At 59.6% G+C, this 57671-nt stretch carries 24 protein-coding genes, 4 tRNA genes and 2 rRNA genes (2 of these 30 cut by a window edge); 27 read left to right on the top strand and 3 right to left on the bottom strand.

The features are described from left to right. The 9 genes from KI614_RS12165 to KI614_RS12125 all read left to right on the top strand — a co-directional run. Window positions 1–86 carry the final stretch of a tetratricopeptide repeat protein gene (locus tag KI614_RS12165; protein ID WP_226405985.1) on the top strand. It extends 1708 nt beyond the left edge of the window, so the window shows 86 of its 1794 coding nt (coding positions 1709–1794); the start codon falls outside the window, past its left edge; its stop codon occupies window positions 84–86. A 69-nt stretch (window positions 87–155) separates the two neighbouring features. After that, window positions 156–2756 carry a tetratricopeptide repeat protein gene (locus KI614_RS12160; protein ID WP_226405984.1) on the top strand — a complete coding sequence of 867 codons (2601 nt, stop codon included), beginning with the start codon at window positions 156–158 and terminating at the stop codon, window positions 2754–2756. Then, window positions 2753–3529, top strand: a complete 777-nt coding sequence (gene rfbF / locus KI614_RS12155) for a glucose-1-phosphate cytidylyltransferase (RefSeq protein WP_226405983.1) — start codon at window positions 2753–2755, stop codon at window positions 3527–3529. Before KI614_RS12160 ends, rfbF begins: the two co-directional genes overlap by 4 nt. Then, window positions 3522–4625 (top strand): CDP-glucose 4,6-dehydratase, encoded by a 1104-nt coding sequence (rfbG, locus tag KI614_RS12150; RefSeq protein WP_226405982.1) that lies wholly within the window; start codon window positions 3522–3524, stop codon window positions 4623–4625. The genes rfbF and rfbG overlap by 8 nt, the downstream gene beginning before the upstream one ends. Continuing rightward, window positions 4612–5142 carry a dTDP-4-dehydrorhamnose 3,5-epimerase gene (rfbC, locus tag KI614_RS12145; protein ID WP_226405981.1) on the top strand — a complete coding sequence of 177 codons (531 nt, stop codon included), beginning with the start codon at window positions 4612–4614 and terminating at the stop codon, window positions 5140–5142. The genes rfbG and rfbC overlap by 14 nt, the downstream gene beginning before the upstream one ends. Then, window positions 5139–5630 carry an acyltransferase gene (locus tag KI614_RS12140; RefSeq protein ID WP_226405980.1) on the top strand — a complete coding sequence of 164 codons (492 nt, stop codon included), beginning with the start codon at window positions 5139–5141 and terminating at the stop codon, window positions 5628–5630. Before rfbC ends, KI614_RS12140 begins: the two co-directional genes overlap by 4 nt. Further along, entirely contained in the window at window positions 5627–6448 is an 822-nt protein-coding gene (locus KI614_RS12135) for an NAD-dependent epimerase/dehydratase family protein (protein WP_226405979.1), read from the top strand. Before KI614_RS12140 ends, KI614_RS12135 begins: the two co-directional genes overlap by 4 nt. Beyond that, window positions 6445–7257 (top strand): TylF/MycF/NovP-related O-methyltransferase, encoded by an 813-nt coding sequence (locus KI614_RS12130; RefSeq protein ID WP_226405978.1) that lies wholly within the window; start codon window positions 6445–6447, stop codon window positions 7255–7257. Before KI614_RS12135 ends, KI614_RS12130 begins: the two co-directional genes overlap by 4 nt. A gap of 18 nt (window positions 7258–7275) precedes the next feature. After that, a complete protein-coding gene (locus KI614_RS12125; protein WP_226405977.1) occupies window positions 7276–8004 on the top strand; it encodes a cephalosporin hydroxylase family protein in 729 nt (242 codons plus the stop codon). On the opposite strand, the gene KI614_RS12120 is transcribed toward KI614_RS12125, so the two are convergent. After that, window positions 7987–9207 carry a glycosyltransferase family 2 protein gene (locus KI614_RS12120; protein ID WP_226405976.1) on the bottom strand — a complete coding sequence of 407 codons (1221 nt, stop codon included), beginning with the start codon at window positions 9205–9207 and terminating at the stop codon, window positions 7987–7989. The two genes, KI614_RS12125 and KI614_RS12120, sit on opposite strands and share 18 nt — an antisense overlap. 25 nt (window positions 9208–9232) lie before the next feature. Next, window positions 9233–11008: a sensor domain-containing diguanylate cyclase gene (locus tag KI614_RS12115; protein ID WP_226405975.1), complete on the bottom strand. Its 1776-nt coding sequence runs from the start codon at window positions 11006–11008 to the stop codon at window positions 9233–9235. Window positions 11009–11053: 45 nt separating this feature from the next. On the opposite strand from KI614_RS12115, the gene KI614_RS12110 reads away from it, so the two are divergent. Then, window positions 11054–11127, top strand: a tRNA-Thr gene (locus KI614_RS12110). A 310-nt stretch (window positions 11128–11437) separates the two neighbouring features. On the opposite strand, the gene KI614_RS12105 is transcribed toward KI614_RS12110, so the two are convergent. Then, window positions 11438–12241 carry an IclR family transcriptional regulator gene (locus KI614_RS12105; protein ID WP_226405974.1) on the bottom strand — a complete coding sequence of 268 codons (804 nt, stop codon included), beginning with the start codon at window positions 12239–12241 and terminating at the stop codon, window positions 11438–11440. A 101-nt stretch (window positions 12242–12342) separates the two neighbouring features. On the opposite strand from KI614_RS12105, the gene KI614_RS12100 reads away from it, so the two are divergent. The 17 genes from KI614_RS12100 to KI614_RS12020 form a co-directional block, all read left to right on the top strand. Then, the gene (locus KI614_RS12100) at window positions 12343–12960 is read left to right on the top strand and encodes a ParA family protein (protein WP_203467268.1); all 618 of its coding nucleotides are present in this window, start codon (window positions 12343–12345) and stop codon (window positions 12958–12960) included. A 161-nt stretch (window positions 12961–13121) separates the two neighbouring features. Then, window positions 13122–22208: a heme utilization protein gene (locus KI614_RS12095; protein ID WP_226405973.1), complete on the top strand. Its 9087-nt coding sequence runs from the start codon at window positions 13122–13124 to the stop codon at window positions 22206–22208. A 194-nt stretch (window positions 22209–22402) separates the two neighbouring features. Further along, entirely contained in the window at window positions 22403–29731 is a 7329-nt protein-coding gene (locus tag KI614_RS12090) for a beta strand repeat-containing protein (RefSeq protein ID WP_226405972.1), read from the top strand. Between the two features lie 160 nt (window positions 29732–29891). Next, on the top strand, window positions 29892–37709 hold the full coding sequence (locus KI614_RS12085) for a heme utilization protein (RefSeq protein ID WP_226405971.1): 7818 nt from the start codon (window positions 29892–29894) through the stop codon (window positions 37707–37709). Between the two features lie 179 nt (window positions 37710–37888). Continuing rightward, window positions 37889–38404 carry a class I SAM-dependent methyltransferase gene (locus KI614_RS12080; protein WP_226405970.1) on the top strand — a complete coding sequence of 172 codons (516 nt, stop codon included), beginning with the start codon at window positions 37889–37891 and terminating at the stop codon, window positions 38402–38404. Window positions 38405–38484: 80 nt separating this feature from the next. After that, window positions 38485–43482 carry a glycosyltransferase gene (locus tag KI614_RS12075; RefSeq protein ID WP_226405969.1) on the top strand — a complete coding sequence of 1666 codons (4998 nt, stop codon included), beginning with the start codon at window positions 38485–38487 and terminating at the stop codon, window positions 43480–43482. Then, window positions 43482–44423, top strand: coding sequence for a GDP-mannose 4,6-dehydratase (locus tag KI614_RS12070; protein ID WP_226405968.1), 942 nt, complete (start codon window positions 43482–43484; stop codon window positions 44421–44423). Before KI614_RS12075 ends, KI614_RS12070 begins: the two co-directional genes overlap by 1 nt. Before the next feature lie 83 nt (window positions 44424–44506). Next, the gene (locus KI614_RS12065) at window positions 44507–47773 is read left to right on the top strand and encodes an efflux transporter outer membrane subunit (RefSeq protein WP_226405967.1); all 3267 of its coding nucleotides are present in this window, start codon (window positions 44507–44509) and stop codon (window positions 47771–47773) included. After that, entirely contained in the window at window positions 47763–49907 is a 2145-nt protein-coding gene (locus KI614_RS12060; RefSeq protein ID WP_226405966.1) for a peptidase domain-containing ABC transporter, read from the top strand. The genes KI614_RS12065 and KI614_RS12060 overlap by 11 nt, the downstream gene beginning before the upstream one ends. Further along, entirely contained in the window at window positions 49904–51241 is a 1338-nt protein-coding gene (locus KI614_RS12055; protein ID WP_226405965.1) for an HlyD family type I secretion periplasmic adaptor subunit, read from the top strand. The genes KI614_RS12060 and KI614_RS12055 overlap by 4 nt, the downstream gene beginning before the upstream one ends. A 24-nt stretch (window positions 51242–51265) precedes the next feature. Next, window positions 51266–53755, top strand: a complete 2490-nt coding sequence (locus tag KI614_RS12050; RefSeq protein ID WP_226405964.1) for a tetratricopeptide repeat protein — start codon at window positions 51266–51268, stop codon at window positions 53753–53755. Window positions 53756–53822: 67 nt separating this feature from the next. Next, a tRNA-Met gene (locus KI614_RS12045) sits at window positions 53823–53898 on the top strand. Window positions 53899–54018: 120 nt separating this feature from the next. Beyond that, entirely contained in the window at window positions 54019–54897 is an 879-nt protein-coding gene (locus KI614_RS12040; protein WP_226405963.1) for a ParB/RepB/Spo0J family partition protein, read from the top strand. A 398-nt stretch (window positions 54898–55295) separates the two neighbouring features. After that, window positions 55296–56833, top strand: a 16S ribosomal RNA gene (locus tag KI614_RS12035). Window positions 56834–56893: 60 nt separating this feature from the next. Continuing rightward, window positions 56894–56970 (top strand) — tRNA-Ile (locus tag KI614_RS12030). A 12-nt stretch (window positions 56971–56982) separates the two neighbouring features. Further along, window positions 56983–57058: transfer RNA gene (locus tag KI614_RS12025), tRNA-Ala, on the top strand. 208 nt (window positions 57059–57266) lie between these two features. Next, window positions 57267–57671: ribosomal RNA gene (locus KI614_RS12020) — 23S ribosomal RNA — on the top strand; it runs 2476 nt beyond the window's last position. The 16S and 23S rRNA genes sit together here with 2 tRNA genes alongside, the layout of an rRNA operon.

Below are 57671 nucleotides of genomic sequence, written 5' to 3'. Positions count from 1 at the left end.
CCGCTCTTTTTTCGCGCAATTTCGAGGATGCAATGCGCGGCATGTGGCGTGAATGGTGTGCTCAACGCAAAGCCCCTGTTACCTGATGGCTGGAATGGTCTTTGCTAGCCAGAATCATCCTGAAATTCTACCTTGATTAGAACGGTCACCTATTTATGGTTAACGACGCAGAAGCCCTCATTGCCGAAGGATTGGAACATCACCGGGCGGGACGCCAAGATGCCGCTGAGCGCTGTTATCACGCCGCCATCGAAGCCAATCCCGCATGTGCCGACGCCTGGCATCTGCTGGCTCTGCTGGCCCGTGAAATTTCAATGCTCGATGTGGCGTTGGAACTGGTCGGTCAAGCCATTGAATTGGCCCCGGAAATTGCGCTGTTTCGGGTGACATTGGGCGATATTCTGCGTGACCTGAAGGATACGGAGGGCGCAGAGGGCGCTTACAAGGCCGCACTGGATGCCAAGCCGGATAGTTTCGAGGCGATGACCGGGCTTGGGCTGCTTTACCGCGCCCAGAATTTGCCGGGCGATGCGTTGCCCTATATGGTCGGTGCCTTGGCGCTTCGTCCCCAGTCACCCGAGGCGCTGAGCAACCTGGGGGTCGTGCTCGAGTTGCAAGGCCATCTGGATGGTGCGATCGAGTGTTACCGCAAGTCCCTGGCGCTGGCGCCCAGCAGTCTGACTTTCCTGACCAATCTGGGGTCGGCCCTGGTTTTGAGAGGCGATTTCGAAGAGGGGGCGGCATTCCTCAAGCAAGGGATTGCCCTGGCGCCTGAAGATATCGACATCCGCCTGAGTTTCTGCCGTCTGCTGCGCCGTCAGGAAAAATTCGATGAAGCGCTGGTGGTGCTTGATCAGGCGCTTGCCGATTTCTCGGCAACCAGCGATCTCCTGCTTGAACGCGGCTTGCTGTTGATCCGGATGGATCAGCTGAAAGACGCAGAAACGGCGCTGATCGAGTCGGGCAAGATTCACCCGCGCCCCGAAGTCAGTGTCGCGTTGGGCACCGTCGCCCAGTTGCAAGGTGACCCGGAACGGGCGATTCGCATGTGCCGCCAGGCGATCGGGATGAAGGACGACTATCTCCCGGCCTGGGGTTCGTTGGCCCGGACTTTCCTGCTGGTGCACAAGATGCAGGATGCCGAATCCTGTTTCCGGAAAGTGCTTGAACTGGATCCGGATGATGCGGTTGCCCACAAGTTGCTGGCGACGACCTTGAGCGGCCTGGGGCGTGCCGAGGCGGCGCTGGTCGAGTTTGAAAAAGCGAAAGCGCTGGACCCCGATATTTCCGGTCTGGGCTATGAGTACGGTTTGTGCCTGCACAAGGCCGGCCGGACGGAGGAGGGGAAAAAGGTGCTGCAGGCCATCCTCGACAACAATCCAGAGGAGGCCGATCTGGTCGGCGCGGCAACCAATATCGCGATGATCTACAAGGACATGGGCGATATGCCCAAAGGCCTTGAGTATCAGCATCAGGCGGTATCGATTGCCAAGTATCACAGCAACCTGATTTTTTCGATGATGTATGCCTCACACGTTGCCCCCGAGGAAATCATTACCGAGGCTCAGAAATTCGAGGCCATGCACTGCCAGGCGCTTATCCCGGTCGACGGGGTAAAACTGGCCAATTCGCCCGATCCGAAGCGAAAAATCCGGGTCGGTTTTGTCTCGGCCGATCTGCGCGATCATGCCGTTGCCTATTTTGTCGAACCGGTCTGGCAGGAACTCGATCGCGAGCGTTTCGAGATTTATGCCTACTACAGTCATTTCGCCACCGACCATGTCACCCGCCGCCTGAAACAACTGGTCACGCGCTGGCGCGGCGTCGGGGCAATGAGCGATGAAGCGCTTTGCCAGCAGATTCGTGACGATCAGGTCGATATCCTGGTCGACCTGAGTGGTCACACCGCGGGTAACCGCCTGCTTACCTTCGCCCGTCGCGCTGCGCCCGTGCAGTTCGGCTGGCTGGGACATCCGGCAACGACCGGCGTCAAGCAGATGGATTATCTGCTGACCAATGCCTACGCCGAGCCGGTCGGCATGACCGAGCATCTGAGCAGTGAGACGCTGTGGCGTCTGCCGGAAAGCTACTGCGTCTATCGTCCGGGCCAGAACAGTCCGGAAGTCGTCGAAGTGGCACCCTGTGTCGAACGGGGCTACATCACCTTCGGTTGCTTCAACAATCTGGCCAAGGTGACCGAGGATGTGATCCGGGTCTGGAGCAAGGTGCTGCTTGCCGTACCGGATTCCCGTTTGATGCTGGAATGGACCACTTTCAGCGATCCGGCCCTGTGCGACGAGTTCGCCAGCCGCTTCGCACGTTTCGGTGTGGGCCGCGAGCGCCTTGAACTGGTGCCGCGCCGCAAGGAAAACCAGTACAAGCTTTACAACCAGATCGACATCGCGCTTGATCCCTTCCCGTGCAACGGCGGTACGACCGGTTTCGACACCATCTGGATGGGCGTGCCTTATGTCACGCTGGCCGGGCATCACCTGATGTCGCGCATGGGCGTGATGATCCTGTCGAATGTCGGCCTGGACTCGCTGATTGCCGCGAACGAAGATGAATACGTCGGTCTGGCCGTCAAGCTGGCCGAGGATCGTGAGCGCCTGTTCGCCCTGCGCCAGGGCTTGCGCGACAAGATGCTGACTAGCCCGTTGATGGATGCACCGCGTTTCGCGCGCCACTTCGAAGCGGCGTTGAGCGGCATGTGGCAGCACTGGTGTGATCAGCAAAACGAGGTCAAGCAATCATGAAAGCAGTCATTCTTGCCGGCGGCCTGGGCACCCGGATTTCCGAAGAGTCCCACCTGCGCCCGAAACCGATGATCGAGATCGGCGGCAAGCCGATTCTCTGGCACATCATGAAAATGTACTCCAGCCACGGGATCAACGAGTTCATCATCTGCCTCGGCTATCGCGGCTATGTGATCAAGGAGTACTTCGCCAATTACTTCCTGCATTCGTCCGATGTCACTTTCGACATGCGTGGCAATCGCATGGAAGTGCACGAAGAACACGCCGAACCCTGGCGTGTCACGCTGGTCGATACCGGGCAGGAAACGATGACCGGCGGCCGTCTGCGCCGGGTGCGCAAATATCTCGATGACAGCGAAGATTTCTGCTTTACCTATGGTGACGGCGTTGCCACGGTCGACATCTCCAAAGCGATCGAATTCCACCGGGAACATGGCCGTCTGGCGACGGTGACGGCGGTTTTGCCGCCCGGTCGTTATGGTGCGCTCGAACTGACCGGCAACCGGGTCAGCGGCTTCCGCGAGAAGCCCCCGGGCGATGGCGGCTGGATCAATGGCGGTTTCTTCGTGCTGTCGCCCAAGGTGATTGATTACATCGACAACGACGCGATGCCCTGGGAGCAGGAGCCGATGAACCGCCTGGCCAGCGAAGGCCAGCTGGAGGCTTATTACCATTCCGGCTTCTGGCAGGCGATGGATACCTTGCGCGAAAAGAATCTGCTCGAAGAGCTCTGGGCCTCCGGCGAGGCGCCATGGAAAGTCTGGAATGCCTGAACTCTGGCGCGGTCCGACGGCTGACTTCTGGCGCGGCAAGCGTGTCCTGCTGACTGGGCATACCGGCTTCAAGGGCAGCTGGCTGGCCTTGTGGCTCTCCGATATGGGCGCCGAAGTGGCCGGTCTGGCACTGCCGCCTGATCACGCCGGGCAATTGTTCGCTGCGGCAGGAATTGCCGGGCGATTGCAGCATCACGTCGTCGATCTGCGCGATGCGGGTGGTGTCGAGCGGGTGATGGCCGATTTTCGGCCGGAAATCGTGCTCCATCTCGCAGCCCAGGCGCTGGTCCGCAAGAGCTACCGCGAGCCGGCCGAGACTTTCGCGGTCAACGTCACCGGAACAATGAATTTGCTCGAAGCCTGCCGCAAGGTCGATAGCGTCCGGGCGGTTGTCGTTGTGACGAGCGACAAGTGCTACCTGAACCGCGAATGGACCTGGGGCTATCGTGAGGACGAGGCGCTCGGTGGCGAGGATCCGTACAGCGCGAGCAAGGCGGCGACCGAACTGCTGGCCCATTGCTGGCGCAGTTCCTTCTTGCGCGGGCAGGGTGTGGCGCTGGCCACGGTACGGGCCGGCAATGTGATTGGTGGTGGCGACTGGTCCGAGGATCGGCTGGTGCCGGATGCGATGCGCGCCTTTGCGGCCGGTCAGCCGCTGACCTTGCGCAACCCGTCGGCAACGCGGCCGTGGCAGCATGTGCTGGAGCCGCTCTCCGGCTATCTTCGGGTGGCCGAAGGTTTGTTCGCCGGCGAGGCGATTGCCGAAGCGTGGAATTTCGGGCCGGATGAGTCCGGCGTGCGCAGTGTCGGTGAAGTGTCGGCCACGATGGCCGAGCTTTGGGGGCGGGCAGCCGAAGTTCGCCATCAGGTCGATCCGAATGCGCCGCACGAAGCCGGGCTGCTTAGTCTGACCTCTGCCAAGGCGCGTCAGCATCTCGGCTGGCGTCCGCAATGGAGCGTCGATCAGGCGCTGGCTTGCACGGTCGACTGGTACAAACAGGCCGAAAATGCGCCGGTTGCGGGAGTGCTTGAACTGACTTTGGGGCAGATCGCGGCGTACCGGAATTTGCTTGGGGGCGATTGTGGAGTTCATTGACACGCCGATTCCCGGCCTGCGTCTGGTCAGGCTGGCGCCGATCCGCGATGAGCGCGGTTACTTCTCGCGTATTTACTGTCAGGAAAAATTTGCCGCGGCAGGTTTTCCCGATCCCGTTTTACAGTCAAATCAGTCGTTGACCGTGGCAAAAGGAACGGTGCGCGGCATGCATTTCCAGCTTGCCCCGCATGCCGAAATCAAGTTCGTGCGCTGCGTCAGCGGCCGGATCTGGGATGTCGCGGTCGACATCCGTGAAGGCTCGAAAACCTGGGGCCAGTGGTTCGCCCAGGAACTGACGCCGGACAACTTCATGATGATGCTGATTCCCGAAGGTTTCGCCCACGGCTTCCAGGCGCTCGAAGACAATTCCTCGCTGCTTTACATGGTGTCCAAGCCGTATTGCGCAGCCGCCGAGCGCGGCCTGCGTTTCGACGATCCGGCACTCGCTATCGACTGGCCTTTGCCGCCGGTTGGCGTGTCGCCGCGCGACCTTGTTCATCCCTTGTTGAAACCATGATCCTGATTGCCCCCAGCGCCCGTGTTTCCAAATTGGCCGATATCGAAGATTCGGTACGTGGGACAAAAATCATCATCGGCGAAGAGGTGGTGATCGACGCCTTCGTCAAGATCAAGCCGGTCGGCGGGACCGGCGATGTCGAAATTGGGCGCGGCAGCTTCATCAATTCCGGCTGCGTCATCTATTCCGGCAACGGTGTGCGCATTGGTGAGGATTGCGCGATTGCGGCCAACTGTACTTTTGCTTCGACCAATCATGAATATGCCAGTCGCGATCTGACGATCAAGGCCCAGCGTTTCCGCCCGAGCAAGGGTGGCATCATTCTCGAAGACGATGTCTGGATCGGGGCCAATTGCGTGCTGCTCGATGGCGCCATCCTGCGCCGTGGTTGCGTCATTGGTGCCGGTTCAGTGGTGCGCGGCGACGTGCCGGCTTATTCGATCAACGTCGGCAATCCCTTGCGTTTGACCGGTTGGCGCGGCGAATGAAACCGGCCCTGAACACCGTCCTTGGCGCGACCGGTTTTGTCGGCTCCAGCCTGGTTGCCCATCTTGAGCGGCAGAATGAGCCGGTCTGGGCGCCGGTACGGGGCGATGAGGCGATTTTCGAGCAGCCGCTCGGGGATGTGTATTACTGCATTGGCATGACGTCGGATTTCCGCGAGCATCCTTTCGAGACAGTCGAGGCGCATGTCGGCTATCTCGCCCGCGTGCTGAGCAAGGCTCGCTTCGATCGGCTGATTTACCTGTCGAGCACCCGTGTTTACGGCGATTACGGCGGCACGGCCGAGGATGCTTCGATGATCATCCAGCCACGCCCGATGAGCGACCTCTACAACCTCTCCAAACTGCTCGGCGAGAGTCTGTGCTTCAACGCCCGGCGCCCCGGCGTCAAGGTGGTCCGGATGTCGAATGTGTATGGCCCGGACTTCAGTTCGCGCAACTTCTTTGCCAGCCTGATTCTCGAAGGGCTGGAGCGCGGGGCGATCGAACTGGGGACCGCCGCCGATTCGGGCAAGGACTACATCCACGTGGCCGATGTGGTGCCGATGCTGGTGGCGATGCTGCGTGATGGGCAACACGACCTGTACAACCTGGCGAGCGGCCGGAATGTGGCCAATGGTGCCTTGGTTGAAGCAATCGCCAGTGTTCTGAATGTGCCCTGGTCGGTGCGCCCGGGCGCACCGGTCTTTGATTTTCCGGCGATCGATGTGCGTCGCCTGCACGCTGAATTTTCTTTTAATCCGCGCTCGGCTCTGGATGATGTTCCCGAACTGTGCGCCCTTTATGCCGAGTCCCTGCAATGAGCGATCTGAAACTGGCGGAATACATCCTGCAACACGTCAGGAACGGTGGGCGGATCATCGAGGCGCTTAACCATATCGCGCCGGTAACGACCGGAGGCGAACGCTATGATACGGCGGTGGTCGGGCCGTTTGCCATGCCGTGGAAGCACGACAGCATGTTCAACATGATCTACGCCCAGGCCAATGCCATCGAGCGCGGCGCCTGGGGCGCCTACGGTGTTGAACCACGGGCCTACATCCTGCTGAAAATGGCTGAGCTGGCCTTGCAATGTCCGGCCGGAGATTTCGTCGAGTGCGGTGTTTTTCGTGGCGGCACGGCCTTCCTCGCCGCAGACGTGTTCGCCAAGGCTGGCGCACAGGGGCGGTTTCACTTGTTCGACACTTTTGCCGGCGTACCGGATGCCGATCTGACCAACGAGGAAAAAGCGGCGCGTATCGGTGGCAGTTTCGACGATGTGTCGGTCGATGAAACCCGTGCGAATCTCGAACGATTTGCCGACTTCGTCGAATTTCATCCCGGTTTCGTGCCCGACACCTTTGCCGATGCCAGCGTTGGCCAGGTGCGTTATGCCCACATCGATATCAACACCGGGCAGGCGACGCTGGCTTGTCTCGAATACCTGGTGCCGCGCCTGGTCGATGGTGCGGTGGTCGTGCTCGACGATTACGGCTGGCCGGCTTATGTCGACTGCAAGCTGGTGACCGACGAGTATTTTGCCGAACAGGGCTTGCCGGGCGTTATTCCACTGCATACCGGGCAAGCCATCTATATTCACCGCAGCAACGCCGAACGCTATCTGAATTTTTGATTGATCACGAGGAACGCCATGAACCCGATTGAACAGTTTGAGCAGGAAAAGAAGGAACGTATCGAGAGCTACACCCGCGACCCGGAGTTCAAGGGCTTGTCGCAGGCCTGGATCTCCCAGGCAATGCGCAAATACTGGGTGTACAACTTCACCTGGATGGGCCGTCCGATCATCCAGAATCCGGTCGACATGATTGCCTTGCAGGAAATCGTCTGGAACGTGAAGCCGGACCTGATCATCGAAACCGGCGTGGCGCACGGCGGTTCGGTGATTTACTCGGCTTCGTTGCTGGAACTGGTCGGCCATGGCGAAGTGATCGGTATCGATATCGACATTCGCGACCACAACCGTCCGTTGATCGAAAAGCACCAGATGGGCAAGCGCCTGAAACTGATCCAGGGCTCCAGCATTGATCCGGCGGTGGTGGCTCAGGTGCACGAGCTGGCCAAGGGCAAGCGCGTTCTGGTCTGCCTCGACTCGAATCACACGCACGAGCATGTGATGGCTGAACTGGCCGCTTATGGCCCGCTGGTTTCGCCGGGCAGCTACTGCATCGTGTTCGATACCATTGTTGAAGACATGCCGCCGGGCTCCTTCCCGAATCGTCCGTGGGAAGTGGGCGATAACCCGAAAACCGCGGTCATGGAATTCCTGGCAACGCATCCGGAGTTTGAAACCGACGCGCATTACGCCGACAAACTGATGACCTCGCTGGTCGGTTGCGGTTATCTACGGCGCAAGGACTGAGTTCGTTACTGCTACGGTCAACCCGAATTCGGCGGCTAAATCGGCGAGCGTCTGCGTTACGCCATAAAGCTCGCCGAGTTCGCGGCAGTACTGCTGAACGGTTGGTTTGCCGCCGCTCAGTTCGGCAATCAGCAAGGCGTAGCGCAAGCTGGTCGCATTTTCCGGGTTGAGCCTGATCGCCTGGTCGATCAGGCTTTTTGCCTGGATCATGTCGCCGACGCCCAGCTTCACACGACCCAGACCGAGCAAGGCGCCAACATGCATCGGTCCGGGAAGGCATGCTTGGCGGCACAAGGCCAGTGCCGCCGAAAAGTCATGTTCGGCGGCGGCCAGATGGCCAAGCGCCTCAAGGAACAGGCCGCGGGTTTCCAGATAGTCACGGCTCGGCGTGATCGGGTGCTGTGCCAGAAAACGTAGCGCCTCGTCGGGGGTTGAGAGATAGAGTGTTCGCGCCACGCGGGCCAGCAAGTCGCTGAACCAATGATTTCTGGTGAGCGCTTCGGGTGGCAATGTCTGGAGTTGTCTGTGCAGATGCCTGGCGGTTTGCTCGGCCAGTTGGGCGTCGGACCAGTAGTTGGCCAGTTCGAGCAATTTGAACCCGGAGTAAAGATCGCCAGGTTGGCGGGCGAGACAGTTTTCGAGAATGCGCCGGTCGCGCTCGCGTTTGTTTTTGCGCTGCATCAGCGAGGGGTGGTAGCCGATATGTTCAACCGGGCTGCCCAGGTGCCGAGTGCTCAGATTTCGCTCGGCCAGCATCGTCGCGACCGGGCCGGCGATACTTTCGTGAATGGCATGCTCGAAACGAATGTCTCCGTCGCGCCTGAACATGCGCAGCAGGCGCTGTTCCTCGACCTTGCCTTGCTCGCGAAGGTTCTGGATGAGTAGCGTGGCTGCTCCGGCTTGAGCGTCGTGCTCCAGCGCCCGGATTTCATCGATCAGTGCAGGAGCCGGGTATTCGTCGGCATCAAGGTAAATGATCCAATCGCCGGTCGCCAAGGCCAGACTGGCATTGCGCGCCGCCGAAAAATCGTCGATCCAGGGGAAATCGATGATTTTTGCACCGGCCTGTTGCAGGATTTCACGTGTTTCATCGCACGACCCGGTGTCGGCCACGCAGAGCTCGTCCCATAAACCGTCGGTGCCGGCGAGGAAGCGCGGAAGCTGCCTGGCTTCGTCGCGAACAATCATGCAGAGCGAGATCATGACCGGTGCCGGGGTATTGGCCGGTTTACACGCTGATGACCCGGTTCTTCCCGGATTTCTTGGCTTCGTACATTGCTTCGTCGGCTCGCTTGATAACGCTGGTCTGGTCGTCATCTGGCTTCATCTGGGTGACGCCGGCGCTGAAGGTGATCAGGACCTTTTCGTTGTCGTGCATGAAAAACTTGCGCGTCAGTTCGCGCTGCAGGCGTGCCAGTGCGTTGGCGGCATCATCCAGCGGTGTTTCCGGCAAGAGGATGATGAACTCCTCGCCGCCGTAGCGGGCAACGGTGTCTTGCGGGCGCAGGGTTTCGCGGCAGACTCGGGCCAGGTGCACCAGTGCCTCGTCACCCGCGCTGTGACCGAGGGAGTCGTTGAGCTTCTTGAAATTGTCGATATCGAGCAGGCCGACGCACAACAAGGTGTCATGGCGCGTTGCTCGGGCAACTTCCTTGTCGAACATTTCCTCCAGCCCGCGCCGGTTGAGTACCCCGGTCAACTGGTCGTAGCGAACCAAATTGCTGGTCGAGGCCAGTTCATTTTCCAGTTCCTTGATGCGCGCTTCCGATTCCTTGACCTTGGCCTGGGTCGACCGCAGCTCGTCGCGTGAATTGCGTGCAGTGCGCTGGATGACCTGGGTTTCGCGCATGACTTCGCCGAGCACGGTGCCCAGTTCGGAAATGTCCTTGGCCGAACTGATCCGTTCGGCACAGCCTTCGATCTTGTCGTGATAGTCGGAGGTCGCATCGGCAAAATCGGCCAGTTGGTCGACGAAACCGGCGAGCATTTTCTGCAGCGAGGATTTGGCTTCCTGCAGGCTGAATTTGAGCTGGCTTTGCTTGTAGATGACTTCTTTCAGGCGCCGCTCGGCATCGTCGAGCGTGCGCTGCGACAGGGGCTGGCCAATGATGTCGCGAACGACTTCGATTTGGCCGTGCAGCCAGTGGTCGTCAAGAACCAGTTCGGTGACGTTTTCGACGAGAAGGCGCAGCAGGCTGAGCAGGCTGCGCCGCAGTTCTGCCTGATCTTCGGCGAGCAATTCCAGCTTGAAGGCGAAGCGCTTGAGGCGGGTCAGGAATTCGCGCAGTTGCTCCGGCGTTGCGGCGCTGCGGATGTCGCCGGCCAGTATCTTGGCATCGCTGGAGAGCGGCGGCGACTCAAGAAGCTGGGTGGCAATTGCCGTTTCCAGTGTGAAGGCAAACAACTCCCGCAATTCAGGCAGCAAATCGTTGGCCTTGCCCGGTGAAAGAGCCGCCGCAGCAACAGGTGCTCCAGAGGGGGCAGCCAAGGCCGGCACATCGGCTTCCTCCCCTCGTTCATTCTCCTTGCCTTCGCCCCAGGACTTCATCAAGCCCTGCAGGCGATTGAACAGGGTTTCCGGATTGGCGCCGGCGCCGGCCAGCACATGTTCCAGTGCTTCACGCTTGCGGGCCGTGGTCAATCCGATGTGCTTGGCATCCCATTGACCGATCAGGTCGCCGATCAGCTGCGCCCAGGAAAGCTTCTGCATTTCAGTCAGGTTGGCGACGAAATCACCAAGACTGCTGCGGAAATCATCCCAGTTTTCTTTTTTGACGGCCTCATCCAGTTGCCGGGCCAGTCGCAGTTGATCCGGCGATGATTTTGGCAGTGCTGCTGCGAGCGTGCGTAACTGCTTTTCAGGAAAAGGCGCACCAACAGGTTTGGTGCCGCTGATTTCGTGATAAATCGTCAGGTAGTTGTCCGGCGTTGGCGGCGTACGGCGTGTCGCCAGCAAACGCAGTGTTTCTCGGGCGATTTCAAAGGGATTGGTCAGCGTAGACATGTCGAATCTTGTTTAACAGGCTATAATCCGGCCCCATTGCTTTGGGCCCCCGTAGCATGAAGGTCGTGCAGTTGATTTGTAATCATCAGGTAATGGTTCGATTCCGTTCGGGGGCACCAGTAAAATCAAACAGTTAGGCCATTCTTCGGAGTGGCCTTTTTGTTGTCGCAGGTTTTTCTGTGCTGCATGATGATAACCGGCGCGGCGAGCCTCGAAAATGCAATTTACACGAGCTTGCAATTGGGCGGCTTGGGGCGTTCTGGGCTGTCTGATTGTTGAGGAAGATATGATTCAGGGCATGGAAGATTGGACTGTGCAGCTTTCGGCGGTTATCTATCGCTGGGCGGGATACGTCTCGCTGAATCTGCTCGATGACCCCGCCCTGCTGGCTCTGGCTTTTTGCTGATATCGCAAGGTGCCTCGGCTGTCTTACTGTTTTTCCTGGCTCAAGAATCCGAGGCGCTGAGAGAGTCCCTGGCTTGCTTTCAGCATGGCGCTGGCAACCGGGCTGTCCCATTCGACATTGAATTCTCCAACCGGGCCGAGCGAGGTAATTGCCGCAACCATTTGGCCTGAGTGGTCATACACCGGGGCGCTGAAGCCATTGATCCCAGGGGTGAGGCTGCCGGTGGCGCGTGAAATACCTTTTTCGCGAATTTCGGTCAGGTTCTTTTCAAGTTGGCGGCGCAGCGTGGTGATTGCCACTTTGCTTGTTCCTGAGGCCTCATCGAGTTCCTTGTCGAGGAATTTCTTGAGGTAGGGGGAGCGATGGAAGGCGGCAAAAGCACGTCCGGTGGCCGAGTTGTAGAGCGGCAGCACCGTGCCGGCTCGCAGGGTGACGGTCACCGGCCCGCCGGCATCGGCGATGCGCACGATGGTTGCACCATGCGTGCCCCACACGGCAAGTGCGACAGTTTCCTGGACGGTTTCGCACAACTCTTCCAGGAACGGAACAGCGAGGCGTACCGGGTCCAGTCGTCCGAGGCCCGAGAGGCCCAGTTCCAGCGCGTAGGCACCCAGATCGTAACGTCCGCTGCCGCTGTCCTGTTCGACCAGTCCGATGCGCATGAAACTGACCATGTAGCGGTGGGCTTTGGCCGCAGGCATGCCGGCCCCTTTGGCGATGTCGCGCAACATCATCGGGCGATTGTTTGCCGCGATCACGTGCAGCAGGCGAAAACCAACCTCGATTGACTGAATTCCCTGCCGGTCGCTGGCGACTTTGGTGACCATGATTAAGCCTTGATCCTGAAAACCTCTATTCTATGCATGTAGGCCCGGCTTGCGGTGACGAATATAATATTGGGGAAAATAGAATAGTCCGGGAGGCTTCGATGCGAGCAGTGTTGGTGGCAAACCCCAAGGGGGGGGCAGGTAAAACGACGTTGGCGACAAATTTGTCGGGCGCGTTTGCCAACCAGAATAAAACGGTAACGCTGTGCGATCTGGATCGCCAGCAGTCGTCATTGCGCTGGATGGCGTTTCGCGACCCGGCATTGCCGCAGGTGACCGGTTATTTTGGCGGTGGGCAGATTGTGCTCAATTTGCCGAAGGAGTCGGATTGGGTGGTGCTTGATGCGCCAGCCGGACTGCAGGGATACAAGCTGTCAGATTACCTGCGGGTGGTCGATAAGGTCATCGTTCCGCTGGTTCCATCTGTCTTCGACATGGCAGCGACGGAAGATTTTCTCAACTCGATTCGCAACGAGATGCGTGGCCGCCGTCAGAGCATCGGCATTGTTGCCATGCGGGTTGATCCTCGGACCAAGGCGGCCGGGATGCTTGAGGAGTATATGAAGCACTTTGATATTCCCATTCTTGGTTACCTCCGCAATACGCAGAACTATGTCAATGTTGCTTCGCAAGGCATGACTGTTTTTGATCCGCCGCGTGCCAAACACAAGCGAGATGTGGCACAGTGGGAGCCTCTGCTGGAGTGGCTGCAAGCCTGACCACAGATTGAAAACGGGCGAATCGACATTTTTTCGATAAGTCCCTAAAGTTTTAAAAAGAACAGCCGTTGACCCATCTAGGGTGCGGCTGTTTTTTATTTTTGGGCAGTCGCCGTGTAGTTCCCACCGTTTTCAGCAGAATATTCCCAAGGGGAAGCATCATGGCCTCAATCGTCATCGGCATGACCACCGCGCAAATTGCTGCGCTGACCACTACGCAAATTGTGTCTTTGGGATCTGCGGATTACATCGCACTCTCCACTGCGCAACTTGCGGCGCTGACGACTGAGCAAATCCAGGCGATTGAAACCCGTGACCTGGCTGCCTTGACGACGGATCAGGTTTCGCTGGGACTGACGACCGAGCAAATTGCTGCGCTGACCACGACGCAAGCCCAGAATCTGGCGACCCGCCAGTTGGCCGCCTTGACCACGACCCAGCTTGCGGCCATGGAAACTGCCGATTTTGCTGTGCTGAAAACATCGCAGCTTGCCGCGCTGACGACCAACCAGATAGCCAAGGGGCTGACCACCGAGCAAATGGTCGCGCTGACCACGGAGCAAGCAGCGGGTTTGGGCAATGCCCAGTTGGCGGCGTTATCGACCGATAACCTGGCTGCCATGCAGACAGAAGATGTGGCGGCATTGAAAACGACACAAATTTCTGCGTTGACCACGACACAGATCAAGACCGGCCTGACGACGGAACAGTTGGTGGCGATGGGTACGGCCCAGATCGCTGCGCTGACCACGGCTCAGGTGGCACAAGGCCTGACGACGGACCAGATTGCAGCACTGACGACCAGTCAGGCTTCCAGTCTGACGACCAATCAGGTCATTGCGCTGACGACGACTCAGGTTGCTGCCATCGAATCGGCTGACATTGCTGCGCTGAAGACAGCCCAGATTGCCGCTCTGACAACAGATCAGGTGGCCAAAGGTTTGACGACCGAGCAGGTTGTAGCCCTGACGACCGATCAGGCTTCCAGCCTCAAGACGGCCCAGATTGCTGCGCTGACGACCGATAACGTGGCTGCTCTGCAGACCGAGGATGTGGCTGCGCTGAAAACGGCTCAGATTGCCGCGTTGACCACGACACAGATCAAGACCGGCCTGACCACCGATCAGTTGATCGGAATGGGCACTGCACAAGTGGCTGCGCTGACGACTGCCCAGGTCGCACAGGGGCTGACGACGGACCAGATCGCCGCATTGACGACCAGCCAGGCTTCCAGTTTGACGACCAATCAGGTCGTTGCGCTGACGACGACGCAAGTCGCCGCGATCGAGTCGACCGATATTGCCGCGTTGAAAACCGCTCAGGTGGCAGCCTTGACGACCGATCAGGTGGCCAAGGGGCTGACCACCGAGCAAGTCGTGGCGCTGACGACCGATCAGGCTTCCAGCCTCAAGACGGCCCAGATTGCTGCGCTGACGACCGATAACGTGGCTGCTCTGCAGACCGAGGATGTGGCTGCGCTGAAAACGGCTCAGATTGCCGCGTTGACCACGACACAAGTCAAATCCGGTTTGACGACCGATCAGGTTGTCGCATTGGGGACTGCCCAGGTGGCCGCGCTGACCACGGCCCAGGTGTCGCAAGGTCTGACGACAGATCAGATTGCTGCACTGACGACCAATCAGGCTTCCAGCCTGACGACCAATCAGGTCGTTGCATTGACGACGACGCAGGTTGCGGCGATTCAGACGGAAGATCTGGCGGCAATGAAAACTGCCCAGGTCGCTGCGCTGACGACGGCGCAAGTGGCGCAGGGGCTGACGACCGAGCAGGTTGTCGCCTTGACGACCGACCAGGCATCGAATCTCAAGACGGCTCAGATTGCAGCCCTGACAACAGACAATCTCGCCGCGCTGCAAACCGAAGATGTTGCCGCGCTGAAAACGACTCAGGTCGCCGCGTTGACCACGACGCAGGTCAAGACCGGCCTGACCACCGATCAGTTGGTGGCGATGGGTACGGCCCAGGTTGCCGCATTCACGACTAACCAGATTTCTCTCGGGTTGACCACCGACCAGGTGGCTGCGTTGACGACGAATCAGGCTTCGAACCTGACGACGAACCAGATTGCCGCGCTGACCACGACGCAAGTCGCCGCGATCGAAACCCAGGATTTCACCGCCCTGAAGACGGCACAAGTTGCTGCCTTGACGACCAGCCAGGTGGCTCAGGGTTTGACGACCGAGCAGGTGGTTGCGCTAACCACGGATCAGGCTTCCAATCTCAAGACGACCCAGGTTGCCGCCTTGTCGACTAACAATGTGGCTGCGCTGCAGACGGAAGACCTGGCCGCACTGAAGACAACGCAGGTTGCCGCGCTGACGACGGCCCAGTTGCAATCCGGCCTGACGACTGATCAGTTGGTTGCGATGGGCACGGCCCAGGTGGCTGCGCTGACGACCAATCAGGTCTCGCTGGGTCTGACGACCGATCATGTCGCAGCACTGACGACCGAGCAGGCGGCCAATCTGACCACCCGTCAGGTCGCTGCCCTGACGACCTCCCAGGTTGCCGCAGTCCAGACTCAGGATCTGGTGGCGCTGAATACGACGCAGGTTGCCTCGCTGACAACTGCTCAGGTTGCCCAGGGGTTGACGACCGACCAGGTCGTGGCACTGACGACCGACCAGATCACCAATCTCAAGACGGCGCAGATTGCCGCGCTGACGACAACGCAGGTTGCTGCGATCGAAACCGGCGACGTGGCTGTACTCAAGACGACGCAAGTTCAGGCGCTGACCACCGGCCAGGTATCCCAAGGTCTGACGACTGATCAACTGGTTGCCTTGACGACGACTCAGGCCGCCAATCTGGCGACGACCCAGGGTGTGGTTCTGACGACTACCCAGTTGAACTCCCTGGAAACCGAAGATGTGGCTGCCCTGCGTACCGCGCAGATTGCGGCCATGACCACAAGCCAGATTGCCCAGGGGTTGAATACCGCCCAGATTGCCGGTCTGACGACCGCCCAGATTCAGGCGCTGACGACTGCCCAGGCTGTCGTACTGACCACGGAGCAGTTGGCTGCAATGGAAACGGCCGACGTCGCTTCCCTCAAGACCGCGGTTCTGTCTGCACTGTTGACCAGCCAGATTGCCCAAGGCCTGACCTCTGCACAGGTCGCGGCTTTGACCACTGCCCAGGTTGCCTCGCTGACCACCGATCAGGTGGCCAAGGGGCTGACGACTGACCAGATCGTCGCGCTTGGCACGGAGCAGTTCGCCGCAATGCGGACACAGCAATTGGTCGCACTGACCACCACTCAAGTAGCCAGTATTGAAACGGCCGATCTTGCCGCGCTCAAGACGGCCCAGATCGCCGCATTGGAAACTAACCAGATTGCCAAGGGCCTCTCGACCGATCAGTTTGTCGCGCTGACCACCAACCAGGTGGCTGCCTTTACCACCGCACAGTTGAGCGCTGGTTGGACGACCGATCAGGTCGCCGCCTTGACGACTGATCAGGCTGCCGCTCTGGCGACACGCCAGGTGGCTGCACTGACGACGACTCAGGTTGCTGCCATCCAGACCGAAGATCTGGCGGCAATGAGCACGGCCCAGGTTGCTGCACTGACGACGGCTCAGGTGGCCCAGGGTTTGACCACCGACCAGGTCGTTGCCCTGACGACGGCTCAGGCGGCCGGCCTGAGCGCCGCCCAGGTTGCGGCATTGACGACGGCTCAGGTGGCCGCGATCCAGACGGCCGATCTGCAGGCTTTGCGCACCGCGCAAGTGGTTGCCCTGAGAACGGCCCAGATCGTCGCACTGACGACCGAGCAGGCTGAGGCACTAACGACGGCTCAGGTGAGCAGCCTGACGTCGGCTCAAGTCATGGCCTTGCAGACCGAGGATGTGGCTGCGCTGCAGACGGAAGATGTGGCTGCGCTGAAGACGGCGCAAGTCGCAGTGTTCACCACGGCACAGGTCGCAGCCTTGACCACGGCTCAGATCCAGTCCCTGCTGACCACTCAGGTTGCTGCGCTGACCACGGCACAAGTTGCCCAAGGTTTGAGTACCGATCAGGTTGCCGCACTGACCACAACCCAGGCTCGTTTTGGCTTGACTACGGCTCAGGTTGCCGCCCTGACGACAACTCAGGTCGCCGCGATGGAAACCGAAGATGTGGCCAGCCTGGCGACTGGCCGGGTGGCTGCATTCACGACGACCCAGATTGCCAGTGGCTTGACGACTGACCAGATCGCAGCGTTGGGCACGGCTCAGGTCGCCTCGCTGACAACCAACCAGATTTCAAAGGGCTTGACCACCGACCAGGTGGTGGCATTCAGCACGACCCAGATCACGGCTTTCTCTACGCAGCAACTCGCTGCCTTGACGACCAGTGGCGTGCAGGCGATCCAGACTGAAGATCTGGCTGCTCTGAAGACCGAACAGCTGATCGGTCTGACGACCAATCAGGTCTCGCTGGGTCTGACGACCGAACAGATCGTTGCGCTGACGACCAATCAGGCATCCAGCCTGACCTCGGCACAGATTGGCGCCCTGACGACGGCGCAGGTTGCTGCCATCGAAACGACCGATCTGCAGGCATTGAAGACGGCTCAGATCGCTGCCTTCAAGACGACGCAGATCGCCGCTTTCACGACCGATCAGATTGTTGCGCTGACCACGGCTCAGATTGTCAGTCTGGCCGGCATCCCGATTGCCGCACTGACGACAGCCCAGATCGCAGCACTGGAAACGGCTGATCTGGTGGTCTTCAAGACTTCGCAGATTCCGGCCTTCACGACCCAGCAAATTGCTCAGGGTCTGACGACGGATCAACTGGCCGCGCTGACCACGGCCCAGATTGCTGCCTTTACCACCGATCAGGTTTCCAAGGGCTTCACGACCGATCAGATGGCGGCACTGACGACGTCGCAGGCTTCCAGCCTGACGTCGGCGCAACTGTCATCTCTGACCACGACGCAGCTTGCCGCGATTGAAACAGCTGATCTGGCTGCCTTGACCACGACGCAGGTCACCGCCTTCCGGACGGCGCAACTGGCTGCCGGCTTGACGACCGAGCAGGTCGTGGCGCTGACCACCGCTCAGACGGCCGCCTTGACGACGACCCAGATCTCCGCACTGACGACAACGCAGGTCGCTGCGATTGAAACCAATGATTTCGCGGCTTTGACCACGTCCCAGATCGGATCGCTGACCACTTCGCAATTGTCGAAGGGCATGACCACCGAGCAACTGGTGGCGATGAAGACAACTCAACTGGTCGCGCTCAAAACCGCCCAGATTGCTGCTGGCCTGACGACCGATCAGGTTGCGGCACTGACCACGACACAGGCAGCGAACCTGCTTACGGCTCAAATCGGTGCGCTGACGACAAGCAATATCCAGGCGTTGGAAACGGCCGATCTGGCAGCGTTGACCACGACACAACTGGGTGGCCTGACGACTTCGCAAGCGGCCAGCCTGACGACCGAGCAGGTTGTTGCACTGACGACCGATCAGGCGGCAGCCTTGAGGACGGCCCAGATCGCCGCGCTGACGACGACCCAGGTTGCGGCGATCGAAACGGCTGATATTGCTTCCCTGACGACGGCCCAGATCGGTTCGCTGACGACGGATCAAATCGCCAAGGGTTTGACCACCGACCAGGTTGTGGCCCTCAAAACCAGCCAGTTGATCGCGCTGAAGACGGCGCAGATTGCGTCCGGCCTGACGACCGATCAGGTTGCCGCCTTGACCACGACGCAGGCGGCAAGCCTGCTGACGGCCCAGATTGCTGCCTTGACGACGAGCAATCTTCAAGCGCTGGAGACCGCTGACCTGGCCGCGATGACCACAGCTCAGCTGACCGGTCTGACGACAGCCCAGGCCGCCAGCCTGACGACGGAACAAGTCGCTGCGCTGACGACGGAACAAGCCGCTTCGCTGAAGACGGCCCAGTTGTCTGCCTTGACCACGACGCAAGTCGCCGCCATCGAAACGGCTGATCTGGCCGCGCTGACGACGGCCCAGATTGGCTCGCTGACGACGGATCAGGTGGCCAAGGGTCTGACCACGGAGCAGCTTGCTGCGCTGACGACCGCTCAGGCGGGGGCCTTGAAGACGGCGCAGATTGCCGCGCTGACGACGACGCAGGTCGCTGCCATTGAAACGGCGGATATCGCTGCGTTGACGACGGCGCAAGTCGCCGCGCTGACGACGGCGCAAGTCGCCAGTGGTTTGACGACCGATCAGATTGTTGCCCTGACGACCAGTTTGGTTGGTGCCTTTACAACAGCCCAGATGGTGGTCTTGACGACTGATCAAGTGGCGGCCTTCCAGACGGCAGATGTTGCCGCCTTGAAGACGACCCAGGTTGCTGCCTTGACGACCAGTCAGGTTGCACTGGGACTGACCTCAGCTCAGGTTGCTGCCTTGACGACCCTGCAGGTGGGTAGTCTGACGACTTCGCAGGCGGCCAGCCTGACGACCGAGCAGGTCGTTGCGCTGACCACCGAGCAGGCGGCTGCACTGAAAACGGCCCAAATCGCTGCACTGACCACGATGCAGGTTGCGGCGATTGAAACGGCGGATATTGCAGCGCTGACGACGGCCCAGATCGGTGCTTTGACCACTTCGCAGATTTCGAAGGGGGTCACGACGGAGCAGATCGTTGCCCTGAAGACCAGCCAGATCGTTGCCCTGAAGACCGATCAAGTCGCCGCAGGTTTGACCACCGATCAGGTGGCTGCCTTGACCACGGCGCAGGCTTCCATCCTTCTGACCGCCCAGATTGCCGCATTGAGTACAAGCAATGTCCAGGCATTGGAAACGGCCGATCTGGTCGCGTTGACCACGACACAGCTGGGTGGCTTGACGACTTCGCAAGCTGCCAGCCTGACGACCGATCAGGTTGTCGCACTGACGACCGATCAGGCGGCAGCCTTGAAGACGACGCAGATTGCCGCGCTGACGACCACCCAGGTTGCCGCCATCGAAACGGCTGATATTGCTTCCCTGACGACGGCCCAGATTGGCGCGCTGACGACGGATCAGGTCGCCAAGGGTTTGACCACCGACCAGATTGTGGCCCTCAAAACCAGCCAGTTGATCGCGCTGAAGACGGCGCAGATTGCGTCTGGTCTGACGACCGATCAGGTTGCCGCCTTGACCACGACGCAAGCCGCAAGCCTGCTGACGGCCCAGATTGCCGCATTGAGCACAAGCAATATCCGGGCACTGGAAACCGCTGACCTGGCCGCGATGACCACAGCTCAGCTGACTGGTCTGACGACCGCCCAGGCCGCCAGCCTGACGACGGAACAAGTCGCTGCGCTGACGACGGAGCAAGCCGCTTCGTTGAAGACGGCCCAGTTGTCTGCACTGACCACGACGCAAGTCGCCGCCATCGAAACGGCTGATCTGGCCGCGCTGACGACGGCCCAGATTGGCTCGCTGACGACGGATCAGGTGGCCAAGGGCCTGACCACGGAGCAGGTCGCTGCGCTGACGACGGCTCAGGCGGGGGCGCTGAAGACGGCGCAGATTGCTGCGCTGACGACGACGCAGGTCGCTGCCATTGAAACGGCGGATATCGCCGCCTTGATTACGGCACAAATCGCTGCGCTGACGACCAATCAGGTGGCCAAGGGTCTGACCACAGAGCAGATCGTGGCGCTGACGACGACGCTGGTCGGCGGTTTCACGACCGATCAGATCGTTGCGCTGACGACTGATCAGGTGGCGGCCTTCCAGACGGCAGATGTTGCCGCCTTGAAGACGACCCAGGTTGCTGCCTTGACCACAACGCAAGTGTCGACCGGTTTGACGACCGATCAGATCGTTGCCCTGACGACCTCACAGCTCGTTGCACTGACCACGTCCCAGGCGGCCAGCCTGAATACGGATCAGATCGTTGCCCTGACGACAACACAGGCTGCTGCGCTCAAGACCACCCAGCTTGCAGCGCTCACCACGGCACAAGTTGCTGCGCTTCAGACAGCCGATGTGGCTGCGCTGATCACGGCGCAGGTCGCCGCGCTGACTACCGCTCAGGTTGCTGCCGGATTGACGACGGAGCAGGTCGTGGCACTCGGTTCAACCCAGGTGCTGGCGCTGACCACCGCACAATTGGTGGCGCTGACGACCGACAATCTGCTGGCACTCGAGACTGCCGATCTGGCCGTGTTGAAGACGACGCAACTGGCTGCGCTGACGACAACGCAGGTTGCCCAGGGCTTGACCACCAATCAGGTTGTCGCCTTGACGACCGATCAGATGCGCAACCTGACAACCTCGCAAGTCGCTGCATTTACCACTGAGCAAATTGCGGCAATCGAAACAGCTGATTTCGCGGCCTTCAAAACGACGCAGATTGCTGCGCTGACCACGACGCAGATTTCGGCTGGCTTGACGACGTCCCAACTGGATGCCTTGAGTACGACACAGGTCGAAAGCTTTACCTCGACTCAGGTTGCCTCCTTTACGACCGATCAGATTCGCGCCCTCCAGCTTGGTACGCCACTGGTGCTCGACCTTGACGGTGACGGCATCGAAACGCAGAGCATCCGCAACGGTGTCCAGTTCGACATCTACGGTACGGGCGAGAAGGTCCAGACCGGCTGGGTGAGCGGCGGCGACGGCCTGCTGGTGCTGGATCGCAACGGTGACGGCAGCATCAATGGCGGTGGCGAACTGTTCGGCGAAGCGACGATCCTGTCGAACGGCCAGAAGGCCAAGACCGGCTACGAAGCACTGGCCGATCTGGACAGCAACGCCGACGGCGTGATCAGCCAGGGCGATGCCGCCTTCGATCAGCTACAGGTTTGGGTTGATGGCAACTCGGACGGCATCAGCCAGGCCGGAGAGCTGTTCAAGCTGAAGGATCTGGGCATCACCGAACTGAACCTGCAAGCCACCTCGTCGCCGACCCAGAACAACGGCAACATCGTTGGTCTGAACTCGGCTTACACGACGGCCGATGGTCAGAGCCACGAGATGGCCGACGTCTGGTTCCTGACCGGGAAAGTGAACAATCTGGTCCAGGCGATGTCGACCTACGGCGAGTCGGGCAGCACGAGCAATGCGCAGCCGGTCGATCCGGTCAGCCAGGCGACGGGCAGCAGTGCGACGAGCACGGTGGGTCAGCTGGTCGGTGTACTGAATCAGTACGATCCGAACGGTCAGCCGCTGCTCGGCAATGCCCCGAGTGCAGCGCCGAATCTGGTGCCGCAGCCGCTCGATCCGAACAATCCTGCGGTCAACGGCTTGCTGGCCAACGGAAAGTAAGTTGCAACCGGGCTGAGCGGGAGTTTGCCTGACCAGGCAGTCTCCCGCCGGCTCGTTTCTGAAAACGCTTCAATTTGGCACATTTCGTGCTCATGTAGTCTTCTGGAAACGAGTGCCCTCCGGGCCTATTTATGGCGTCGAGCATTGTCGGTTTGTCACCGGCTCAAATCGCTGCGTTAACTACGCAACAAATCGTGGCATTGACCACGGAGGACATGCTCGCCCTGCGGATTGATCAACTCGCAGCGCTGACGACAGAACAAATACAGGCACTGGAATCGCGGGATCTGGTGCTGATCGCTCCTTCCAAGCTGGCCGCCGGCTTCACACCAACCCAGATTGCAGCGCTGACGACCCGTCAGGTGGCGATTCTCAATCCGGTCCAGATGGCCGGCCTGACGACCGATCAACTGGCTGCGCTGGACCTTGAGGATGTTGCGGTTCTGCGTACTCACCAGTTGGCTGCGCTATCAACCGCGCAATTGACCGAAGGCTTGAGTGCCACCCAGTTCGCCGTGCTGGGCACGTCTCAGCTGATCGGTCTGACGACCCGCCAGATGGCAGCCCTGACGCTTGCCCAGTTGGGAACGCTGAGTACCGATGGAGTGGCTGCGCTGGGTACGGCCCAGATCGCCGCCTTGACGACGGCACAGATTGCCAGCGGACTGAGTGCGGCCCAGATCGCGGCTCTGACTACCTATCAGATTGGCGCCCTGACGACGCGACAGGTAGCGCAGGGCCTGACCACGGATCAGGTTGTCGCCCTGAGTACGGTGCAGGTGCGTTACCTGACACCGGCCCAGATGGCCGTGTTGTCTACCGAAAACATCGCTGCGATGCAGACTGAGGATGTCGCGGCGCTGAAGATGAACCAGATTGCGGCGCTGACTTCTTCCCAGGTGTCGCAAGGCCTGACAACCGAACAGATCGTCGCGCTGACCACCTTGCAGACGGCTAATCTGACCGGCAAGACGCTGGCAGCCTTTACCAATGCCCAATTGTCGGCATTGGAGCCGGAAGATTTCGCCTTGCTCAAAACAGCCCAGATTGCTGCGTTGACCACGGGACAGATCAACGGCGCCTTGAGTACCAGTCAAATATCGGCGCTCAGCACGCAGCAGGTTGCTGCCCTGACGACCAGCCAGGTTTCGCTTGGCCTGAGTACCGAACAAGTCCAGGTCTTGTCGACCGATCAGGTGGCTGCGCTGCGCACGACACAGATTGCCGCGTTGCGGACCGACCAGGTCGCGGCACTCGATACTGAAGACATCGCCGTGCTCAGTTCTTCACAGATGGCGGCACTGACGACGACCCAGGTGACCCAGGGCCTGACGTCGAATCAGATCATTGCCCTGAGTTCGACCCAGGTCGTTGGCTTGACCTCGGCACAGCTGACCTCGCTGGCCACCGAAACGCTGGGTTATCTCGATACCGATGATCTGGTAGCTTTGAAAACATCGCAAATTGCGGCGTTGACCACGACACAGGTGGCGATGGGGCTCAGCACGGCACAGGTGGCTGCGCTGACTACCGCGCAAGTCTCGCAAGGGCTGACCACGGCCCAGATTGCCGTTTTGTCGACGGCAAATATTGCCGCGCTGGAAACGCAGGATGTGGCTGTGTTGCGGACCAACCAGGTTGCCGCATTGACCACGCAGCAATTGAATGCAGGCCTGACCACCGAGCAGATTCAGGCGCTCTCGACATCGCAAGTCGCTGCCTTGAGCACGACCCAGGTTGCTCAGGGCTTGCGGCCGGATCAGGTTGCAGCGCTGACGACGACTCAGGTGCTCAATCTTGCCACGCAACAACTGGCCGCCATGACCACGCAGCAAGTCGGGGCGATCGAGACTGAAGATGTTCTGGTCCTGAAAACCAGCCAGATTGCGGCGTTGACCACGACACAAGTGGCGCAGGGGCTGAATGCCGGTCAAGTCGGGGTGCTCAGCACCAGCCAGGTCGCGCTCGGTTTCAGTACCGCCCAGATCGCGGCGCTCACGCCAGGCAATATCGGCGCCTTGCAGACCGATGCCGTTGCTGCGCTCGGTTCATCGCAGGTCATCGCGTTGACCACGACGCAACTGAAAAACGGTCTGACAACCGACCAGTTGCAGGCCATGACGACGGCCCAGATTGATGTCCTGACCACGCGCCAGGTGTCGCAGGGTTTGACGACGGATCATGTCGTGGCCCTGACGACCGAACAGGCCGCAAGTTTGCGCACGCAGCAGATCGCCGCCCTGACAACCGCCCAGGTCGGTGCGCTGGAAACGGAGGATCTGGCTGTCCTGAAAACAGGCCAGATTGCCGCGTTGACCACGACACAGGTGGCGCAAGGCTTGAGTACCAGCCAGATCGCCGCCTTGACGACCGACCAGGTACAAGGACTGACGACGCGCCAGATTGCTGCCCTGACGACCGATCAGGTGGCTGCGATCGAGACGGAAGACATTCAGGTTTTGCGCACTACTCAAGTTGTCGCCTTGTCTACAACCCAGGTGGCGCAGGGCCTGACGACCGGGCAGATCGTTGCCTTGACGACCGAGCAGGTGGCCGGGCTGGCGACGCAGCAGGGCAGTGCGCTGAGTACCGGGCAATTGCAGGCTTTGCAGACCGAAGATGTCGCCGCACTGAAAACCCAGCAAATTGCCGTGTTGACCACGACGCAGGTGGCACAAGGGCTGACGACCGAGCAGGTTGCCGCCTTGCAAACGACACAGGTTGCGGCGCTGACCACGACGCAGGTCGCCCAGGGGCTGACGACCGATCAGTTCATGGCATTCAACTCGGATCAGTTGCGGGCGCTGACTTCGCGACAACTGGCCGTGTTGTCGACCACCAGCTTGCAAAGCATCGATCCGCTTGTCCTCGCCAGTTTGCGTACCGACCAGGTTGCCGCCTTGACGACAACGCAAGTTGCGTCGGGGCTGACCACCACCCAGGTCGCTGCCCTGACTTCGTTGCAGGTCAGCAATCTGACCTCCGCCCAGATCGGAGCGCTGACGACCAGCCAGGTGCTTGCGCTCGAAACCGAAGATTTCCAGGCTTTGCGGACGGCCCAGATCGTCGCCTTGAAAACGGCGCAAATTGTTGCGTTGACCACGGAACAGGTCGTTGCACTGAGCACCTTGCAGGCCGGCGCATTGACCACGGCACAAATTGCGGCATTGCAGACCGAGGATATTGCCGTCCTTGAGACGGAAGACCTGGCCGTCCTGAAAACCCGTCAGATTGCTGTGCTGGGGAGCAGTCAGGTTGCGGCCTTGACGACCGAGCAAATAGCCAGTCTGAGCAGCACCCAGATCGCCGCCCTGGGTACTGCGCAGGTGCAGTCCGGTTTGACCACCGAGCAGATCGTTGCGCTGACCACGAGCCAGGTACGTTTCGGGTTGACCAGCGCGCAGCTGGCCGCGTTGGGAACCGAGCAGATTGCGGCCATGGAGACTGAGGATTTTGCCAGTCTGGCCACCGGGCGGATTGCCGCACTGAGTACGACTCAAATCAGTCAGGGCGTGACGACCGAGCAGGTCGCGGCATTGACGACAGCGCAAATAGCTTCGCTGACCACGCGCCAGATCAATCAGGGGCTGACCACCGATCAGGTGGTGGCATTGGGCAGCGATCAATTGCTGGCCTTGTCTACCCAGCAATTCGTTGCGTTCACGACGGATCAATTGCAGGCGATCGAAACCGCCGATCTGGCTCAACTCAAAACCGCGCAACTGGTTGCCTTGAGTACGACCCAGATTGCCTTGGGGCTGACGACCGAGCAGATCGCCGGGCTAACGACCTTGCAGGTCGCTGCCTTGCGTACGGCGCAATGGGCGGCGATGGGCACCGCCCAGATCGCGGCACTTGAAACGGAAGATTTGCAGGCCCTCAAGAGCGCCCAGATTGCTGCCTTCAAAACGGCGCAGATCGCTGCGCTGAGTACGGAACAAATCGTCGCACTGGGAACGGCTCAGGTCGGTGGTCTGACATCGGCACAGCTTCTGGCGCTCGGGAGCACGGGGGTTGCCGTATTGCAGACGGAAGACCTGGCGGTGCTCAAGAGCGCGCAAATTGTGGCGCTGGCGACGGATCAGATCGCAGTCTTGTCGAGCGAACAGATTGCCAGCCTGAGCACGGCGCAGATTGCTGCACTGACCACCCGGCAGGTTGCCGAGGGCCTGGGTACGAGCCAGATCGCCGCTCTGACCACCGAACAGGTGCGTGCCGGGCTGACCACGGCGCAGGTCGCGGCCCTGACCACGGCACAAGTCGCCGCGCTGGAAACTGAAGATATCGCCAGTCTGGCCACGACACGGCTGGTCGTGCTGAGCACTTCGCAACTGGCCGAAGGTCTGACAACCAGCCAGCTCGCTGCGCTGGGGACGACCCAGATTGCCGCGCTGACCACCCGTCAGCTTGCCCAGGGCCTGAGAACCGACGTGATCGTTGCGCTCAGTACCGAGCAGGTGGCCAGCCTGACGACGCGGCAGATATCCGCCCTGGCAACCGATCAGCTCCAGGTGCTTGAGACTGAGGATGTCGCTGCGCTCAAAACATCGCAGATCGTTGCCTTGACGAGCCAGCAGCTCAGCCTCGGCTTCGGCACGGCACAGATTGTGGCATTGCAGACCGGGCAGGTTGCCGCCCTGTTGACGACACAACTGGCTGCATTGACGACCGATCAAGTGGTCGCGATCGAAACCGAGGATATCCAGGCACTGAAAACCAGCCAGGTGGTCGGGCTGAAAACCAGTCAGATCGCGGTACTGACGACGGAACAAATCGTTGCTTTGACGACGGCCCAGGTCGCGGCGCTGCAGACGGTTCAGGTGCAGTCTTTCGCGGTCAACCAGGTCGCGGCACTGGAAACGGCTGACCTGCGTGCCCTGGGAAGCAGTCAGATCGCCGCCCTGGGGACCAGCCAGATTGGGCAGGGGCTGAGCACCTTGCAGATTGCTGCGCTGGCCACTTCGCAAGTCGCCGCATTGACGACGAACCAGATCACGCTCGGGCTGACGACAGCCCAGCTGGCTGCATTGGGAACGAGCGGTCTTGCGGCCTGGAATGCCAGCCAGGTCAAGGCGCTGACGACTCAGCAGATTGCCCAGGGCCTGACCACCGAGCAAGTGGCGACCTTGACGACCAGCCAGGCGGTTAATCTCGGCACCGAGCAGTGGCAGGCGTTTACCACGGCCCAGGTGGCCGCACTGAATCCCCACCTGATTCAGGCGCTGACGCCGACCCAGATTGCTCAGGGATTCACGACGCAGCAAATCGCTGCCTTGACCACGACCGAACTGGCTTCGCTGAGTACCAGTCAAATTGCCTTGGGTCTGACGACGGATCATGTCGTGGCACTGACCACCAGCCAGATGGCTGCGTTTACGACCAGCCAGATGGCCGCCTGGGGGACCCAGCAACTGGCTGTGCTGCAAACCGAGGATCTGGCCGCGCTGGCCACCGGGCAAATTGTTGCGCTGGGTACTCAGCAGCTTGCCCAGGGATTGTCCACGGCCCAGATCGTTGCCCTGTCGACCGCACAGGTGACCGCACTGACGACTGCGCAGGTGGCCGCCCTGGGGACGGCGCAGATCGCTGCGATTGAAACCCGTGATTTCGTCGTGATGCGGACATCGCAAGTTGCTGCCCTGGCGACAAACCAGGTGGCGCAGGGCCTGACGACCAGTCAGCTGGGCGTACTGACGACGATGCAAGCGGTTGGCATGACGACCGATCAGTGGAGTGCCTTGACGACAACCCAGGTGGCGGCACTCGATCCGCATCTGATTCCCTATCTTCAGCCGGAACAGATCGCCCTCGGCTTTACCAGCAGCCAGATCGCCGTACTGACAACGGCTGAAATTGCTTCGCTGACCACCGATCAGATTTCGCTTGGCTTGACCACGGCACAGGTGGCCGGCCTGACGACCGCGCAAGTGGCGAGCTTGACGACAAACCAGCTGGCCTCGCTGACGACCACCCAGATCGGCGCAATCGAGACGGTTGATATTGTTGCCTTGCAGACCAGCCAGATCGGGGCGCTGGGCAGCAGCCAGATTGCAGCTTTGTCGACCACCCAGATCAAGGCGCTCGAAACGGTCGATCTGGCAGCCTTCAGCACCAGCCAGGTGACTGCGCTGACGACGACCCAGGTTGCCCAGGGCCTGACGACGGATCAGATTGCCTCGCTGACCACCACGCAGGCCATCGGCATGACGACGGCGCAGTGGGTCGCCCTGACGACCAGCCAGGTTGCCGCGCTCAATCCGCATTTGATTCCCTACCTGTTGCCGGCCCAGATCGCCCTCGGCTTTACAACCAGCCAGATTGCCATGCTGACGACGGCAGAAGTCGCCTCGCTGACCACGGCGCAAGTGGCGCAGGGCCTGACGACATCGCAGGTGGCCGGTTTGACGACGGCGCAGGTGGCCAGCCTGACAACCAACCAGGTGGCCGCTCTGACGACGAGCCAGATTGGCGCCATCGAAACGGTTGATATCGTGGCCTTGCAAACGCGCCAGATCGCTGCATTGACGACGGCGCAAATAGAAGCCTTGTCGACCACGCAGATCCAGGCCATCGAAACGGTCGATATGGCCGCGCTGAAAACCAGCCAGATCATCGCGTTGACCACGACACAGATATCCACCGGCCTGACGACGGATCAGATCGCCGCACTGACGACCACGCAGGTTGAAAGCTTTACCTCGACCCAGATTTCTTCCTTTACGACCGATCAGATTCAGTATCTTGATGTGTCGACCCCGCTGGTGCTCGATCTTGACGGCGACGGTATCGAAACGCAGAGCATCCGCAACGGCGTCCAGTTCGACCTGTACGGCACGGGCGAGAAAGTCCAGACCGGCTGGGTGAGCGGCGGCGACGGCCTGCTGGTGCTGGATCGCAACGGTGACGGCAGCATCAACGGCGGCGGCGAACTGTTCGGCGAAGCGACGATCCTGTCGAACGGCCAGAAGGCCAAGACCGGCTACGAAGCACTGGCCGATCTGGACAGCAACGCCGACGGCGTGATCAGCCAGGGCGATGCCGCCTTCGATCAGCTACAGGTTTGGGTCGATGGCAACTCGGACGGCATCAGCCAGGCTGGCGAGCTGTTCAAGCTGAAGGATCTGGGCATCACCGAACTGAACCTGCAAGCCACCTCGTCGCCGACCCAGAACAACGGCAACATCGTTGGTCTGAACTCGGCTTACACGACGGCCGATGGTCAGAGCCACGAGATGGCCGACGTCTGGTTCCTGACCGGCAAGGTGAACAATCTGGTCCAGGCGATGTCGACCTACGGTGAGTCGGGCGGGACGAGCAATGCGCTGCCGGTCGATCCGGTCAGCCAGGCGACGGGCAGCAGTGCGACGAGCACGGTGGGTCAGCTGGTCGGTGTACTGAATCAGTACGATCCGAACGGTCAGCCGCTGCTCGGCAATGCCCCGAGTGCAGCGCCGAATCTGGTGCCGCAGCCGCTCGATCCGAACAATCCTGCGGTCAACGGCTTGTTGGCCAACGGAAAATAGCAGGGAAAGTGGGCATAAATGAAAAATGTGACATTAGCCCTAAATGTTTGAGGATTTTCGCCGTTATAACCGGTGGACACTATTGTTTCGTCCTGTGGGCGGCGTTGGTTGGCGGGTAACGCAGGCGCGACAGGACGAATAACTCTGAAGGGATAGCATCATGGCTTCAATCGTTCTGGGTATGACCACAGCGCAAATCGCTGCGCTGACGACAACGCAGATTGTTGCGCTGAATACAGACGACTGGGCGTCCCTCAAGACTACTCAGATCGCTGCGCTGACGACGACCCAGATCCAGCATATCGAGACGCAGGATCTGGCGGCGCTTTCGACGACCCAGTTTGCCAAGGGTTTTACCACGGCACAGATTGCTGCCCTGACCACCGACCAGGTTTCGTTCCTTGAAACCGCCGATGTGGCCGCCCTGACGACGGCACAGATTGCCGCCCTGACGACGAACCAGATTGCCCTGGGCCTGACGACGGCTCAGGTAGTCGCACTCAGCACCGACCAGATTTCCAAGGGCCTGACGACGCGCCAGATCGCCGCGCTGACGACGGAACAGATTGTCGCGCTCGATACATCCGATGTTTCCAGCCTGACGACCGCCCAGGTCGTTGCCTTGGGGACCGATCAGGTGGCCGCACTTGAAACGGCCGATATTGCCAATCTGAAAACAGCCCAGATTGCGGTGCTGAGCACGACCCAGGTTGCCCAGGGTCTGACCACGGCCCAGGTCGTTGCGCTGACGACGGCGCAGGTGGCTCAGGGTTTGACCACGGCTCAGGTCGCTGCGCTGTCCACGGATCAAGTGGCGGCGCTCGAAACGGCCGATGTCGCCGTTCTGCGTACCAACCAGATTGCGGCGCTGAGCACGACCCAGGTTGCCCAGGGTCTGACCACGGCGCAGGTCGTTGCGCTGACGACGAGCCAGATTGCCCAGGGCCTGACGACGCGTCAGGTTGCCGCTTTGACGACCGAGCAAGTGGTCGCACTGGAAACTTCCGATGTCGCCAATCTGACGACCAGCCAGCTGGTTGCGTTCGGAACGGATCAGATTGCCGCCCTCCAGACGGCCGATATTGAAGCGATGAAAACGGCGCAAATTGCGGCGTTGACCACGACACAAGTGGCGCAGGGCCTGACCACGGAACAAGTGGTGGCACTGACCACGGCGCAAGTGGCCCAAGGTTTGACGACGGCGCAAGTCGCCGCACTGACGACGGAACAGGTTGCCTCGCTGCAAACGGCGGATGTTGCCGCCCTGCGGACGAACCAGATTGCCGCGATGAGCACGGCACAAATCGCCGAGGGTTTGACCACGGCCCAGGTCGTCGCCTTGACGACGAACCAGATCGCCTTGGGTCTGACGACCGCTCAGGTTGCAGCCCTGACGACCGATCAGGTGGTTGCGCTTGAAACCGAAGACGTGGCCAACCTGAGAACGGCTCAGGTGGTCGCGCTGAAGACGGATCAAGTTGCCGCCCTCCAGACGGCCGATATCGAAGCGATGAAAACGGCGCAAATTGCGGCGTTGACCACGACACAGGTGGCGCTGGGCCTGACCACGGCTCAGGTTGTCGCCCTGACGACGGCCCAGGTGGCTCAGGGGGTGACTACATCGCAAGTTGCGGCACTGACGACGGAGCAGGTTGCGGCGCTGCAAACGGCAGATGTCGCCGTGCTGCGTACCAACCAGATCGCCGCGATGAGCACGACGCAAGTCGCCGAAGGTTTTACCACGGCACAAGTCGTCGCACTGACGACCAACCAGATTTCACAGGGTTTGACCACGGCGCAGGTTGCCGCGCTGACGACCGATCAGGTCGTGGCGCTGGACACCGAAGATGTGGCCAATCTGAAGACGGCGCAGGTTGTTGCGCTGAAGACCGATCAGGTGGCTGCGCTGCAGACGGCCGATATCGAGGCGATGAAAACCGCCCAGATTGCCGCGTTGACCACGACACAGGTGGCAGAGGGCCTGACTACCGGACAGATTGCCGCCTTGACGACGGCACAGGTCTCAGCCGGTCTGACCACGTCGCAGATTGCGGCACTGACCACTGAGCAGGTGGCTGCCATCGAAACGGTCGACGTTGCTGTTCTGCGTACCAATCAGGTTGCTGCCCTCAGCACGACACAAGTTGCCCAGGGTCTGACGACTGACCAGGTGGTGGCCCTGACCACGACGCAAGTCGCCAAAGGTCTGACGACGGCACAGGTTGCCGCCCTGACGACCGATCAGGTCGCCGTACTGGAAGGTGTAGACCTGGCCGTGCTGACGACCGGTCAGATTGTCTGGCTGTCGACGGATCAGATTGCGGCTGTCAAAACGAGCGACATTGGTCTGCTGACCACCGCCCAGATTGCAGCGCTGACGACGAACCAGGTTGCCTTGGGTTTGACCAGTGCCCAGGTCGTTGCCCTGACGACGGCCCAGGTTGGTGCCCTGACGACGGCCCAGGTTGCCGCCCTGACGACCGAGCAACTGAGTGCCATCGAAACGACCGATATCTCCATCCTGAAGACGGCACAAGTCGCTGCCTTGAGTACGGCGAATGTTGCGGTACTGAGTACGGCTCAAATTCTGGCGCTGACGACGGCACAACTGGCGGCGCTGACGACGGCTCAGGTTGTGGCGCTCGAAACGGCAAATATCGTCGCTCTCGAAACAGCCGATTTTGCTGCCCTGCAGACGCGCCAGATTGCTGCATTGACGACGGATCAACTGGTTGCCGTTGAAACAGCCGATATTGCGGTCCTGAAGACCCATCAGGTGGCAGCCCTGACGACGACTCAGGTTGCCGCGATTACCAGCGCCCAGCTTGTCGCCATGACCACCGAGCAAATCGCCAAGGGGATGACGACAGCCCAGGTAGCTGCCTTGTTGACCGATCAGATTGTTGCTCTCGAAACAGGTGATCTGGCAGCGCTGACCACCGCCCAGATTCAGGCTTTGACGACGACACAGGTGGCCGCTGTCACGACCGCAGGGATTGCTGCGCTGACGACTGCTGGTGTTGCTGCACTGACGACCAATCAGGTCTCGAAGGGGCTGACGACCGATCAGATCGCTGCGCTGACGACCCTGCAAATTGCCTCGGGCCTGACGTCGGCCCAGTTGGTGTCGATGACGACCGACCAGATCGCCGCATTTGAAACGGCTGATATTGGCAAGTTGAAGACCAGTTATGTTGCCGCGCTGACGACTCAGCAAGTCGCGCTGGGCCTGACCAGTGTTCAGATTGTTGCCATGAGCAGTGCTCAACTGGCTTCGCTGACGACGGCGCAGGTTGTCGCTTTGTCCACAGAAAATGTTGCTGCGATTGAAACCTCAGATCTGCAGTCGCTGACCACCGCCCAGATCGGTGCTCTGAAAACGGTACAGGTTGCCGCGCTGACCTCCGATCAAATGGTAGCCTTGACGACCAACCAGATTGCCAAGGGACTGACCACGGCACAAGTCACTGCGCTAACCACTGAGAATCTGGCAGCCATGGAAACGGCCGATGTCGCCGTATTGACCACCGGCCAGGCGCTTGCTCTGGGTACTGCCGGCATTGCGGCACTGACGACAGCGGGTGCTGCAGCACTCAATACTGCGGCCGTCGCAGCATTGACGACCAATCAAATTGCTTTGGGTTTGACCTCGGAGCAGTTGGCGGCGATGACCACCCACCAGATCGTTTCCTTGACGACCGATCAGGTCGCCAAGGGGATGACGACCGACCAGGTTGCCGGCTTGACGACAGCACAGGCTGCCGCTCTGCGGACGATGCAGGTTGCTGCGTTGTCTACTGCCAACGTTGCCGCACTGGAAACAGCCGATGTCGCGGTGCTCAAGACCGCACAAATTGTTGCACTGACGACGGCTCAGATAGCGTCCGGGCTGACGACGGATCAGGTCGTTGCGCTGACGACAGGCCAGATTCAAGCTTTGACGACCGCCCAGTTGCAGGCGATGACGACGGACGGTATTGCCGCAATCGAGACGGCCGACTTTGCGGTCTTGAAGACGGCACAGGTCGCTGCACTGAAGACCTCGCAGGTTGCCGCACTGACCAGTGCGCAAGTGGTTGCCCTGACGACGGAACAAGTCGCCAAGGGTCTGACGACGGCGCAGGTTGCCGCACTGACGACGGACAACATCGCTGCACTTGAAACGGCTGATGTGGCTGCCCTGACGACAAGCCTGGTTTCCTCTCTGACGACATCCGGTGTGGCTGCGCTGACGACGGCCGGTATTGCTGCGCTGACGACGGCCGGTGTCGCTGCGCTGACCACGGCACAGCTGGCTTCCGGCCTGACGACGGATCAGGTGATTGCCTTGACGACGGCTCAAGTCCAGGCGCTCAAGACGAACCAAATTCAGGCATTGACCACCGACGGTGTTGCTGCGATCGAGACGACTGACTTTGCTGTACTGAAGACGGCGCAGATTGCTTCCTTGCTGACCTCGCAGGTTGCCGCACTGACCAGTGCGCAAGTGGTTGCCCTGACGACGGAACAAGTCGCCAAGGGTCTGACGACGGCGCAGGTTGCCGCACTGACGACGGACAACATCGCTGCACTTGAAACGGCTGATGTGGCTGCCCTGACGACAAGCCTGGTTTCCTCTCTGACGACATCCGGTGTGGCTGCGCTGACGACGGCCGGTATTGCTGCGCTGACGACGGCCGGTGTCGCTGCGCTGACCACGGCACAGCTGGCTTCCGGCCTGACGACGGATCAGGTGATTGCCTTGACGACGGCTCAAGTCCAGGCGCTCAAGACGAACCAAATTCAGGCATTGACCACCGACGGTGTTGCTGCGATCGAGACGACTGACTTTGCTGTACTGAAGACGGCGCAGATTGCTTCCTTGCTGACCTCGCAGGTTGCCGCACTGACCAGTGCGCAAGTGGTTGCCCTGACGACGGAACAAGTCGCCAAGGGCCTGACGACGGCGCAGGTTGCCGCACTGACGACGGACAACATCGCTGCATTTGAAACGGCTGATGTGGCTGCCCTGACGACAAGCCTGGTTTCCTCTCTGACGACATCCGGTGTGGCTGCGCTGACGACGGCCGGTATTGCTGCGCTGACGACGGCCGGTGTCGCTGCGCTGACCACGGCACAGCTGGCTTCCGGCCTGATGACGGATCAGGTGATTGCCTTGACGACGGCTCAAGTCCAGGCGCTCAAGACGAACCAAATTCAGGCATTGACCACCGACGGTGTTGCTGCGATCGAGACGACTGACTTTGCTGTACTGAAGACGGCGCAGATTGCTTCCTTGCTGACCTCGCAGGTTGCCGCACTGACCAGTGCGCAAGTGGTTGCCCTGACGACGGAACAAGTCGCCAAGGGCCTGACGACGGCGCAGGTTGCCGCACTGACGACGGACAACATCGCTGCATTTGAAACGGCTGATGTGGCTGCCCTGACGACAAGCCTGGTTTCCTCTCTGACGACATCCGGTGTGGCTGCGCTGACGACGGCCGGTATTGCTGCGCTGACGACGGCCGGTGTCGCTGCGCTGACCACGGCACAGCTGGCTTCCGGCCTGACGACGGATCAGGTGATTGCCTTGACGACGGCTCAAGTCCAGGCGCTCAAGACGAACCAAATTCAGGCATTGACCACCGACGGTGTTGCTGCGATCGAGACGACTGACTTTGCTGTACTGAAGACGGCGCAGATTGCTTCCTTGCTGACCTCGCAGATCGCCGCGCTGACTAGCGCCCAGGTGGTTGCCCTGACGACGGATCAAGTCGCCAAGGGTCTGACCACGGCACAAGTGGCTGCGCTGACGACAGCCAGTGTCGAGGCTCTCGAAACGGCTGATGTGGCTGCGCTGACGACGAGTCTGGTGGCGGCGCTGACGACTTCCGGCGTTGCCGCACTGACGACGGCAGGAATCGCTGCGCTGACGACGGCCGGTGTCGCTGCGCTGACGACGGCACAGCTTGCTTCCGGTCTGACGACCGAGCAGGTGGTTGCACTGACTACCGCCCAGATTCAGGCACTGACGACGACGCAACTGCAAGCACTGACGACGGATGGCGTTGCAGCCATCGAGACGACGGACTTCGCGGTGCTGAAAACGGCGCAGGTGGCTGCACTGAAAACTTCGCAGATCGCTGCGCTGACCAGTGCCCAGGTCGTTGCCCTGACGACCGATCAGGTTGCCAAGGGTTTGACGACTGCACAAGTTGCCGCACTGACGACGGATAACATCGCTGCGCTTGAAACGGCCGATGTCGCTGCGCTGACAACAAGCCTTGTTTCTTCCCTGACGACTTCCGGCGTTGCCGCACTGACGACGGCAGGAATCACTGCGCTGACGACGGCCGGTGTCGCTGCGCTGACCACGGCGCAGGTTGCTTCCGGCCTGACGACCGAGCAGGTGGTTGCACTGACTACCGCCCAGATTCAGGCACTGACGACGACGCAACTGCAAGCCCTGACGACGGATGGCGTTGCAGCCATCGAGACGACGGACTTCGCGGTGCTGAAAACGGCCCAGGTGGCTGCACTGAAAACTTCGCAGATCGCTGCGCTGACCAGTGCCCAGGTCGTTGCCCTGACGACCGATCAGGTTGCCAAGGGTCTGACCACGGCCCAGGTAGCTGCGCTGACGACAGACAGCATCGCTGCACTTGAAACGGCTGATGTGGCTGCTTTGACGACGAGTCTGGTGGCCGCGCTGACGACATCCGGTGTGGCCGCGCTGACGACGGCAGGAATCGCTGCGCTGACGACGGCCGGTGTTGCCGCGCTGACCACGGCGCAGCTTGCTTCCGGTCTGACCACGGAGCAGGTGGTTGCTCTGACCACGGCCCAGATTCAGGCTCTGACGACCACTCAGATTCATGCGCTGACGACGGATGCTGTGGCAGCGATTGAGACGACCGATTTTGCGGCCCTGAAAACAGCGCAAATTGCTGAGTTGAAGACTTCGCAAGTGGCCGTGCTGACCAGCGCCCAGGCGGTTGCTTTGACGACTGGCCAGATTGGTTCGCTGACGACGGCTCAAATCGGTGCTTTGACCACAGACAATGTGGCTGCTCTTGAAACAGTCGATATTGCCGCATTCAAGACTGCTCAACTGGCTGGTTTCTCGACGACTCAACTGGTTGCCTTGAGTACGGGGCAGGTCGAGGCTTTCACCACGGCACAAGTGGCTGCCTTGTCGACCGATCAAATTCAGGCGCTGAGTCTTGGCACGCCGCTGGTGCTCGATCTTGACGGCGACGGCATCGAAACGCAGAGCATCCGCAACGGCGTCCAGTTCGACCTGTACGGCACGGGCGAGAAAGTCCAGACCGGCTGGGTGAGCGGCGGCGACGGCCTGCTGGTGCTGGATCGCAACGGTGATGGCAGCATCAACGGCGGTGGCGAACTGTTCGGCGAAGCAACGGTACTGTCGAACGGCCAGAAGGCGAAGACCGGCTACGAAGCACTGGCCGATCTAGATAGTAATGCCGACGGCGTGATCAGCCAGGGCGATGCAGCCTTCGATCAACTGCAAGTCTGGGTCGATGGCAATTCGGACGGCATCAGCCAGGCCGGCGAACTGTTCAAGCTGAAGGATCTGGGCATCACCGAACTGAGTCTGAATGCGACCTCGTCGCCGACCCAGAACAACGGCAACATCGTTGGTCTGAACTCGGCCTACACGACGGCCGACGGTCAGAGCCACGAAATGGCCGACGTCTGGTTCCTGACCGGGAAAGTGAACAATCTGGTCCAGGCGATGTCGACCTACGGCGAGTCGGGCAGCACGAGCAATGCGCTGCCGGTCGATCCGGTCAGCCAGGCGACGGGCAGCAGTGCGACGAGCACGGTGGGTCAGCTGGTCGGTGTACTGAATCAGTACGATCCGAACGGTCAGCCGCTGCTCGGCAATGCGCCGAGTGCAGCGCCGAATCTGGTGCCGCAGCCGCTTGATCCGAACAATCCTGCGGTCAACGGCTTGTTGGCCAACGGAAAGTAAGTTTCCAGCCTCCTCAACGGCACTCCTGAATCAGGGGTGCCGTTTTTATTTGTGACCCGTTTTTTTGCATCAAACAGGCAGTGCCGGATCGGGGCGATTAAAAAGATTCTGCCTGAATGCTGCGCAGGGGCCGAGATTCAGGTATTTTTGTCAAATTATTCGCATGTCTGGAGATGCCGTTGGAAAACAATCTGCACATTGGCGGCCGTGAGCCGAAAGATGGCTGGAAAATCCTGAATATTCAGGCCGGGCCTGCGGTCGATTACATCGGTGATATTTGTGATCTTTCCCAGTTTGCCGACAACAGTTTTGATCGCATCTACGCCAGCCATGTGCTTGAGCATGTCGCCCAGACCAAGGTGCTCGGTGCTTTGTCCGGAATTATCCGGGTGCTCAAGCCGGGCGGAGAGTTCATGGTTTCGGTGCCGGACCTGGAAATTCTCTCTCACCTGATCATCAGCCCGACCGCTTCGGTGGACACTAAATTCCACGCTATGCGGATGATGTTCGGTGGTCAGGTTGATCCGCACGATTTTCATTACTTTGGATGGACGCCGCAGTTTCTCCAGTCCTTCCTGACGCAGGTCGGATTCCGTGAAATCAAGCGGGTCGACTCTTTCGGCTTGTTCTCGGATACCAGCGATTTCAAGCCGTATGGTTTTCCGATCAGCCTTAATATCAGCGCGCGGAAATAGCTTGCTTCGGTGTGGCCGGGGAGGGCTGCACGAATGATGTTTTCGATAAAGCAATGATCTTTCGTACGGAATAGCTCAGGATGAATGCCAAGGTACCTCAAAAAACAACGCAGCCCGATACGGTCAACCCGATCGCCCAGGCCCTCGAATTGCAGCAGCAAGGGAAAGTGGTCGAGGCCGAGGCAGCCTTTCGCAGCATTCTGCAGAGCAATCCGAACGAAGCCGTGTCGCTTTATTCGCTCGGGATCATCGTGCTCGGGCGCGGTCAGCGCGAAGAGGCGCTGGCGCTGTTCCGGCATGGTTGCGAGACATCCCCGGCTTTTGCCTACAACTGGTTTGGCTATGCCAACACGCTGCAAGCCCTGGGGCGTCGCGATGAGTCGCTGCTCGCCTACGACGAGGCGATCAAGGCCAAGCCGGACTACATCGAGGCGCTGGTCAATAGCGGCGTGCTGCTGCGCGACATGTATCGCCACCACGAAGCCTTGACCCGCTTCAACCAGGTACTGGAAATCGATCCGAATTATCCGAATGCGCTCGGTAACTGCGCCATTCTGCTGACCGAGTTCAAGGAAAGTGCCAAGGCGATTGCCTTGCTCGAACGCTTGCTCGCAACAACGCCCGGTTACGATTACGGCCTCGGCCTGCTGATGTACGAACGCCTGCATATTGGCGACTGGAGCAATTTCGAGACCGAGCGCGAACGGATCATTGAAGGTGTGAGGGCCGGCAAGCGAGTCTGCAAGTCGCTGGCTTTCATGGCGCTCTCCGATACCGCAGCCGATCATTTCGAATGCGCCAAGATTTTTGCCAGCCAGTATTGCCCGCCGGCCAAGGAACCGCTCTGGAAGGGCGAGCAATACGGCCACAAAAAGCTGCGCATCGCCTATGTTTCTCCCGATTTGCGCGAACATCCGGTAGGGCACCTGATGTGCGGCATCTTCGAACATCATGACAAGAGCCGTGTCGAGACGATCGCCATCTCGCTCGGGATCGACGACAAGAGCCGCTTGCGTCAGCGCATGCTCGATTCCTTTGATCATTTTGTCGATGTGCGTGGCTGGACCTCACAAAAGATCGCCGAAAAAATGCGCGAGATGGAAGTCGATATCGCGATCGATCTCGCCGGCTACACCGCGGATTCACGGATTGATCTGTTTTCCTGGCGCCCGGCGCCGGTACATATCAATTTCCTCGGCTATCCGGGAACCTTGGCGGTCGATTACATGGATTACATCCTGGCCGACCGCCACATCATTCCGCCGGAACATCAGGCCTTCTTCAGCGAGAAGGTCATTTACATGCCGGATTCGTATTTGCCGACAGACCAGAACCTGGCCATCGCCGACGAGACGCCGACACGCGAAGCCTGCGGTCTACCGGCCAGCGGGGTCGTTTTCTGTTCCTTCAGCCACGATTACAAGATTGCACCACCGCTCTGGAAAGTCTGGATGTCGCTGCTCCAGAAGGTGCCGGACAGCGTGCTCTGGCTCGTTGCGCGCAATGAGCTGACCCAGGCCAACCTGCGTCGTTCGGCCGAGGCCTATGGCATTGCCCCGGAGCGCATCATCTTTGCCGGGCGCGTGCCGCGCGTTGAAGACCATCTGGCGCGTTATCGCCTGGCCGATGTCTTCCTCGATACCTGGCCATACAACGCCCATACCACGGCAGCCGATGCGCTGACAGCCGGTCTGCCGGTGGTGACTTACATGGGCGGCGCCTTCCCGGCTCGTGTGGCCGGCAGTTTGCTGCACGCCATCGGCCTGCCCGAGCTGGTGACCCATTCCTGGGAAGACTACGAAGCGCTGGCGCTCAAGCTGGTGACGGATCGCGATCTGCTGGCCGATGTGAAGCGCCGTCTGGCCGAAAACAAGAAAACCCATGCGCTGTTTGATACCGCATTGTTCTGCCGCAATCTGGAAGAGGTGCTTTTCTCTGTCGCCAAAACGCCGCTCGACGAGGCGCCAGCGATCGACGTGCCGGATCCTGCCGTCGCCGAGCCGGCCGTGCCGGTCGGGCTGGCTGCGCTGGAGGGCGAACTGGAGAGTGCCGCCCAGTTGATCGCCCAAGGCAATTATCCGCAGGCGGAATTGCATGTTCGCTTGTACCAGCGGGCCGGCGGCCAGAATCCGCGTGCCGCGCGCCTGCTCGATCAAGTGGCGCATGGTTATGGCTTGCCGCAGGGCTTTGAATTGACCGAGAAGACCCTGCCGGTTGCTGCCGGTGAAAAATATCTGTTCATCCGTGCCTGGGGCTACGGTTTCTGGAGCGATGTGCACCATGTGCTCGGCCAGTTGCTGGTTGCCGAACTGACGCATCGCGTGCCGATCATTTGGTGGGGCGAAAACAGCTTGTTCCGCGATGCCGCCAATCCGAATGCCTTCGAGTTGTATTTCCAGCCGATTGCCCGACGCAATCTGGCCGAGCGTCTGGGCAGCCTGTCGATTTACCCCGCCAAGTGGAACAAGGACAATCTCTACGGTCCCGCGGTCAACCCCTGGCAGGGGCCGGATTCCAGGATGGCCGCGCCGTTCCTGTTTGCCCGGCCGGAAGATGTGGTGGTCAGCGATTTTTACGCCACAGTGGCCTCGATTCAGCCATGGATGGCACCGAGCTCAGCCTATTTCGGATTGAGCGACGAGGAAATCTACGCCCGTCTGTGTGAGAAATATCTGCGGCCGGCGCCGACGATCAGCCAGAAGGCCGAGGCGTTTTATCAGGCCAATATGGCCGGTCGGCACTGGGTTTCGGTTCACGTGCGCGGCTCGGACAAGGTGCATGAATCGCCTGAACTGCATCGAACCAATTTGCAATACTTTGGCTTCGTCGACCGTATCGTTGAGCTGAATCCGGAGATTGGCGTTTTCCTGCTGACCGACTCGATCGAGGTTCACGAGAGCTACAAGGCGCGCTACGGCGACCGTCTGGTGACCACGCCGGCCTTGCGGACCGATACCAATGTCGGCATTCACCTGCAGGGCCATGACGGCTATGCAGTCGGCGAAGAGGTGATGATCGACGTGCTGCTGGCGATTCGCGGCAGCTATTTCATCGGCAACAAGGAATCCAATGTTTCGCTGGCTATTTCCAGCCTGAAACGCTGGCCGCCGAATTTTGCCTTCCTGCTCGGCGATAAGAGCGGGCGGTCGGAAAACTGGTTCCTTTATCGCGGGCATACCCGGACGCTGGAGGCCTGCCGTCTGTGCAATTCGTCGCTTGAACTGGCCTTCGAGCGCGAGGTGCTGGCCCGTTATCCGGTCAAGTACTACCGCTGTTCCGGCTGTGGTGCCTTGCAGACCGAGCGGCCTTACTGGCTGGGTGAGGCGTATTCGGGGCTGGCTGAACGTTTTGATACGGGCAAGGCCTCGCGTACCACGGTCAACTTCCTCGTTTTGCCCAAATTGCTCGATATCCTCGGCATACAGAAAAACGACCGGGCACTCGACTTTGGTGCCGGCACCGGTTTGCTGACGCGCCTGATGCGCGATGTTGGCTACGACTTCTTCGCCTACGACAAATACGGCTCGGGCGAGTTTGCCGGCGCCTACCTGTGGCAGGAACTGGCGCATCGTTGCCGACTGGTCACCATGTTTGAAGTGGCCGAGCATTTTGATGATCCGCTGGCCGAGTGGGGAAGGATCTTCGCGCTCGATCCGGAGGTTGTTATCGGTAGCACCGGTATTTTCCAGGGGCAGGGCGCCGACTGGAATTATTTGTCGCCGGAATCCGGTCAGCATCTCTTCTTTTACTCGCTCGATGCATTGTCCGTGCTGGCCGCCAGGTTTGGCCGCACGGCCTACCATGTCGGGATGTATTTCATTCTTGTCAAAAAGCCGCTTGAGCCGGCAGCCTTGGCGGAAATCCAGGTGTGGCGCGATGGCCTTTATCCGGCCGGGAAAAACACCTTCGACCAGTGGCTGGGCAATCCTTATGGCAACGCGGTGCGCGACAATGCCGAAATCCTGGCCCGGACGCGCCTGCGCAACGGCCAACGGCGGATTGCCATCGACGGTGTTTTCTTCCGCTTCAATACGGGGATTTCACGGGTCTGGCGCAGTTTGCTGGCCGAGTGGTCGGCCACCGGTTTTGGCGAATTCCTGGTGGTGATTGACCGCGAGCGTACCGCGCCGCGTTTCCCCGGCATCTGCTATATCGATGCGCCACAGCACCAGTACGCCGACATTCCGGCCGATCAGCGCATGTTGCAGGCCATCTGCGACCAGGAAGGGATCAGCCTGTTCATTTCGACGTACTACACCACCCCGGTGACGACCCCGGCAGCGTTGATGGTGCTCGACATGATTCCGGAGGTCATGGGCTTCGATCTGCAGAATCCGCAGTGGCTCGAAAAGCACCGGACGATTCGCTACGCCAGCAAATACCTCTCGATCTCGGAGAGCACGGCGCGTGATTTGCGGCGTTATTTCCCGGAAATTCCGGCAGAGGATGTGGTGACCAGCTACTGCGGATCGGACTTCCGCAAGCCGCCACTGGCCGATGTCGAGCGATTCAAGCAGAAATTCGGTATTGAGCGCCCCTATTTCATGATTTCCGGTGTGCGCAGCGACTACAAAAATGCGGTGCTGTTCTTCAAGGCATTCGCCGAACTGGGCGATGCGCGCAAGGACTACGCCATTGTTTGTACCAACTCGAACTACGCCCTGGAGCCGGAAACGGCCGGGTTGGTTGGCGATGCAGCGGTGCACATGGTGGTCTTGTCCGACGCCGAGTTGCAATGCGCCTATCGCGGTGCGATTGCCCTGGTCTACCCGTCGCGTTACGAAGGTTTCGGCCTGCCTGTGCTGGAAGCCATGGCCTGTGCCTGCCCGGTGATTACCTGCCGGATCAGCTCGCTGCCGGAAGTTGGCGGCGAGGCGGTGCGTTATGTCGACCCTGACGACCCGGCGGAAATGTTGCAAGCCATTCAGGAGGTGCAGGTTCCGGCGCGGCGTGAAGAGTTGCTGGCGCTGGGCGAAGTCCAGGCCAAGCGTTTTTCGTGGGCGAAAATGGCGCGCGAAGTCGAGCAGGCTTTGGCAACCTGGGCTTGCGAGCTGCCCGGCACAGGAGAAAAGCGCTGATGAAAGCATTGATTTGTGGTGCCAATGGCCAGGATGGCAGCTATCTGGCCAAACTGCTCCTGGCCAAGGGTTACGAAGTCTGGGGAACATCGCGTGATGTCCAGACCTCATCCTTGTCCAACCTGAAAGCCTTGGGGGTTGAGCAGCAGGTTCATCTCGTTTCGATGGCCCCGAACGACTTTCGCAGCGTGCTCAACGCTTTCGACCGGAGCGATCCGGACGAGGTCTACTATCTTTGCGCCCAGAGCTCGGTCGGCCTGTCCTTTGAACAACCGGCGGAGACACTGGACAGCATCGTCATGGGCGTCCTCAATTTGCTTGAGGTCATCCGGCTGCGCAAGAAATCAGTGCGCTTTTACCATGCCAGTTCAAGCGAGTGTTTTGGCGATACGAGCGAGTTGCCGGCGGATGAGAGCTTCCCGTTCCGGCCGCGCAGTCCCTATGCCGTGGCCAAGGCGTCGGCGCACTGGCTGGTCAGCAATTACCGCGAATCGTATGGCTTGTTCGCCTGCAACGGCATCCTCTTCAACCATGAGTCGCCTTTGCGCCCCGAACGCTTCGTGACGCGCAAAATTATCCAGTTTGCCCGGCGTATCGGTGAGGGGAGCGGTGAGCGCCTCAAGCTTGGTCGCCTCGACATTTGTCGCGACTGGGGCTGGGCGCCGGAATATGTCGATGTGATGTGGCGCATGCTGCAGGTCGATCAGCCGGATGATTACGTCGTGGCAACGGGGGAGTCGCATACCCTGGAAGATTTTGTGGCGCAGGCCTTTGCGCTTTACGGGCTGGATTGGCGGGCGCACGTCGATGTATCACCCGAGCTGTTCCGGCCGACCGATTTGCAATGTAGCCTGGGTAACCCGGCGCGGGTTCGGGATCGGCTGGATTGGCAAGCGCAATACCGGATGAGCGATGTGATCCGGATGATGAGTGTCGCCTGAACACCCGTGAATTGGCTGGACAAGCCTGTCTCGGCAAGGGATTGGCGTAGCCGCATGGTAGCATTCAGGTCCATGGGAGACAGATGGCAAAAATGACCGGGCAAAAGCGTCCCGAAGCCACTATCCGGAAGCCTTCTGGCTTGTCCGGGGCTTCTTGCCGCCTGCTGATCGCCGGTCTTGCTGGATTGATCCTGAGTGGCTGCCTGGCCAAGCGCAGCAATTATGACGTGCCGGTTGTGCCGGTTGCTCCGCAGTTCAAGAACACGCCGCCGGCGACCGACGGGAAAGCCGCACCGGATTCGCTTTCCGAGAAGGATGCGCGTCCTTTGCCGTCCAGCGGCGATGCCGCCGGCTTTGAAGATTGGTGGCGCTCATTTGGTAGCCAGGAACTCGATGGCCTGGTCAATCGCGGTTTGGCCAACAACCCCGATGTTCGTATCGCGACGATTCGTCTTGCACAAGCCAAGGCTCGCTCCGATCAGGCGAAAGGCGGCTTGTTGCCCAGTCTTTCGTTGCCGACGGTAGCAGCGCGCCAGGCGCCCGGAGGGACGGTGGGAACCGTGCCGACTGGCGGTTCGCCGCGCGCGCCGCAAAATGCCTTTCAGGGCAGCCTGCGCAGTGAATTGCGGCTTGACGTCTGGGGCGAGCAAAGTTCGCTGATCGATTCGGCCAACCTTCAACTCTGGCGTGCTGCCTATGAGCGCGACAATGTTCAGCGCAACGTCGCGGCCAGCATCGTTTCCAGTTATGTCGAGTATGCCTCCCTGAATGACCGCCTGCGTATTGCCCGCGATACGGAAAAGGTCCTCAGCGCAACACTACGTACGATGCAACGCCGACTTGATCTGGGCGATGCGACACTGGGTGATTTTGAACAGCAGAAAGCACTGGTTTTCGGCTTGCGTGCGGCAATCCCGACCATTGAGCAACAGCGCGAAGATGCCTTGAATTCGCTGGCTTTCCTGGTGGGCTCGGTTCCCGGCGCCATTTCACTGTCGGATGTCGGGCTTGATTCGCTCAGCGTGCCTTCGGTTGTGCCGGGCTTGCCGTCTTCGCTGCTGCTCCGTCGTCCCGACGTGCGCATGGCGGAAGCCAGACTGCTGTCGGCCGATGCCGATATCGACGTGGCGCGAACCCGTATCCTGCCGCCGGTCGACCTGTCGGCGCAAAGTGGCTACAGCAGCAACATGCTGTCGCAGTTCTTCCTGCCCAAGTTTTTCTTCTGGAGCACGGTGGCTAGTGTTACGGCGAGTATTTTCGACGGCGGCAAGCGCGAGGGCGAGAAGAAGTACAGCGAGGCCATGTATGAGGAAATGGTCGAGAATTACGCCCGGACAATTTATCAGGCAATGCGCGAAGTCGAAGGCGCTCTGGCCACGATTCGCCTGGCCGGCAAGCGGCTGGATGCGCAGCGCGAGGCTGCCGATGCAGCCCGCCGTTCCTGGGAAATCAATACCAAAGTCTACGCCATGGGTGGCGCCGATCATCTGACCTTGCTTGAGTCGGAGCGAACTTATCACCGCTATCTTGATGAGTTCCAGCGCTCGCAGATGGAGCATTACCGTGGTTACACCGCTCTGTTTCTGGCTTTGGGCGGCGGCGTCCGGGTGGCTCCTCCAACGCCGGGCCAGGGTAAGCGTCCGGTCGGTGAGCTGACCGGACGGCTTGAAGCATCTAAACCTGCGGTCAACCCGCCGGAAAAGGCTTTTTCCGTGAATGGCGTCGATCTCGCAACCAATGATCTGAATCCCTTGGCGGGTGTCAGTGCCCAGGGTTTCTGGCAAGTCGAATTGCCCGGTCTGTATCACCGCAATACGGTGGGGGCCGCATGGCGCGATTTGCGCAGCCGTTACCCGAAGGAAATGGATGGCCGCATGGTTCGTCCGCGGCTGAATGGCCGGATCGATGACAGTGTCGAAGGGCAGGAGGCATGGTACCGACTTTATGTTGCCAGCTTTGCCTCGCCGCTTGAGGCCCAGGATTTTTGCGGAAAATTGCTGGCTAATCAGGAGCGTTGCCGCGTCGTCAATGCCCGGGGCGACGAGGTTCCTGCCGACGTACTGGCCGCGACTGCCGCGCCGACGGCGGCTGCGGCTGCGGCTGCGGCCAGTTTGCCCGTCGAGCCGCCGGCCAGCAGCGAGACGGTGCCGGCCAAACCGGCTGCGTCAGTTTCTGAGATTGCTGCGGTCGACAAGGAGAGTAGTGATCGCAAGGAGCGCATTGCCCATACGATCCAGCTGGCCGCCTTCTCCAATCTTGAGAATGCGGCGATTGCGAGCGCCGTCTGGCAATTCCGCGGTTACGACGTTTATGTGGCAGAGACGCGTGGTTCGGATGGTCGTTTGTGGTACGCCGTCAGAACCGGTGTTTACCCTCAACGGCGGGATGCCGCCAATGCGGCGCAATTGATTCGCCGGAAAGACGAGGCGCCCGCCGTTCTGGTTCCGACGTTGCTCGATGCCAACGGGCAACCGGCACAGGTTGATATCAGCGATGTGCTGAGTGTCCGGCTGGGTCAGGAAAGTCAGGTTTTGCCCGAGCCGCCGGAGGCTGCTCCGCCCGCGGTGTCGGCTGATGAAGCCGTGCCCAGGATTGTGCCGGAAAGTGTGCGTCAGGCAGGTAAGGTCAAGCCGAAATACGCGGTTCAACTGGGCGCGTTTTCAAGTCCTGAAAATGCCGAAGTGTCGCGTAAATACTGGCAAGGACGGGGTGTGAATGTTGATGTCGCGCCGCTGCGCGATGCCGAAGGTCGTCCGTGGTACGGCGTACGGACCGGTGAATTTTCCCAGCGCCGCGATGCCGCCACCCTGGCGCTGCAGCTCGGCCGGAAGGAAAGCGCCAGTGCGATTGTCGTTGCTGTTGCGGTCGACCCTGCCGGCAAGGCAGAAATCAATGAGCCGATGATCGAGCCGCCGGTCGCTCCTGCTGCTCCCATGCCGGAAATCGTCCGGGATGCCGTGCCCGTTTCCGCCAAAGCCGATATTGCCCCGAAACCGGTGGCACCGGCGCTTGCTCCTCGTTTTTCGATTCAGCTGGGTGTCTTCGCGAGCATTGAAAATGCCGCCAAGGCGTTTGCCGAATGGCAGTTGCTGGGCTATGAGCCGTACGTTTGCGATGCCGGCGAAACCCCGGGCAAGCCGCGTTTTTCTGTTCGCACCGGCACCTTTGGCAGCAAGCGGGAAGCGCAGGCGATGGTGCGTACCATCGAGCGCCAGGAGTCGCGCCGCGGCCTGGTCGTGCCGGCCGTGTTTGCTGCCGATGGCCGTCTCAGTCGTATCGATGTCTCGCCGTTGCTCGATAATGCCGCTTCCGTTCAACCTGACAACCTGACTGGCAACGATGTCCGATAAGTTCCCTCACACCATCGTTCAATGTCTGGCGGCAATTGCACAGCATCATGGCCTGGCGGTCAGCCCTGATCGCCTGATTCACGATTACGCGCTGGCCGACGAAGAGCCGGAAGGTGCGATGCTGCTGCGCATGGCGACCGAGATCGGCCTCAAGGCCAAGGCCGACAAGCTGTCCTGGGAAGGCCTCTTTGCACAGGAAGGCGTTTTTCCTATCCTGCTCAGGTTGACCGCAGGAAGCGGCATGATTCTGGTCGGTGTGCGGACCGAGGAAGGTGAAAAGAAGGTCGCCGTGCTCGACCCGACCGCAGACATGGCTGATGTCATCCTGCTCGGGCAAAACGAGTTTTGCAGTCGCTGGGATGGTGATGTCATTTTCATCAAGCGCACGCATTCGCTTTCTGACCCTGGGCAGCCGTTCAGCCTGCGCTGGTTCATTCCGGAAATTCTCAAGCAGAAATCGGCTTTCCGCGACATCGCCCTGGCTGCTATCGCGATGAATCTGCTGGCCCTGGCTTCACCGATGTTTTTCCAGGCAGTCATCGACAAGGTGCTGGTTCACCAGAGCAGTTCGACGCTCTGGGTGCTGACGGTGGGGGTGATCATCGCCCTGGTTTTTGACTCGACCTTTGTTTATCTGCGCCAGTTCCTGTTGCTTGCCGCAACCAACAAGATCGACATGCAACTGACGCGCCGGACCTTCGGCAAGCTGCTTTCGCTGCCAATCGATTATTTCGAGTCCAATTCGGCCGGTGTCGTTACCCGCCACATGCAGCAACTTGAAAGCATCCGTAATTTTCTGACCGGGCGTTTGTTCTTCACGGCGCTCGATGCGTCCGCATTGCTGATCTTTTTGCCGCTGCTTTTCGCCTATTCGGTCAAGCTGGCCACCATCGTTCTCGGTTTTACCCTGCTGATCGCAGCGATCATTGCCGGCCTGCTGCCGACCTATCGGCGCCGGCTCGATGCCTTGTATTCGGCCGAAGGCAAGCGTCAGTCGCTGCTGGTTGAAACCGTGCATGGCATGCGGACGGTGAAGGCGCTGGCCATCGAACCCACCCAGCGCCGAATCTGGGACCAGTTGTCGGCCGAAGCGATCACAACCCATTTCAGGGTCGGTCAGATTTCGATTACGGGTGCGGCCATTACTGATTTCCTCGGTAAATTGATGCCGATCACGATCATTGTCGTCGGTGCGCAAGGGGTTTTCGACCATACGATGACGGTCGGTGTACTGATTGCTTTCCAGATGCTGTCCGGGCGGGTCGTCAATCCGCTGATCCAGATTGTCGGGCTGATCAACGAATATCAGCAGACGGCGCTCTCGGTTCGCATGCTCGGTGAGGTCATGAATCGGCCTTCCGAAGGGCGTGGTGGTGCGGCGGGGCTGCGTCCGCAACTGGTTGGCGAGATCTCGTTCGATGACGTGACTTTCCGTTATCCCGGTTCGAGTGCCACCGCACTTGATCGTGCCAAATTCACCATTCCGCCGGGGGCCGTGGTTGGTATTGTCGGCCGTAGCGGCTCGGGCAAGACGACGCTGACCAAACTGATCCAGGGGCTTTACCCGGTCCAGGAAGGGATTATCCGTTTCGATGGGGTGGATGCGCGGGAGATCGATCTGGCCCATTTGCGTCGTCAGGTCGGTGTCGTGTTGCAGGAAAATTTCTTGTTCCGCGGTTCGGTGCGTGAAAACCTGACCATGACCAAGCCGGATGCTTCGTTCGAGGAGATCGTTGCGGCAGCTCGCGCTGCTGGCGCCGACGAGTTTATCGAGCGGATGCCGCAAGGGTACGACACGATCCTCGAAGAAAATGCCTCGAACCTGAGTGGCGGGCAGAAACAGCGCCTATCGATTGCCCGTTCGCTGCTTGCCAAACCGCGTATCCTCATTCTCGACGAAGCTGCCAGTGCGCTGGACCCTGAGAGCGAGGCCATCTTCATCAAGAACCTTTCACAAATTGCCGTTGGTCGAACCGTGGTGATGATTTCGCACCGTCTGTCGACCCTGGTCAATGCTCACGCGATTCTCGTCATGCAGCGCGGCCATCTGGCCGATTGTGGGACGCATCAGGAGTTGCTGGGGCGTTGTGAAACCTATCAACAGCTATGGAACCAGCAGACAAGCCATCTGTGAGCGCGAAAAAAGACAAGTCCGCAGACACGGCCATCGAATTCCTGCCGGATGCCGATGAAATCGAGCGTCGACCGCTGCCGCGTTCGGCACGGATCACCGTTCACGTTCTGTTGGCCGCGCTGATTTCATTTTTGCTCTGGGCCTCGCTGTCTGAAACCGATCTTGTCGTTACGGCGCGTGGCCGGCTGATCACGCCCTTGCCCAATATTATTGTGCAGCCACTAGAAACGGCCATCATTCAAGGCATCAATGTCCGGGTCGGGCAAGTGGTCAAGAAGGGGGAGCGTCTTGCAACCCTGGATCCCACCTTTACCGAGGCGGATGAAACCCAGTTGCGTTCGCGCTTGCATAGCCTGGAAAATCAGCTAGCGCGTCTCGAGGCTGAGTTGTCCGGCAAGCCGATTGTGGTTGCCGACGTCAAGGATGCCGATACCTTGTTGCAAAACCGACTGGCCGAAGAGCGCCGGGCAAGCTTTGGTTCGCAGAGCAAACGCTTCGAAGAGGCGATTGCCCGGGTCCGCGCCGCAATCGAGACCAACCGCGGCGAACAACAGGGTTTGTCTTCGCGCGTTCGTGTCCTGCGTGACATGGAATCGATGCAGAGCGAGCTGGTTGCCCAGAAATATGCCGTTCGCGCCCGTCTGCTGGAGGCTCAGGACCGCTTGATCGATGCCGAGCGAAACATGCAGGGGGCACAAAATCGGGCGCAGGAATTGCGCAAGGAGTTGGGGGCGCTGGAGGCAGAAAAGGTCTCCTTCGAAACCGGCTGGCGCCAGAAAATCATGGAAGAGTTGCTGGCCATTTCGCGTGAGCGCGGTAATGTCGTCGAGCAGTTGCAAAAAGCGGATAAGAGAAATCAACTGGTTGTTCTGAATTCACCGGCTGATGCGGTTGTGCTCGAAATTGCCAAATTGTCGACGGGCTCCGTGGCCAGGGCGGCCGAGCCGATGTTTACGCTGGTGCCGATTGGCGGCGACCTGGAGGCCGAGGTCAAAATTGATTCGGCTGATATTGGCTACATCAAGGTGGGCGATGCTGCACATGTCAAACTCGATGCTTATCCGTTTCAGCGTCACGGCGGGCTGGAGGGGGCCTTGAGCACGATCAGCGAGGATGCCTTCCGGCGTGAAGCCGACCCTTCCTCTGGTATGGAGGCTTTCTATACGAGCCGGGTTCGTTTGAACCAGACGCGTTTGCGCAAGATGCCTGAGCAAGCCAGATTGCTGCCCGGCATGACGTTGACCGCAGAAATCGTTGTCGGCAAACGATCGGTCATTTCCTACCTCATCTGGCCGTTGGTCCGGGCGCTTGATGAGTCGGTTCGCGAACCCTGATCTTCAGCCTGCTACGGTCTTTCCGTGAGTTTCCAGCCTGCCAGCAAAGATCACGAAGCCTTCCGGGAAACTCGGCGAGCAGCTGAGGCCGGACAAGGCAAGGCACAGTACAGCCTGGGTTTGATGTATGCGAATGGCGTCGGTGTCGAGCAGGATTTTAACCAGGCGCTATATTGGTATCGCAAGGCTGCCGACAAGGGCGTTTCTGCCGCGCAATACATCCTGGCCGGCAAATATGCCATGGGGCAAGGGGTTGACCGCGACATTCGCGAAGCGCTCTCGTGGTATCTGAAAGCCTCGGAGCGAGGCAACTCACGCGCCTTGTTCAAGCTTGGCCAGATGCTGAGCGTCCCGCAAGAGGATTTTGCCAATAGCTGCTTCGAAAAGGCCGCCGAAAAAGGTGTCGTTGAAGCCCAGCTGATGGTGGGCGCCCGTCTGGCTTCAGGGAGTGGTGCTGATCAGGGACGGGCTGCTGATTGGTACCAGAAGGCGGCAGAAAATGGCGCCCCTTCCGCCCAATACATTATTGGCACGCAGTACCAAAGTGGCAAGGGCGTGGTTCAGGACCTGGTGCAGGCCGTCGCCTGGTACCGTAAGGCCGCACGTCAGGGATTTGCTGCCGCCCAATCCCAGCTGGGTTTGATGTACGCGCGTGGCGAAGGCGTTGCCAAGGATAACCGTCAGGCCGTTTCCTGGTTGAGTCGGGCGGCCGAGCAGGGGGATGGCGAGGCTCAATATCAGCTGGGGGTGATGTACGAGCAGGGGCTCGGTGTCGCTGCCGACCCGCTGACGGCGGAAAACTGGTATTTGAAGGCGGCTGATCAGGGGGATTTGCGCGCTCAGTTGCGCCTCGCTCGTTTGTATGAGGACGAGCGCCCGATCCTTGCCGTTGAGATGTATCAGCGAGCGGCCGAACATGGCAATCCGGAGGCGCAACTGGCGCTCGGCAAGCTTTATGCCGGCGGGCTTGGTTTTGAGCCTGACTTTGACAAGGCGCTTGGCTATTTGCTGGCGGCCAGTCAGCAAGGTGAGGCCGGGGCACTGATGGCTCTCGCGCAACTGCTTGACCGCGAATCCGTCAGTATGACGACGCAGTGGTACCGCCGGGCAGCCGAGGAGGGGGTGACAGATGCTCAGTGCCGCATCGGTCATCGTCTGGCGACGGGGCAGGGGACGGCACAAAATCTGCAGGAGTCGCTGTTCTGGTACATGCTCGCTGCAGAAAAAGGATCACTTGAGGCACAGCATGCGGTTGCCGATGCCTATATGGCGCAACGCGATGTCGCCGATAGTCTGGAGCAGGCTGTTGCCTGGTACCGGTCGGCTGCCAAGCAAGGCTTCGCACAGTCCCAGCGTGTCTTGGGATCGCTTTATGCGCGAGGCGAAGGCGTTCCGAAAGATAATCGGCAAGCTGCATCGTGGTGGCTGAAGGCGGCAGAACAAGGCGATTCCGACGCTCAGCTTTACTTGGGGCAATTATTTGAGAAAGGTGGCGGAGCGACGGCCGACCGGCATGCCGAGCAGTGGTATGCGCGTGCAATGGAGCGAGCCATTGATAGCCGACCGATGGTTGCGATGCTCGCTTTGCTCGCCAGAAAAAAGTCGCCCGATGCGCAAGTCTGGTTCCGGCAGGCGGCAGAGGAAGGGGTTTCGGCAGGTCAGCATTTTTGGGCCGATTGGCTGGTTGACCGGGAGGGAGGCCTTCTCGATGCCGAGTCGCTGAACTGGTATTTGCTGGCAGCGGCTCAGGGACATAAAGCAGCGTTGGCCAAATTGGCCGAGTTGACGCGCCGGGATCCAGAGGCCGTATCTGCACTTTTCGCTAGCATGGCCGGCGAGGGCAGCCAGGCTGTTCCATTGAATAGTGCTTCCGGAGAGTCGAAGGCTCTTGGCGAGGAAGATGAGAACAGTTTTGAGTGGTGCATGCGGGCCGCTGAGGCAGGTGATCCCAAAGCCCAATGGGCACTCGGGAAAATTTTTGTGGATGGCGATAAAGGCCAGAGGCAGGATTTCGGGCAGGCCGTCCGCTGGTATCGCCAGTCGGCGCAGGCAGGCTTTCCGCCCGCTCAGGCAGCACTTGCCGTGCTGTTGTCCACGGGGGGCGGTGGCATGCAAAATCATGGCGAGGCAGTTCATTGGTGGCGCAAGGCTGCTGAGCAAGGGGACGTGGAGTCGCAATACAACCTGGCGTTGATGCTCGAAAAAGGCCAAGGTGTTCCTCAGAACTATGCAGAGGCTGTCGTGTGGCTTGAAAAGGTTGCCGAGCAGGGAATTCCGATTGCCCAAACCCGCTTGGGTCTGGCGCATGCAACGGGCAGGCTTGGAAAAGTCGATCTGGCGGAGGCTTATGCCTGGTTTGCTGCGGCAGCAGCTGCCGGTAATGAAGCTGCGCAAGCAAATCGCGAGCATGCCGAGGTTTTGATGAGCGGCCAGCAACTTAAGGATGGAAAGCGCCGGGCTGAGCAAATCACGCGCAGGATTGCGCAACTTAGAGCAGGGCAGGGGCATCGCTAGTTCGCGTCAATTCATATTGTTCTTGCGTTCCCCCAAGTAGTAACCCATAATAGTGAGCTCTGACGGACGCGGGATGGAGCAGTTGGCAGCTCGTCGGGCTCATAACCCGAAGGTCGCAGGTTCAAGTCCTGCTCCCGCAACCAAAAGACTAATGAAGGATCAACCGCCTTGTGCTGTTGGTCCTTTTTTTGTTTTTGGCTCGGTCTTTGTTGGCTGGCTAAAAGAGAATTTCCGAATTTAAGCAAACCTGCGGTGGAGCTGCCATGTCTTTCAAGGACACCATTCCTGTTTTTCAAATGATCGATGTTGGTCTGCTTGATCCGCATTCGGATCATCCGCGGCGTCATGTCGATGAGGCGGCGCTTGAAATGCTGGCTACGTCGATTCGGCGCCATGGAGTCATTCATCCGCTCGTTGTTCAGCCGGCTGATGCCGCAGGGCGTCATGTGCTTGTTGTCGGTGAGCGCCGCCGCCGTGCAGCTATTCTGGCTGGTGAGAAGTTGGTTCCGGTGGTGATTCATGCCTGTCAGGCGGATGAGCTGCTGGCGATCCAGGTATTCGAGAATATGGGAAGTGGTTTGCGAGTCCCGCTTGAGTCTCGCGATTCCTCAAGAGCCATTCAGCGAATTGTTGATGGTTTTGGGCAGGAAAGTGATGCTGCCGAAGTGTTCGGGCGCAAAAAAGCCTGGCTGGTCCAGGCGACTGCTGCTGCCAATCTTTCGCCTAAGGTTAATGCGCTGTTGGAAGAAGGGCGGATATCGGGGACGGGGGCTGCTGTCCGTCTGGAAAAGTTGGCGCAAAAAAATGAAGCGAAGGCCGAGAGTCTGATTGCCAAGGCGGCACAACTGCCTGCAGGGGAAAAGTTGTCGCGCCAGGTAATCGATGATGTTCTGCTTGAGGAGGGGGGGCGATCGAGAAAAAAAGCCTCACCTAAATACGCTCGTGAAGAAGCGGAGCGGGGCGATGAAGTCAATGGTGAGGTAGGGCTCTCCGAGAAAGTGGCGCCGATCAATCCGGCGCGGCGTCGAATCAATGCAGGTAAAGTGAAAATGGTTGCTGAAATACTTGGTTTGACCACAGAGGATGAGGAAGATGTTCTCGCTAGGTTGGTGGATGAGTTTCTGGCAATGAAAACCCTCTGATTTTTCGATTGCATGAGTGTGCATATATATAGCGGACGAAAAATTCGGATTGTTTTCACAAAGTAGTTGACTGCGCTTTTAGTGTGTATATAATTCGCCCTCTTCGCTGCTGCCGGGGTTTCCGGCGGAAGGGAAGGAGAAGTTGGTAGGAAAAAAGAAGTGAGAAAGTGCTTGACGAGATGTAGGAAGTGCTTCATAATCTCGCTTCTCTGCTGCAGACGAATCGAAAGAAACGGCGCGGTAGCGATCTTTAAAAATTTGAACAACCGATAGGTGTGGGTGCCTTGATGCGAAGCGACGCAAGTCGCAAAAAGTATTAAGGCAATCACACGGATGGAGAGATCCATCGAGGTAGAAGTAAAAATTCTACCGTCAGTGAATTGCGAGTGTTTTGGATTGAACTGAAGAGTTTGATCCTGGCTCAGATTGAACGCTGGCGGCATGCCTTACACATGCAAGTCGAACGGTAACAGGGAGCTTGCTCCGCTGACGAGTGGCGAACGGGTGAGTAATGTATCGGAACGTACCTTTCAGTGGGGGATAACGTAGCGAAAGTTACGCTAATACCGCATATTCTGTGAGCAGGAAAGCAGGGGACCTTCGGGCCTTGCGCTGATTGAGCGGCTGATATCAGATTAGCTAGTTGGTGAGGTAAAGGCTCACCAAGGCGACGATCTGTAGCGGGTCTGAGAGGATGATCCGCCACACTGGAACTGAGACACGGTCCAGACTCCTACGGGAGGCAGCAGTGGGGAATTTTGGACAATGGGGGCAACCCTGATCCAGCCATGCCGCGTGAGTGAAGAAGGCCTTCGGGTTGTAAAGCTCTTTCGGCCGGGAAAAAATCGCATGGGCTAATACCCTGTGTGGATGATGGTACCGGAATAAGAAGCACCGGCTAACTACGTGCCAGCAGCCGCGGTAATACGTAGGGTGCGAGCGTTAATCGGAATTACTGGGCGTAAAGCGTGCGCAGGCGGTTTTTTAAGACAGGCGTGAAATCCCCGGGCTCAACCTGGGAACTGCGCTTGTGACTGGAAGGCTAGAGTACGGCAGAGGGGGGTGGAATTCCACGTGTAGCAGTGAAATGCGTAGAGATGTGGAGGAACACCAATGGCGAAGGCAGCCCCCTGGGTCGATACTGACGCTCATGCACGAAAGCGTGGGGAGCAAACAGGATTAGATACCCTGGTAGTCCACGCCCTAAACGATGTCAACTAGGTGTTGGGTGGGTAAAACCATTTAGTACCGGAGCTAACGCGTGAAGTTGACCGCCTGGGGAGTACGGCCGCAAGGTTAAAACTCAAAGGAATTGACGGGGACCCGCACAAGCGGTGGATGATGTGGATTAATTCGATGCAACGCGAAAAACCTTACCTACCCTTGACATGTCCAGAAGCCCGAAGAGATTTGGGTGTGCCCGAAAGGGAGCTGGAACACAGGTGCTGCATGGCTGTCGTCAGCTCGTGTCGTGAGATGTTGGGTTAAGTCCCGCAACGAGCGCAACCCTTGTCGTTAATTGCCATCATTTAGTTGGGCACTTTAACGAGACTGCCGGTGACAAACCGGAGGAAGGTGGGGATGACGTCAAGTCCTCATGGCCCTTATGGGTAGGGCTTCACACGTCATACAATGGTCGGTACAGAGGGTTGCCAAGCCGCGAGGTGGAGCCAATCCCAGAAAGCCGATCGTAGTCCGGATCGTAGGCTGCAACTCGCCTGCGTGAAGTCGGAATCGCTAGTAATCGCGGATCAGCATGTCGCGGTGAATACGTTCCCGGGTCTTGTACACACCGCCCGTCACACCATGGGAGCGGGTTCCGCCAGAAGTAGGTAGCCTAACCGCAAGGGGGGCGCTTACCACGGCGGGGTTCGTGACTGGGGTGAAGTCGTAACAAGGTAGCCGTAGGGGAACCTGCGGCTGGATCACCTCCTTTCTAGAGAAAGCATCTCTGGCACCCACAACCTATCGGTTGTTCAGTAGTGGCAACAGACGAGGGTCTGTAGCTCAGTCGGTTAGAGCACCGTCTTGATAAGGCGGGGGTCGTTGGTTCGATTCCAACCAGACCCACCAACGTCTAAACACGGGGGATTAGCTCAGCTGGGAGAGCACCTGCTTTGCAAGCAGGGGGTCAACGGTTCGATCCCGTTATCCTCCACCAAAACCTAAAGATAAGCATGGCTGTTTATCTTTGGCTTTTGGAAACGAAATGCCACGCTCTTTAACAAATTGGAAGAAGGTTGTATTGCTGATGCTGATGAGGCATTAGCAATACGTTGTGATTGCATCGATCGTTATTTCTTAGTCGGGATAACGGTCGCACAAAGATTTGCCTGTAGCCGCTCTCGCGAGAGAGGACAAGGTTATAGGATCAAGCGACTAAGTGCATGTGGTGGATGCCTTGGCGATCACAGGCGATGAAGGACGTGCAAGCCTGCGAAAAGCGGGGGGGAGCTGGCAATGAAGCTTTGATCCCCCGATATCCGAATGGGGAAACCCGGCCAGCAATGGTCATCTTTATCTGAATACATAGGATATTGAAGCGAACCCGGTGAACTGAAACATCTAAGTAGCCGGAGGAAAAGAAATCAACCGAGATTCCCCTAGTAGTGGCGAGCGAACGGGGAAGAGCCTGCTAGTGATAGCGGAACTGTTAGAAGAACGGAATGGAAAGTCCGGCCGTAGTGGGTGATAGCCCCGTATTCGAAAACAGATCCGTGGTACTAAGTTAGCGAAAAGTAGGGCGGGGCACGTGAAACCTTGTCTGAACATGG

Origin of the sequence: Dechloromonas denitrificans (assembly GCF_020510665.1) — a bacterium.
Lineage (GTDB): Bacteria > Pseudomonadota > Gammaproteobacteria > Burkholderiales > Rhodocyclaceae > Azonexus > Azonexus denitrificans_B.
This window is presented reverse-complemented; position numbering and strand designations above follow the sequence as displayed.

What these genes read in the sequence shown, in the direction of transcription:
- KI614_RS12160 (WP_226405984.1), top strand. Translation starts at nt 156, where the DNA reads ATGGTTAACGACGCAGAAGCCCTCATTGCCGAAGGATTGGAACATCAC.
- rfbF (WP_226405983.1), top strand. Translation starts at nt 2,753, where the DNA reads ATGAAAGCAGTCATTCTTGCCGGCGGCCTGGGCACCCGGATTTCCGAA.
- rfbG (WP_226405982.1), top strand. Translation starts at nt 3,522, where the DNA reads ATGCCTGAACTCTGGCGCGGTCCGACGGCTGACTTCTGGCGCGGCAAG.
- KI614_RS12140 (WP_226405980.1), top strand. Translation starts at nt 5,139, where the DNA reads ATGATCCTGATTGCCCCCAGCGCCCGTGTTTCCAAATTGGCCGATATC.
- KI614_RS12135 (WP_226405979.1), top strand. Translation starts at nt 5,627, where the DNA reads ATGAAACCGGCCCTGAACACCGTCCTTGGCGCGACCGGTTTTGTCGGC.
- KI614_RS12130 (WP_226405978.1), top strand. Translation starts at nt 6,445, where the DNA reads ATGAGCGATCTGAAACTGGCGGAATACATCCTGCAACACGTCAGGAAC.
- KI614_RS12125 (WP_226405977.1), top strand. Translation starts at nt 7,276, where the DNA reads ATGAACCCGATTGAACAGTTTGAGCAGGAAAAGAAGGAACGTATCGAG.
- KI614_RS12120 (WP_226405976.1), bottom strand. Translation starts at nt 9,207, where the DNA reads ATGATCTCGCTCTGCATGATTGTTCGCGACGAAGCCAGGCAGCTTCCG.
- KI614_RS12115 (WP_226405975.1), bottom strand. Translation starts at nt 11,008, where the DNA reads ATGTCTACGCTGACCAATCCCTTTGAAATCGCCCGAGAAACACTGCGT.
- KI614_RS12105 (WP_226405974.1), bottom strand. Translation starts at nt 12,241, where the DNA reads ATGGTCACCAAAGTCGCCAGCGACCGGCAGGGAATTCAGTCAATCGAG.
- KI614_RS12100 (WP_203467268.1), top strand. Translation starts at nt 12,343, where the DNA reads ATGCGAGCAGTGTTGGTGGCAAACCCCAAGGGGGGGGCAGGTAAAACG.
- KI614_RS12095 (WP_226405973.1), top strand. Translation starts at nt 13,122, where the DNA reads ATGGCCTCAATCGTCATCGGCATGACCACCGCGCAAATTGCTGCGCTG.
- KI614_RS12085 (WP_226405971.1), top strand. Translation starts at nt 29,892, where the DNA reads ATGGCTTCAATCGTTCTGGGTATGACCACAGCGCAAATCGCTGCGCTG.
- KI614_RS12075 (WP_226405969.1), top strand. Translation starts at nt 38,485, where the DNA reads ATGAATGCCAAGGTACCTCAAAAAACAACGCAGCCCGATACGGTCAAC.
- KI614_RS12070 (WP_226405968.1), top strand. Translation starts at nt 43,482, where the DNA reads ATGAAAGCATTGATTTGTGGTGCCAATGGCCAGGATGGCAGCTATCTG.
- KI614_RS12065 (WP_226405967.1), top strand. Translation starts at nt 44,507, where the DNA reads ATGGCAAAAATGACCGGGCAAAAGCGTCCCGAAGCCACTATCCGGAAG.
- KI614_RS12060 (WP_226405966.1), top strand. Translation starts at nt 47,763, where the DNA reads ATGTCCGATAAGTTCCCTCACACCATCGTTCAATGTCTGGCGGCAATT.
- KI614_RS12040 (WP_226405963.1), top strand. Translation starts at nt 54,019, where the DNA reads ATGTCTTTCAAGGACACCATTCCTGTTTTTCAAATGATCGATGTTGGT.